A 41786-nucleotide genomic window follows, 5' to 3' on the forward strand; every position below is an offset into this window, starting at 1 on the left:
CATGTCTCAAAAGACAATCGCATAACTCAGGCTCATTTCTGCTGTACGAACTGTGGATATACAGCTAATGCAGATGAAAATGCAGCGGGAAATATCCTAAGGGCGGGGCTCGCCCGGCTAGCACAGAAAGTGAACTCCAAAAGGAGTCAGCACTGTGAACCCTCTGAAGCTGAACAGTAATGTCAGCAGTAGGAATCCTCTTGCTTCAACAAGAGGAGGATGTCAAACGAGCGTGATTGTGTGGTGGGTTTTCATGGACAAGTCTATAAAAAACGACCAAGAATAAATCCTGGTCGATGTTGTAACTTCTTAAGGATTCAGAATGGTTGGACCTGAATGTTCCTCAAGATTTGGATAATCAAGATTGTAGTGTAAGCCGCGAGACTCTTTTCTCATCATTGCTGATTTAACAATAATCTCTGCAACGTCAAGGAGATTTCTAAGCTCAAGAAGATTTCTTGTTACTCGGAAATTAGAGTAATATTCATGAACTTCCTTCTTTAGAAGTTCAATTCTATGCATTGCTCTCTCCAGTCTCTTGTTGGTTCTCACAATTCCAACATAATCCCACATGGTAAGCCTTAGTTCATGCCAGTTATGAGTAATAATGACTTCTTCATCAGAATTTGTTACTTGGCTTTCATCCCAGTCAGGAATATCCGCGATTTCTGCATCAGACAGATGTTTCAGAATATGTGTTGCAGCGGCCTTACCGTACACTACACATTCCAAAAGAGAATTAGATGCCAGTCTGTTTGCTCCATGAAGTCCTGTATAGGCACATTCACCAACTGCATACAGATTCTCTATGTCTGTTCTCGCATTGTTATCTACCATGATACCGCCACATGTAAAGTGAGCTGCAGGTACAATTGGAATTGGACGCTTGGTTATATCAATACCAACCTTCAGACAGCGTTCATAGATTGTTGGAAAGTGCTTTTTAACAAATTCTGGTTCCTTGAAGGAAATATCCAGATACATGCAGTCTGCACCTAGTTTCTTCATTTCATGATCGATTGCTCTTGCAACAATATCTCTTGGTGCAAGTTCAAGTCTTTCGTCGTAATCCTGCATAAATCTGGTGCCGTCAGGTCTCTTTAACTGAGCTCCTTCTCCACGTAAGGCCTCTGTTAATAGAAAGTTTCTGTCTGCATCGCAGTAAAGTGTTGTTGGGTGGAACTGATTGAATTCCATATTTGCTACACGGCAGCCTGCTCTGTAAGCCATTGCGATGCCGTCACCTGAAGATACTTCAGGGTTGCAGGTGTACTGGTAAACCTTTGATGCTCCACCGGTACATAGTGCTATAAATTTTGCTGAAATGGTTTCTACGTGACTTGTTTCGTTGTTTAGTACATATGCACCGATTACTCTGTTTCCAGGCAAACCTAGTTTTCTGGTTGTAACAAGATCAATCGCGTTATGGTTTTCAAGAAGAGTAATATTTGGATGCTTTCTTGCAAGAGCAGTTAGAGTTTCCTGAATTGATTTACCGGTATGATCCTCTGCGTGGAAAATTCTTCTGTGAGAGTGTCCGCCTTCTCTGTGCAGATGATATGGAGACTGTTCATCTGTTGCTTTTTCTTCCTTAAGATCGAATGGTACTCCTGAATCAATTAGCCACTGAATTGCATCGTGGGCATTTTTTGCAACAAATTCAACTGTTTTTTCATCGCAGAGATATCCTCCTGCTATGCAGGTATCCTTTATGTGTGCTGCGATGCTGTCATCATCGTCTTTAATGTTGTAAACACCAGCAATACCACCCTGAGCATAATTTGTGGATCCAGCGCAAGCTGTTTCTTTAGAAAGAACAATTACCTTGGTTTTTTCTGCAAGACCTAAAGCAAGAGTTAGACCTGCAGCACCGCTGCCGATAATAAGGCAGTCTGTTGTATAGTTCATATTATTATCCTAAGGCGCTTAAGCGTCGATATTGAATGAATGTTTGATCTAGCTTGAAGATTCTACAACGGATTATTGTTTTTTTGTATATTCAATATATTGTTACAGGTCTATGCCCCATATAAGTACAGATAAACTTAAGGTATAAATCCTACTTTTGTCCTCTGTTACTTGCTTTAGAATGTTGAGAATGTCAAAATTACTTAATTAGATGAAGGTTAAGCAAAAATTTTGTGATTAACATCATAGTTTAATGATCTGTTAAATTTTTTTTGAACTTTAAAAAAAACTCTTGGTCAAAAAAGGTAAAGGTAAAACGATGGCATCCGATGAAAATCTACAAAAAGCCTCAAGCGATGAGGCTCTTGTTAAGCGGGTGCAGCAGGGAGATGTAAACGCCTACAACATACTGGTAATTAAATACCAGCATAAAGTTGCTCAGATTATTTCTAAATTTGTTGGAAATTCTGCTGATGTTAACGATGTTGCACAGGAAGCTTTTATAAAAGCATACAAGGCGATTAACAATTTCCGTGGAGAAAGTTCGTTTTATACCTGGCTGTATCGAATTGTAGTGAACTCCGCTAAGACTTATCTTGAGTCTAACAGCAAGAGAAAAAATCACATTGATGTAGATTCGGAAGAATTTCAGTCAATTGATGCTCAAGGTGTTCTTACAAGTAAAGAGTCGCCAGATAAAATAATAGAATCGCAAGAATTACAGCAAGTGATATTAAGTGCGATGAAGGAACTTCCTGAGGAGCTAAGACAGGCAATCATGCTGAGGGAAGTTGAGGGAATGTCCTACGAGGACATGGCAGATTTACTGCAGATCCCGATTGGAACTGTAAGATCCAGAATCTTCAGAGCCAGACAGTTCATCGAGGAAAGAATGTCTAGATTTGCTGGAAAGTAACGATTTACTTTAGGAGTAACTATGATGAATTTTCAGAATGTTGACAAAGAAGAGCTAAAATCTGCTTTGTATGACGGAGAGAATTTACCAGAAGGAAGGCTGAAGCTTTCAGAGAATGATGTTGAGCATATTCAGAATTGGTCTTTGATTGGCGCAACTCTCAGAAATGAAATGTCTGGCAGTCAGCTAAAACCAGATTTTGCCGCATCTTTGATGAATAGAATTCAGGAAGAGAATATTACTCCTGAGCTTGTAGATCAGACTGAGATTCAGTCTGTTTCAGTACATTCTTTAAAGAATGTATTCAAGAAAGTTTCTTTCGGTATCGCTCAGATGGCAATTGCAGCTTCAGTTGCCGCAGTTACAATCATAGGATATCAGACCTACAATGCAGAGGGTACCGTATCTAACGAGGTTTCAGCTGCTTCAACAATCGGAGCTATTGGAACTGCAAATCTTGCAAGCTATCAGACTAACCGTAAGAGCTCAAATGAGATAAAGCTGAATGAGGATAAATCTGACAAAGACAGTGTCTCAGCTAATAATATTGAGCTTAAGAAACAACAAAAACTTGAAGTTGAGCGTATAAATAATTACATTAGAGGTTATGTATTAGATACGGCTTCAAACAATTAGTATTTTATGAAAAGACTTTTTGAAATAACCGCAGGAGTTGTATGTACTGCGGTTTTTTTATTTATAAATACAGCTTCTGCATCAGATGTTGAACAGTGCGAACTGGATTTTAACTCCTTAAAAGATACATACGTAAACTCAAACATAGAAGCAACTGTTATTCAGTCTGCTCAGTCTGAGATGGAGCCCCTTTCTCTGGTACATCTTAATAAGAATGGAATCCCATATACAACATGGAAGTCTCTGAACAATGAGGTTTCAGGATATTCAATAAGAAAAAACAAGGGATTTGACTATAATCAGAATCGAGGATTTGTTGGTCCTCTTATCTGGCATCAGACTTTAATCTGGGACAAGATTTTTTCAAATGAGTCAAATCTTAACGGTTATGACTGCAGTATTCTTGGAAGAACAAGACTTGCAGGAAGAAAGGTAACAGTCTTAAGGTTATCTCCTGTGGATGAAATCAGATATGGTTTTATCGTTTCCAAGGATGCTGATACTAATCTTCCGGTTGAGCTTGCGGTTATATCTCCTAATCAGAGTGTAGTTGCCAAGTTTACTGTAACTGCAGTTCACTCAACTGCTGCCTTAAATCTTTCTTTTCCGGATGAAACCTTTGACAGAATTGAAAAAATGTCAAAAGTCGAGGAATCTTCACCAACTGCGTGGAGTGAACTTGTAATTCCAACTAACTTTTCAATAAAGAGACAAGGTGAAGAGGAGTCTTCAGAAGGTAACAAAATCTCATATCAGATCTTCTCTGACGGTATTGTTGAGTTTAAGGTTTATAAAAATAATAAATCATCCCTAAACATTGTTTCTGCAACCGATGGAACGCTTTCTGTCATGAGAAAAAACAGTAAATTCAATGAATATGCTGTTGTTGGCGAAATACCTCTGGACCTGTGTTCCCTGATTCTTTCTAAAATCACTGAAAACCGATGAATTCAATAATTTTGTGAATCCGCCTAAAAATGATAAAATGAGCGATTTATAAAATTATGCAAAATATACTGGTGCAGGTTTCCTTTTTGAGAGATAACTCTCTGTGGAATCTTTGCTGCGCCGAATATTAAGAATTTGAATGGAATAAGTATGGCAGAAGTTTTTGATCGTAGCCTTGTTAGAAATTTTTCAGTTATCGCTCATATTGATCACGGTAAATCTACATTATCAGACAGATTTATTCAGATGTGTGGTGGTCTTACAGAGCGAGAAATGACCTCTCAGGTTCTTGATAATATGGATATCGAGCGTGAGCGTGGTATTACTATTAAAGCTCAGGCCGTAACTTTAAAGTATAAGGCTAAGGACGGAAAGACTTACGAACTTAACTTTATTGATACCCCAGGTCACGTTGACTTTTCTTATGAGGTTTCACGTTCACTGTTTGCCTGTGAAGGTGCTCTGCTGGTTGTTGATGCAAGTCAGGGTGTAGAGGCTCAGACTCTTGCAAACTGTTATCAGGCTGTAAATCTAGATCTTGAAGTTATTCCTGTATTAAATAAAATTGACCTGCCTTCAGCAGATCCTAAGAGAGCAATCGATGAAATTGAAGACCTGATCGGAATCGAAGCTCAGGATGCATGTACCTGTTCTGCAAAGACAGGCGTTGGCGTTCAGGATGTTTTAGAGAGAATTGTAACTCAGATTCCGGCTCCATCAGGAGATCCTGATGCACCACTTCAGGCTCTGATTATTGATTCTTATTTTGATGATTATCTGGGTGTTATTGCTCTTGTTCGTGTAAAGAACGGAACATTACGCAGAGGAGATAAGATTAAGGTTATGTCTCAGGGCGTAGCCTGGGAAGTTGAAGGTCTTGGTATCTCAACTCCAAAGAGAGTTAAGGTCGATGTTCTAAACTGTGGTGAAGTTGGCTGGGTTGTCTGTGATATCAAATCAGTTCATGCTGCTCCTGTCGGAGATACTATTACCCATGTAAAGAACAGCGCAGTTGAACCTCTGCCTGGTTTTATGAAAGTTAAGCCTCAGGTATACGCAGGTATGTTCCCTGTAGATACGGAAGATTACAATGCATTTAGAGATGCATTGGATAAATTATCTTTAAATGACGCTTCTCTATTCTTTGAACCTGAGAATTCAAAGGCTCTTGGCTTCGGTTTCAGATGTGGTTTCCTTGGTATGCTACATATGGAAATCATCCAGGAACGTCTGGAAAGAGAATACAATCTCAACCTGATTACAACCGCTCCTACCGTTGTGTATGAGATTCTTCAGACAGATGGTGAAATTCTGCACATTGATTCTCCTGCAGCGCTGCCTCCTATTTCAAACATTGCTGAAATCAGAGAGCCTATTGCAGAGTGTAGAATGCTGATGCCATCTGAGTATGTCGGTTCAATCATGAAAATCTGTCAGGAAAAAAGAGGTATTCAGACTGGTCTTGTTTATCATGGAGATCAGGTCGCTCTTACATATGATATTCCTATGTCAGAGGTTGTTCTGGATTTCTTTGACAGACTGAAATCAGCCTCAAGAGGATATGCTTCTTTAGATTATGGTTTTAAACGCTTCAACTGTGATGATCTGGTTAGAATGGATATTCTGATTGCTGGTGAAAGAGTTGATGCTTTGGCTATCATTCTTCACCGTTCTGTTGCTCAGTCCAGAGGTAGAGCAGTTGTAGAGAAAATGAAGGAAGTTATTCCTCGTCAGATGTTTGATATTGCTATTCAGGCTGCGATTGGTTCACAGATTATAGCCCGTTGTACAGTCAAGGCATTAAGAAAGGATGTTCTTGCAAAATGTTATGGTGGTGATATCACACGTAAACGTAAACTTCTTGAAAAGCAGAAAGCCGGTAAGAAGAGAATGAAACAGCTTGGAAGAGTTGAAGTCCCTCAGGATGCATTCCTTGCCATCCTGAAGGTTGGAAAAGAATAACTGCTACAGAATAATTTAATTTTTGATGTCGGAGGTCTCACTTAGTTTTTTTAGAGTGAGAATTATTTATGAACGTTGTATTTGAAAATCTGTTTTCATGGATTTTGTTCATATTAACTATACTAACTGGTATTGCTTATTTTTATGACTATAAATATACCAGACCAAAGCGTCTTGCCAATGTAGCCAAGGCCAAGGAAGAAACAGCAGGAAAGCTAACCTCAAAAGTTGAGAAGCAGATGCTTGAGCCAAAGGATATTATTGGTCAGACAGGATCTCTGTTCTTCGTTATCCTATTTGTTTTTGTATTCAGATCGTTCATTATTGAACCTTTTAGAATTCCTTCAGGATCTATGCTTCCAACTCTTCAGGATGGTGATTTTATCGCTGTAAGCAAGTGGAGTTACGGAATCAGAAATCCTCTTACAAATTCTGTTTTAATCAATACTTCTACTCCAGAACGCGGTGATGTTATTGTTTTCAAGTATCCAGAAGACAAGAATGTTGATTTCATTAAACGTGTTGTTGGTATGCCTGGAGACATTGTTATCTACCAGAACAAGAATATCTATCTTCTTAAGGCAGGATCTCCAGATGATGCTATTCCAGAACAGGTTTCAACTAAACTTGTAGAGACTATTGATGAAGAAATCTCTGGACTAGGTCTTGCAGACAAGTACGAAGTATATGAAGAGAAGCTTGGTAATACATCTCACAGAATGAGAGTAAATACCTCTGCTCCAATGATGTCTCAGTATTTCTATAAGCAGCATAATACTCCTGTTGGAATGTGGAGAGTCCCAGAAAACTGCTATTTTGTTATGGGCGACAATCGCGATAACAGTAAGGACAGCCGTTTCTGGGGATTTGTTCCTATGGAGAATATAAAAGGAAAAACTATAGGTATCTGGTTATCCTTTGATTTTAAACACGATAGCTCAAGTTCAATGCCTGAATGGATTCCTTCTGCTGTTCGTTTTGACAGAATCGGTGGTTTGAAGTAAAAAATGGGCGATAAATTAAATATTATTGAATTACAGAACCTAGAATTAAAACTAGGATATTCTTTTCAAAATATTAAACTTCTGGATCAGGCTTTAACTCATAGAAGTTATGGCGCGGTTCATAATGAAAGACTGGAGTATCTCGGAGATTCCATACTTGGAATGATTATAGCCAAGGCTCTTTACGATAAATTTCCAAAATGTCCTGAGGGTGATTTAACCAGAATGAGATCTACTCTAGTAAGAGAGACCACTCTGGCAGAACTTGCCCGTGAATTCGGCATAGGAAATTGTCTGAGATTAGGCCCTGGTGAGCTTAAAACAGGTGGATTCAGACGTGATTCTTTAATAGCTGATGCTGTTGAATCAATCATTGGTGCAATGTTCATTGATGACAATGAGAATTTCCCAAGGGTAAGACAGGTTGTTTTATCCTGGTTCAAGAGTCGTCTTGAGACCATTAAACCAGATGTTAATCAGAAGGATCATAAGTCAACATTGCAGGAATTACTCCAGTCTCAGCATAAATCATTACCTGTATACAAGGTTGATGAAATTTTAGGTACGGACAACGATCAGATTTTTGTTGTATCTGCAACAGTTGAGGGCGTACCTCCTCAGATTGGAAAGGGTTCTTCCAGAAGAAGAGCTGAACAGCAGGCTGCTGGTCTGGTTTTGGAAATACTTGAAAAAAACAAGAAATAACTTCTTGAAGGAAAATTAATGACAGCTCATTTTGGTTTTGTCGCCATTATCGGTAGACCAAACGTTGGTAAATCAACCCTGATGAACCATTTGATTGGTCAGAAAATATCAATTACATCACGTAAGCCTCAAACCACACGAAACAGAATCGTTGGTATTGAAACAGAAGGTGATTATCAGGTTGTATACGTGGATACTCCAGGTCTTCATCGTGAAGAAAAAAGGGCAATTAATCATCTGATGAACAGAGCAGCTGAGAGTGCTCTTGGTGATGTTGAACTGATTATACTGGTAGTTGATCCAAATCATTGGACCGATGATGACGAGATGGCGCTTCACAGAGTAAAGAATGCAGATGTCCCTGTAGTACTGGTTATCAACAAGGTTGATACAGTTTCAGACAAGGAAACTCTTCTTCCTCTGATTGATAAGTTGTCAAAGATTATTTCCTTCAAAGATATCATTCCTGTATCTGCATTAAGAGGAACAAATCTGCACATTCTAAAGCAGATTATTAAAGATGCTCTTCCAGAAGGAGATCACCTTTTCCCTGACGATTCTATTACTGATCGCTCCTCAAGGTTTCTTGCTGCGGAAATTGTTCGAGAGAAGCTTATGCGTCAGATGGGAGATGAGCTTCCATACAGCTCAACCGTTGAGGTTGAAGAATTCAAAGAAGATAATGGTCTTCTTAGAATTAGTGCCGCAATTCTCGTGGAACGTAACGGCCAGAAAAAAATGGTTGTTGGCGCGGGTGGCGATAGAATTAAAAAGATCGGCACAGAAGCTAGAAAGGATATGGAAAAGCTTTTTGACAGCAAGGTTTTCCTTAAGCTTTTTGTTAAGGTTAAAGCTGGCTGGTCAGACGATGCACGTGCTCTAAAGAGTTTAGGATACGACGATTTCGAGGCATAATTATGCCTTTGATTGCTGATTCTGAAGCTGGTTTTATAATTCATAGCAGACCATTTAAGGAAAAGAGTCTGCTACTTGATTTATATACCTTAAATTATGGAAGAATCAGTGCTGTTGCCAGAGTTTCTAAGGCTAGTGCATCTCGTTCAATGGGAGTATATCAGCCCTTTGTCCCTTTAAAACTATATTTGAGACAGGGGAAAAGCTCTCTTTGGCAGCTTTCTGAAGCTCTCATTCAACGACAAAGCTTTAATATTTCGACTCCAAAGATATTTTGTGCAATATATCTTAATGAACTTTTATATTATTTAACAATTCCTCAGGATCCTGATCCTCATTTATTTGCAACCTATCTTGATGCATTAGAGCGTCTTGAAAATGGTGAGGATGAATTTATGATTTTGAGAAATTTTGAAGAAATTCTTATTGAAGGTTTAGGCTACGCTCCTAACTATGAAACGATAGCCGGTGAAAATTTCAAACCAGATTCTTTCTATATATACCTGCCTAAAAATGGTTTTATTGAAAGTGAGGATATGGATAATCTGTTGTTTTCGGGAAAAGATCTTATCTGCATTAAGAACAGAGATTATTCTGAACGCAACACAAGAATTGCTTTAAAAAACTTATACAAAGTCATAGTGGATTCACTTCTTAATGGAAAATCTTTAAAAAGCAGAGCGTTATACTCTCAATTTCTAATGGTGAAATAATGGTTACTTTTTATAAACCAGTAAAAAAAGAAACAGTTAAGAAAGCTGTAAAGGTTGAATGTACTGATCTTGATTTACAAGGTCGCGGCGTAGCTCGTGATGGCGATAACGTGTATTTTGTTCCTGGTCTTATGCCTGGAGATACAGCAAATGTTCTTGCTGAAAACTCAAAAGGAAAGATTCATCAGGGAAAGATCACAAAGATCATAAAACCATCTGATAACAGACGCGAAAAGGACTGTTCTCTGATTGGTCAGTGTGGTGGCTGTCAGATGCAGCATGTTCCTGTACAGATGCTTATTGAAGCAAAGATTGCTGGTATTAGAAAACTTTTTAAAAAGGCTCTGGGCTTTGATATAGGTGAGGCTGGTTTTGTTCACAGCGGTGATGAGCTTAGATACAGAAGAGCCTGCCGATTTGCCATTCGTGGCGACCATGGAAAGCTTTATTTAGGATTCAGAGAAGAGAAGTCTCATGATCTGGTAAAGATAAAGCATTGTCTGACTTTATCCGAGAGAATGAATAATGCAATTGAACCTTTAAATAAGGCGATTAATTCATTAAATTTAAAGAATAAATTAGGTCATGTTGAATTATTAGATTCTGATGGCGCACTTGGAATTCTTGTTCGTTTCTCTGCAACAGCAGATGAGCATGATGTAGCTGTACTGGAAAATGTTGGTAAAGAGCTTAATGCGGTTATTTCTATTGTTGAACCATACAGAAATCCAATGGAGATAAAAAAGAAGGAATCCTTAAGAGAACGATTTGTATGTGGATCTATTGATGACTTGTACATTGTTTCTCATGGAGTGAAAATCAAGTGTAATCCTTCTTCATTTGTTCAGATTAACAAAAATATAAATGCCAAATTACTTGAGACTGTAGTAGGCATGATTGAGCCTAATAAGAATATCTCTGTTATGGATTTGTTCTGTGGCTTGGGTAATTTTGCAATGCCTCTTGCTAAAGAAGGCGCTAATGTCGTTGGTGTTGATATCGTTGCTAAGATGATTGAAGATGCAAGAGCAAATGCCAAGGAACAGAATATTGATAACGTTAAATTTGAAGTTGCTGATTTAGAAGAACTTTTTGAAAATCAGAAATGGGCAAAGGCAGATTATGATGCCGTAGTTCTTGACCCAGGTAGAGAAGGCGCAAAGAGAGCAACTCTGTTTTTAGCAAAGAAGAAGTTGAAAAAAATAGTTTACATTTCTTGTAACCCTCTGGCTGCATCACGTGATACTATTGAACTGATTAAGTCCGGTTATAAGATTAAACAGTGGGGCGTTTGCGATATGTTTCCTCGCACAACTCACGTAGAGATGGTTCTCGAATTCATACAATGATAAGGTAGAAAAATGGTTGCAATCAGACAGACTCATAATGCTAGCTTTGATTTTGCTAAGTGGGTGGAGGCTCTAGAACTCACATCCGATTACAAAGATGCTATTTCAAAGACTAATGAGTTTGTTCTTCGCTGTATCAGAAAGACGGAAGTTGAAGAGGATTTCGTAAATCCTGATGATCTGGTTGCAAGATTTAATCATATTTCATCAGAAATCGTAGGTATTCTGATGACCCTCAATATGGACCTTCCATCATTAGAGGTTTCAATTCTTTATCCTGCATACGAAAGTGGCTTCATAAAACTTGACGATATAAGAGAAGAATTCGGAAGTAAGATAACAACTCTGCTTCTTGCTGTTAAGGATATGGAGGCCATCCGTTCTCTTCAGACTTTAACAAGCTCAAACGCAACAGAGGAACAGGTTGACCGTGTTCGCCGCATGCTGCTTGCAATGGTAAAGGATGTTCGTGCAGTTGTAATCAAACTGGCTGAAAGAATTGCTGTTATTCGTGCTGCAAAAGAAGAAACTCCAGAGTCAAGATATCTGATTGCAAAAGAAGTTTCAAATGTATATGCCCCTCTTGCCAACAGACTCGGTATCGGTCAGTTAAAATGGGAGCTTGAAGATCTTGCCTTCAGATTCCTTCATCCTGACACCTACAAGGAAATTGCCTCTGATTTAGGTGAGAGACGCGTTGACAGAGAGAAGTATATAGACAACTTCGTTTCTAATCTGTCAGCTCTTTTGAAAAAGGAAGGTATTGAAGCCACTGTTTACGGCCGACCAAAACATATTTACAGTATCTGGAAGAAGATGCAGAAGAAGCATCTTAAGTTCTCAGAGTTATATGATGTCAGAGCTGTAAGAGTACTTGTTTCCTCAATAGAAGAATGCTATGCCACCCTTGGAGTTATTCATTCAAATTTTGAACATATCACCAAGGAATTTGACGATTATATTGCAAATCCTAAACCTAATGGCTACCAGTCAATTCACACTGTTGTTTATGGTGAAGGCCAAAAAGTTGTAGAGGTTCAGATTCGTACCCAGAGCATGCATAACTCTGCAGAGCTTGGGGTTGCTGCGCACTGGAAGTATAAGGAAGGCAACGGACAGAGTCAGGGTGTAGAAGAGCGTATTAACTGGTTAAGAAAGCTTCTGTCATGGAGAGATGATCTGATTAAATCAGGTTCTCTTGAAGAAGAATTTAAAAATCAGGTATTTGAAGATCGAGTTTATATCTTTACTCCTAACGGAGAGGTTATTGATCTGCCAACAGGTTCCACTCCTCTGGACTTTGCTTATCACGTTCACACAATGGTAGGTCATTGCTGCATCGGTGCAAAGGTAGATGGCCGAATTGTACCTTATACATATCAGCTAAAGACTGGCGAACAAGTTGAAATCATAACTTCTAAGAATCCAAATCCTTCAAGAGACTGGATCAATTCTGAGAATGGATTCCTAAAAACTGCGAAAGCAAGAAACAAGGTTCAATCCTATTTTAGAAAGATTGACTTTGATCGAAATAAGGAACAGGGCGCAGCTCTAGTTGAAAAAGAACTTGCAAAGCAGGGAATCGATATCAGCAAGGAACAGGTAAATTCCATTCTAAAACTCAAGCTTTCAAGATTTAACCTAAAGTCCGTTGATGATATTTTTGCAAATGTTGGCGCTGGCGATATTGGTGTAAATATTATTGTTGGAATAGTTTCCGCAAATCTTGAAAAGGATAAGGATGAGGTTTTCGATTCAAATGAACTGATCGAAGATCTGATCAACAAACGTCAGAACGATGAGATTCTAAAGAAGAATAAGGTAAAAAGCGGCATTATTGTTGAAGGTGTTGGCGATATTATGACCCATATGGCAAAGTGCTGCCAACCTATTCCTGGAGATGAAATCGTTGGATTTGTAACTCAGGGAAGGGGAATCTCAATTCACAGATGTGACTGCGAAAAATTCAGACGTATGCAGGAGCTTTTCCCTGAGCGCGTTGTTGATGCAACATGGGGAAATAATGTTCAGCTTGGTAATGGATATACTGTAACAGTTAGAATTGTGAGCGAGGATTATTCTGGATTCCTCAGAGATATAACCACAGTTATTGCAAATGAAAAGATGAACGTGCTTGGAATAAAATCTCACGTCGATTCCTCAAAGAATGTTTGTCTTGTTGACGTAGATCTCCTTGTTGTAAGCATTCCAGTGCTAAACAGAACTTTGGCAAAATTAAATGATCTTTCCAAGGTAATCTCGGCGCAAAGAGTCTAACTTACTGAAAAGACATAAGTTTATTAATCACACTTAAAATCAATAGGATAAAAAAAGTTATTTTTGTAAGAGCAATCCTGTTCGTAAATAGTGTGATTGCTGTGGTATAATCTTCTGTTTGAAGTTAAACTAAATCGGAGTTTTTATGTCTTCTTCTCCTAAGATTATTTTCGTTACTGGCGGTGTTGTTTCTTCATTAGGTAAAGGCATTGCTGGAGCATCTCTTGCTGCTGTTCTAGAAGCACGCGGATTAAAAGTTACCATCATGAAATTGGATCCATATATCAACGTTGATCCAGGTACCATGAGCCCAATTCAGCACGGAGAGGTGTTTGTTACTGAGGACGGTGCAGAAACCGATCTTGATCTTGGACATTACGAGCGTTTTATCAACGCAAGAATGTCAAAAAAGAATAATTTTACAACCGGTCGCATTTATTCTGATGTGATCAGAAAAGAGCGTCGTGGTGATTACTTAGGCGCAACAATTCAGGTTATCCCACACATTACCAATGCTATTAAGGAGAAAATTCTTGCTGGCTGTGAGGGTAATGATGTAACTCTAGTTGAAATCGGCGGAACCGTTGGTGATATCGAATCACTTCCTTTCCTAGAGGCAATTCGTCAGTTAGCAGTTGATATCGGTAGAGAAAATGCATTATTTATGCATTTAACTCTTGTTCCTTATCTGCCAACTTCTGGTGAGGTAAAGACCAAGCCTACACAGCACTCTGTTAAGGAATTACTATCAATCGGTATTCAGCCTGATGTACTTGTTTGTCGTTCAGAGAATGGTATTCCTGCAAACGAGCGTCACAAGATTGCAATGTTCTGTAATGTTAAAGAGAATGCTGTAATCAACATGAAGGACGTTGATTCAATCTACAAGATTCCTGCATTATTAAAGAGCCAGGGACTAGACCAGTTAGTAGTTGATCGTTTCCACCTGGATTGTAAGGAAGCAGATCTGTCTGACTGGGAACAGGTTTTATACCAGCAGGCAAATACTACTGGTGAAGTTACCATCGGTATGGTTGGTAAATATGTAGAATTACACGATGCATATAAGTCAGTAAATGAGGCTTTAAAGCACGGTGGTCTAAAGAATCGTCTTCATGTAAATATTCGTTATATTGATTCAGAAGACGTTGAGGTAAAGGGCGTTTCTGTTCTTGATGGTCTTGACGCAATTCTTGTTCCAGGCGGTTTCGGTAAGCGAGGCGTAGAAGGTAAGATTCTTGCTGCTAAGCATGCTCGTGAGAACAATATTCCTTATCTTGGCATCTGTCTTGGTATGCAGGTTGCTCTAATTGAGTACGCAAGAAATGTTGCAGGCCTTAAGAATGCAAACTCTACTGAATTCGATCCAGATACCAAGTATCCTGTAGTTGCACTTATTACAGAGTGGAAGGACGAATCAGGTAAGATTGAGAAACGTACTGATAAATCCGATTTAGGTGGAACCATGAGACTTGGTGGTCAGCTATGCCATCTACAGGCTGGTTCTAAGGTTCGTGAACTGTATGGTTCTGATGATATTGTTGAGCGTCATCGTCACAGATACGAAGTAAACAATACTCTAATCAAGAAAATCACTGATGCAGGCTTAAAGGTTGCCGGTCTTTCAACAGATAACAAGTTAGTTGAAATTATCGAGAATCCAGATCATCCTTGGTTTATTGGTGTTCAGTTCCATCCTGAATTCACTTCAAATCCAAGAAAAGGTCATCCATTATTCTCAGGCTTCATTAAAGCTGCTAAGGAATATCAGGATAAGCACTAGAGTTTAGTTTTGTATGAAGATATTTGCAGTTATTCTTGTGATTATTATTGCCTGTCTAGGCTGGCAGACATATAACGGTCGTAATGGAATTCTGCATTATCGCGAAACTGAACAGAAACTGAAGGCGGCCTCTGCAAACACAGAGCGCCTTCAGAGAAGAAATCAGGCTCTTGAAGACGAAATTTCCGATTTAAAGCAAGGAAATCGAGTTGTTGAAGAGCTGGCCCGCTCTGAATTAGGCATGGTAAAACAGGAAGAAACCTTTTACCGTGTTATCGAAAAAGAAGAAAAAACTTCTCCTTCCAAATAGGATGCTTTTTTATGGAAAGCACTAAAATCGATGTTGTGCTCCCAGCCGCAGGAGTTGGGAAAAGAATGCATTTGAATATCCCAAAACAGTACGCCATTTTAGGGGATAAAACTGTTTTGGAGCTAACTGTTGAAGCGGTATTTAAATGTCCTCTTGTAAACAATATTATTATTGGTATTAGCAGAGAAGACGAATATTTTAACGACCTGCCTTTGGCTGATAATCCAAGAATCATAAAAGCCAATGGAGGAAAAGAGCGTTCTGACACTGTGCGGTTGTGTCTTGAGCATGTAGTAACACCTTGGGTGATGGTGCATGATGCCGCAAGACCATTTGTGCACGTTGATGATTTGAATTCTCTTTGCAGTAAGGTAGGGTCATCAGAAGTTGGAGCTATATTAGCCTGCAGATCATCTGATACATTAAAGCAGGTTGTTAACGGAAAGATAATAAAAACAGTACCTCGTGAATCTATTTTTAGAGCATATACCCCTCAGCTTTTTAAAACAGATATTTTAAAAAAAGCATTGAATCATGCAGTTGAGTCTAATATTTCAATTACAGATGATGCCAGCGCAGTAGAGCTTTTAGGCTATTCAGTCGATATTGTCGAGGGTAGAGCTGACAATATTAAACTGACTACTCCTGAGGATCTCGCAATGGCCAGAAGATTACTAGAGGACTAAATAATGTTTAGAATCGGACATGGTTTTGATGTTCATAAGTTTGGCGGTCAGGGCCCATGTATTTTAGGTGGTGTTGCAGTACCTTATGAACAGGGATTACTTGCACATTCAGATGGAGATGTTGTTCTTCATGCCATCTCTGATGCCTTACTGGGTGCACTGAGTCTGGGTGATATCGGACATTTCTTTCCTGATAACGATGACAAGTATCTGAACATAGACAGCAGAATTCTATTAAGACAAGTTGTAGCTAAGGTTCATGAGTTAGGATATGTGGTTAACAATGTTGATACAACTATTCTTGCTCAGGCTCCAAAAATGGCTCAGTACGAACCTGCAATGAGAGAAAATGTTGCTGCTGATTTAAATATCGATATTTCTCGTGTAAGCATAAAGGCTACAACAACAGAGAAACTCGGATTTACCGGCAGAAAAGAAGGTATTGCAGTAGAATCTGTTGTTCTTCTTGTAAAAAAACAGAATCTTTAATTAAAAACGGAGACAACCTACTCCTATGAGTAAATTGTGGGAGTATTCGACTTATTATGAAAATTTTTACATCACTTTTTAATGCCTTTGAAAAGCTTTCCTATCATAGATTTGCAACACCTATTATGTGTGCGAATTCTTTTTTTGAGTCAATATTCTGGCCTGTTCCAGCAGATGTTATGCTGGTCCCTATGTGTGTTTATCAGCGTAGAAAGTCTCTATACTATGCATTCCTAACTGTACTGTTTTCTGTTCTTGGTGCGGTCGTCGGATATTATCTTGGATATTACTTATATGATCCTTATATCAGCGATTTCATCAGAATCATGCACTATCAGAAGAGTGCAGCCAAGGCAGCTGAATATCTAACAACATACGGAATAATGTTCGTATTTGTTGGTGCTTTTACTCCTATTCCTTACAAAGTAATCGCAATTACTGCCGGTCTTTGTGCTGCCCAGAGATATGCAGCTGAAGGTTCTGCCGGTGCCCTGGGTATTTTTTCATTTATCCTGGTTTCATTTGTTGGACGTGGTTTAAGATTTTTCCTTGAGGCAATAATTATTCTTATCGGTGGTGATAAGATGGAGCACGTAATCCGCAAATATATCGATAGAATCGGCTGGTTCTGCGTATTCTTAATTGTGATTTTTGTAGCGTATAAGATTCTATTTTAAAAATTTTTTTATATTTTTCTTTCAATTTGTGTAACAATGAATATAAATACACAGATTGCATGTAAAGATATGAAGAATAACAAATTAACTCTTTTTCTTTTAAGTGCAGTGCTTGCTACGGCCTGCACTAATCATCAAAGCAAGCCAAAAAAAATCGCCGAAGTTGAGTATGCTCAACCGGTTCATGTTAATTCAAAAGTAAGAAACCAGACGGTTTATCCTTCAAGTTCATCAAAGACTCAGGTCGGTGTTGTAAGACCATATTCTGAAGTTGTATCTTCCCAGGGTGGCGAAGTTAAGACATATTCAGGAAATGTTAAACAGGCAAAGCCTTATATTCCAGATTCAAATGCCAAGTCGGTTAATCTGAATGATGAAACATATCAGGTTAAACCTGGCGATACTCTTTACTCTATTGCTTTCCGATATGGTAAGGATTACAGAGAGGTTGCTCAGAAAAACAACATCGATGTCCCTTATAACATAAGTGTCGGACAGATTATCCATCTGAATTCAAAACCATTAACCGTAACCCCTACACCTACAGATTCAAAGATTTATGTTGTTAAAAACGGAGATACGGCAGTATCTGTAGCAAAAAAGCATGGTTTGACTCTGTCTCAGCTTGCAAAGGCAAATCAGCTTAAGAAACCTTATTCTCTTGAAGTTGGACAGAAACTGAATCTGGATACTTCAAAATCTATAGCGTCTGCTCAGACAAATCCTAAAATTGTTCCTGTTGCAGGAGGAGAACAGAAGAGCACTACTCTTTCTCAGACAAGTGTAGCTTCTGTACCCGCAGCTGTTAATGAGACTGCTCCTGTCAAATATGTGTCAGGTAAAACTGCTTCGGTTTCGGGAGTGTCATGGATGTGGCCTGCAAAAGGCTCTGTTATTAGAAACTTTTCTTCCTCTAATAAGGGTATTGATATTGCAGGCACCAGGGGGCAGAACATTAATGCTGCCGCAGCTGGTCAGGTTGTTTATTCTGGAAATGCATTAAGAGGATATGGAAATCTCGTTATTATCAACCATAACAATGAGTTCCTTTCAGCATATGCTCATAACGATATGCTTCTAGTCAAGGAAGGCCAGAACGTGAAGCGAGGCCAGGTTATTGCCAAGATGGGATCAACAGATGCCTCACGTGTGATGCTTCACTTTGAGATACGATATAAAGGTAATTCCGTAAATCCACGTAATTATTTACCTAAGTAGTAAATTTACAGAAAAAACTCGATATTATCCGCATTTTTAGAACGCGGATTTTGAAGAACTGCGAAATTATACTTTTTTTTAGTTGCAAAATTTGCATGAATTTTGCTTAATGAAATTATTACAACAAGCAACAAATGTTAAGGGTATCTCATGAACAATTTAAATGAATCTGAAGAGCTCGGCTCTGAATTCCACGATATTCCTGATACTTTGGAAAAAGAGGTATCTCCATATAAGGGAGGCAAGACTTCGTCTTCGCGTGAAAGTGTAGATCTACTATCAAACTACTTTAGCTCCATTCGCCGCTATCCTCTGCTGTCTTCAGAGGAAGAGTCAGAGATCGGCCGCAAGGCTCGTGATGGTGACAGAAGATCAATTGATCTTATGATTACGTCAAATCTTCGACTGGTGGTGAAGATTGCAAAAAATTACAGAGCAAGAGGAGTTCCTTTACTTGATTTGATTGAAGAAGGTAATCTGGGACTTATTCATGCTGTTCAAAAATTTGACCCTGACAGAGGATTCAGATTTTCAACCTATGCAACCTGGTGGATACGACAGAGTATTGAACAGGCAATTATGTGTCAGTCCAGACTTGTTCGTCTTCCTGTTCATGTAATCAAAGAAATCAATATTATTCTCAAGGTTAAGCGTCAGCTTCAGGAAGAGGATATCCAGAAACCAGTTTCAATTCAGCAGATTGCAGATGAGACTGGAAAGGATCCTGAGACAGTTAGAAACCTGTTATCTCTGCTAGAAGGCACCAGTCCTTTAGATGTGAGTGTAAGAGGTTCTGACGATGATAAGGAAGTTTCTCTTTTAGATGTTGTTCCTGATACTAAGCTGGTTTCACCTTTTGAGCATGTCGATCAGAGAGAAGTTGTAGAGATTGTAAGAGCCTGGTTTAACGAACTTCCTGAAAAACAGCAGATGGTCGTTCTATACAGATTTGGCTTGAATGATGAGGATGTTCTTACCCTAGAAGAGGTTGGTAAGAAGATTGGTTTAACCAGAGAACGCGTCCGTCAGATCCAGAGTGAGGTTTTAAAATCTCTGCGAAAGACTTTCGAAAACTACGGAATTGATAAAAATTCCCTAGGAATGCAGAATATAAACTAACAAGCAAATTCCGCCGTTTTAGTTTGGCGGAATTTTTACATCTGGACTATAAAATTTTTCCCTTAAGTTCATTTAGAATATTCAGGGCTTCAAGTGGCGTAATAGTATTCAGGTCGAGTTCCTTAATTCTATTTTCAACTTCACTGTCTTTTTCTTTGTAAATAATCTTCTCGGTTACTTTTTCCTCTGAATGTGTAATTGGAGATAATTCAGAGGCATCTTCTTTTATTGAAGAGTGTTTTTTCATCGAATTGATATATGTTTTGGCCTTTGAAATTACACCGGATGGCAAGCCCGCCAGATTACCAACCTCAATTGCGTAGGAATAGTTCTGAGATCCTTTATTTGCCTGATACATAAAGACAATCTTTCCTTCAAATTCCTTTGCTTTAAAGCATATATTCTCGATATTGTCGTACGTATCAGCCAAAGATGCGATTTCAGGATAGTGTGTTGAGAACAGAGTAAAACTCTTTACATTTGCACACATATATTCAGCAATAGACAGTGCAAGCGCACTTCCCTCATAGGTTGAGGTTCCTCTTCCAATTTCATCCATTAGAACAAGACTGCTTGAGGTTGCATTATTGATTATTGATGAAGCTTCTTCCATTTCAACCATGAAGGTGGAACGTCCGGAAGAAAGATCGTCTGAGGCACCGATTCTTGTAAAGATTCGGTCTATATTTCCGATCACTGCACTGGTTGCCGGAACATATGAACCTAATCTAGCCATAATCGAAATAAGAGCTGTCTGTCTCATGAATGTTGACTTACCACCCATGTTTGGTCCGGTAATAACCATCATCTGTTTCTTATCAAGACAGATTGAATTAGAAACAAAAGGAGAATCTGTTAGAGTCTCAATAACTGGGTGTCTTCCGTTATCGATCTTGATGATATGTTTGTCGCTAAGTTCAGGTCTTACATAGTTTCTTCTTTCTGCAAGCGCTGCAAATCCAATAAGAACATCAAACATTGATAGCTTTGATGAAAGATTTATCAGTCTAGGAAGTTCCTGCTGAAGTTTTCTGATGATTTCATTGAAAATCTCATTTTCCAGTACTAAGGATCTTTCTTTTGCGCTTAGGGCTTTTTCCTCTAATTCCTTTAATTCAGGAGTAATATATCTTTCATTGTTTTTCAGAGTCTGTCTTCTGATATACGTTGAAGGTACCTTATCTGCCTGAGCTTTTGACACTTCAATGTAGAATCCGTGAACAGAATTAAAGTTAACTTTTAAAGTTGAGATTCCTGTTCTTATCTTTTCGTTTTCTTCGATCTTTGCAAGAAGTGCTTCTGAACCGCTCATCAGTTCACGAAGTTCATCTAGCTCCTGGTTGTATCCGTTTGCGATTACATTTCCATCTCTAATAAAAGTAGAAGGATTATCAAGGATTGATTGTGTCAGTAAGTCAGCAATATCTCTTAATGGATCAATCTGTTCATTGAAATCCATAAGAATTTCCTGATTAGACTGTACCAGTCCCTGTTTTAAGGAAGGGAGCATCTTTAATGAATCCCTTAGTACAGCCATGTCCTTAGGTCTTGATGATGATAAGCCGATACGGGCGATAATTCTTTCTATATCACCGATATTGTCTAAAACAGCTTTTAAACTATCCTTATCTGACTGTATAAGAGCTGAGACCATATCAAGTCTGTAGTTAATTTCAGTGTTATTTCTCAATGGCTCAACGATCATTTTTCTGATCAGTCTCTGTCCCATTGGAGTTGAAGTATTATCAAGAATAGATAGTAGAGATCCGTAGTGTTCTCCCTTCAGATTAGAAAGAAGCTCAAGATTTCTCTGGGCACATTTATCCAGAATAACGAATGCACTGTTATCATCTCGGCTGATCTGTTTTATATGTTCGATGGAAACATTCTGAGTTTGTTTTACATAGTTAAGCAGAGCACCTGCCGCACAGATTCCTTCTTCAAGATTTTCAATATCAAAACCAAACAGACTGTTGGTTTCAAATTGTTTGCATAGTAGTTTATAACAGTTCTGAAGATCAAAATTCCAAGGAGCAAGTGCTTTTTTTGAGCTAATCTCTGCAAAAAGATTTAATTCTCTGAAATTTTCAGGGTAAACAATTTCAATAGGGGATACCTTATCAAGGTAAAGCATCAGTTCTTTTTCATTTGCACATACTGCAGTTTTAAATGTGCCTGAGCTTAGTGAAAGATAAGAGAATCCAAAGTATCTTTTGCCCTTGAATACGCATGCAATCAGATTGTCTGAGCCATCTGGGGCAATTCCTTCATCTGTTACAGTTCCAGGGGTAATTATTTTTGAAACCTTGCGAACCATTGTCTTCTGATTGCCAGGTGTTCCAACCTGCTCACAGATTACACATGATTCTCCAAGTTTTATCAGTCTGGCAATATAGTTATCTACGGCATGAAAAGGTACTCCTGCCATAGGTATAGGCTCTCCGTTATTAGTTCCTCTTCTGGTTAGAGTCAGATCTAATAGTTTTGCGATTTTCTTTGCATCATCATAGAAGAGTTCATAAAAATCTCCCAATCTGTATAAAACCAGTGTATCTGGGTAATTTGATTTAATTTCCAGGTACTGACGCATCATTGGTGTAACATTTTTATTATTGTCTTCCATTTGAGTTCCAATTTAATTGAATCGCCTTCTTAAGAAAGAAATATATCCTTAAATAAGGATATATTTGTCATTTGGGGACGATTTTTTTTATTTTTACGAAATATTCTTACTTTTTAAGTGTTTTTGTAGCTTTTTTTTGAAAAAATAACTAATCTTAAAACAAAAAATTAATATGAATTTTTTAAATGCAATGTATTCTATCACCTTTGAGATAACATGGCATTTTTGATGGAGTTTATCGATAATAAACAGGCATTTTGTTATGGAAATAGATGAAATCTTTTTAATGTGTGAAGAAGTTGCTTGCTGCGCAATAGACGGCTGTACTTCAAAAACATACAACAAACTTTCTATCCTGATGGATAAGGTAGTATCCGTAATCCCTCTTTTAGATGATTCTTTTCCTTTTGTCTTTAAGCCGGTTTTATCGTCTCTGGTCTCTTTTCAGGCTAATAACGATTTAAATGGAATTGCAGACTGCGTTAATTTTGAATTACCTTCTCTAATTGAAGAGCATAAGCGAAAGTAAATCTGATTTAATCTTAATCAATTAGTTTTCTACAAGATTTGCTCCAAGAATAACAGCTCCTGTTTTTGAATAATTGTCAAAACGTATGCTCGGATTATTTTGTATTGTCTGCTCTAGCAGATATCTGTAATAAGTGAACGGTTTGACTGTATTTCTGATTGCTCCGTCGTTACAAAGTACTTTTATTATTTGAATGTCTCTGAAAAAGATTTTGCTGTCAGTTTTTCCTGCATGAGTCTGGTTATCTGAGAAAGCAAAATCTGTTCCAAACAGAAGAATGTTATCTGGTTTAGCTACAGAGGCTATTTCAATTGCCAAGTTTAAAACTGAACCTGTAATCTGTACAAAATCTGAAAATTCCTCTGGAAGATAATCAATGAAGTCTATCTGTTTTTTCTTAAAGATAAATCTCTTTTCACAATTGAAGAGATTGATAACCGATGAAGGTGAATTTGCACAGAAAATAAATAAGGAATTGTTTAATCTATCCCTATAGGGAGTTATATCCCCGATTTTTTCTGGAGACATTTTCGAATCACAGGTGACAATCACATCTGGAATAATTCCATTTTCAAGAAGAAATTTTAGCGCAACATCAACCGTTACAATTGTCACCTGGTCTTTGTTTAGTGCTTTAATTCTTTCAATATTGTCTTGTATTGATGGTCCAGGTGCAGCAATTGCAATTCTTTTTCCAAGATTTAATAAATCATTATGATCCAGTAATTTCTCATTTTTTAGTATTTCATAGTTCTCTTTTAGATTATCTATTGACTCTTGCAAAAGGACGTTATCCACTTCGTTTTTTAAATTCAGATCATCAATTATGTTAATAAGTTTTGTTTTCAGATTATTTAATACATGCTGCTCAATATAAAGTTCAACGGGAGATACACAGCAATTTGGCGAGAATGGGAAACTGCCATTTGGTATAACAAAATGAATATTCTGTTTTATGTAGAGACTAAAGTTTTCGATTCTGCCTAGTAACTCGTATAAAAGACCAGGATTCAGAATAATAACGTAAATATTGGACTGGCTATTATTTGATAATAGAGCTAACTCATCGCCAATTCCTAATCCATAAATGAAAATATCCTCGTCTAAATCGATATTTCTGCATCGATAAATTGCAAATGCCTGTCTGTCATATCTTGAAGACAGCTGTAGTCCGTTGACTATTAATGTATTTTCCAGTCCTTTATCTAAACTAATGGAGTAATTTCCCAATCCCTTTTTAGAATCAAGCTGTTCTGCGAATTTAGAGTCATACTTGGATATGCTATTCAGGTTCTGTTGAAAAAGTTCTTCAGAAAATGCTTCGTTTATTTCTGGCAAAGAAAAATTATGTTCCATAAATATAATCCATATCCTATACATCATCAGCCAATGGTTTATTATATATATTCTGAAACTTTTTTCTGCCTAACAAATCAATAGTTCTTAAAGTGTGACAGAGATGTTGTTTACAGCTTTCTATAAAGAACTAATAAAAAAATTATATTATTATATTTATTGACAACAATAACTAACTTAATTATTATAGTTATAAAAGTTAATTAAGAGGAACAAAATTATGGCAGCTGCAAAATCAACCAGCGCTGGCTCATCATCAAAGTTAGTAGCCAATATTACAAAAGACCCAAAGAAACAGAAAGCTTTGGAAGCCGCAATGGAACAGATCGAACGTCAGTTCGGTAAAGGTGCAATTATGCGTCTTGGCCAGAATGAACTGGTAGATATCGAAGCTATTTCAACCGGTTCTCTGTCTTTGGATATTGCATTGGGTATCGGTGGACTGCCAATGGGACGTATTATTGAAATCTACGGTCCTGAATCCTCAGGTAAAACCACTTTAACCCTGGAATTGATAGCTCAGGCTCAGAAGAAAGGCAAGGTCTGTGCATTTATCGATGCTGAACATGCTTTAGATCCAATTTATGCAAAGAGACTTGGTGTAAAGGTTGAAGATGTGTTTATTTCCCAGCCTGATACTGGCGAACAGGCTCTGGAGATCTGTGAGACTCTAGTTCGTTCCGGCGGTGTTGATGTTGTTGTTATCGATTCTGTTGCAGCGCTAGTTCCAAAGGCTGAAATTGAAGGTGAAATGGGCGATAACCATGTAGGCCTTCAGGCTCGTCTGATGTCTCAGGCTTTAAGAAAGCTGACTGGTATTGTAAAGCAGGCTAACTGCATGGTTGTATTTATCAACCAGCTGAGAATGAAGATCGGTGTAATGTTTGGAAATCCAGAAACAACAACCGGCGGTAATGCTCTTAAATATTATGCTTCAGTAAGACTTGATATCAGAAAATCAAATGTACTCAAGGATAAGGAAGAAGCAATTGGTAATGAAACAAAGGTTAAGGTTGTAAAAAACAAGGTTGCCCCTCCATTCAAGACCGCTGTTTTCCAGATCCTGTTCAATTACGGAATTGCCAAGAACGGAGAACTTATTGATTTAGGTGTTAATGCCAAGATTATCAATAAGACAGGAGCCTGGTTCTCATACAATGGCGCAAAGATTGGTCAGGGTAAGGTCAACTGTATGAAATACCTTGATGAGAATCCTCAGGTTGCAGATGAAATTGAAGCAAAGATCAGAGAGTTCTACAAGAATAATAATGACTACGGTGATACAGCTTCAATCGGTGCTGAAGAGCAGCCTTCTGCAATGGATGCTCTGGATGATGAGGTTTCAGAAGAAGATCTGATTACTCCAATTCCTGAAGATCTGTAGGATAACTACTACCGTGAATAACTCTTCTTTTTTAAAAAAGAAAGCAAAGGAATCTGACGCTGCATTGGCAACCAATGCGGCGTTGCGTTTTCTATCGCGCAGAGAGTATTCAAAACTGGAGCTTTATCAGAAGCTTTGTCTAAAATATACGGCAGATGCAGCAAAATCAGCAGTAAAGAAATGTATTGAAAATGACTGGCTTTCAGAAACAAGATATATTGAAATGCTTCACCGTCATATTATCAGCCAGAATTATGGTCCCTTAAAATTCGTTATTGAAGCCAAAAAGAAGGGAATAACATCTTCTTTATACGATAGTCTGGTCAGGGAAACAGACTGGAAAGCGGTCGCAATTACTTTTCTTTCAAAGAAAATATCTAATTCTGATACAGTTTCGTACGAGGATAAGCAGAAACTTCTTGCAAGTCTATCAAGAAGAGGCTTTTCTAATTCAGTATGTATTGAAGCTCTTGAAGAGTATCTTGGTTCATCTTTTGAATTTTAAAGAAAAAATAAAATATCCATCCTTAATCTGACTAATTTTTACTTCCTAATCTATAAAGTGATGCGATCTGTGCCTCAAAACCATGTATAATTCATCTCTGTTTGAAATTATATTTTTAGGATCCAAAATAAATGTACATGACAACTGATCAAATACGTGATGCGTATTTGAAATTCTTTGAAGAGCACGGACATACAATTGTTCGTTCTAGTTCACTTGTTCCATACAATGATCCTACCTTGCTATTCACCAACGCAGGTATGAATCAGTTCAAGGATATATACCTAGGTAAAGAGAAGCGCGATTACGTTCGTGCTACTACCGCACAGAAATGCGTACGTGCAGGCGGCAAACAGAACGACTTAGACAATGTCGGATATACCGCACGTCACCACACCTTTTTTGAAATGCTGGGTAATTTCAGCTTTGGCGATTACTTTAAGAAAGAAGCAATTACCTTTGCATGGACTTTGTTAACTGAAGTTTATAAGCTACCAAAAGAATCTCTGATGGTAACTGTATACGATAAGGATGACGAAGCATATAACATTTGGAAAGATATAGTCGGCATTCCAGAGAATAAGATTGTTCGCATTGGCGACAATAAGGGCGGACTATATGAGTCAGACAACTTCTGGCAGATGGGCGATACCGGTCCATGCGGTCCATGTTCAGAAATTTTCTATGATCATGGTGAGGATGTTCAGGGTGGCCCTCCAGGATCACCTGATGAAGACGGTGACAGATTCATTGAAATCTGGAATATTGTGTTCATGCAGTATAACCGTAAGATTGATGGTACTTTTGAAAAGCTTGCTAAGCCAATGATCGATAATGGTTTGGGTCTTGAGCGTATTGCCGCAGTTCTGCAGGGCGTTCACTCAAATTATGAAATTGATTTATTTGTTGAACTTGAAAAGACTGTAGCTTCTATCTTAGGTGTAAGTGATTTAAATGATAAATCTCTAAGAGTTATTGCAGATCACATTCGTTCATGTTCATTCCTAATCGCTGATGGTGTTCTTCCTTCAAATGAAGGTCGTGGCTATGTTCTACGTCGTATTATTCGTAGAGCAGTTCGTCATGGTCGTCTGTTAGGCGCTAAGGAAGTATTCTTCTATAAGATTGTTTCAAAACTAGTTGAGTTAATGGGTAAGGCCTACCCTGAACTTGTAGCTCAGCAGGCTCTGATTGAGAGAACTTTAAAGAAGGAAGAAGAGCAGTTCCTAAACACTCTAGACCGTGGTCTTGCTCTTTTAGAAAACGAGTTAACCAAGCTTGGTGACAGCAAGACTGTTCCAGGTGATGTTGCATTTAAACTATATGATACATATGGTTTCCCTGCAGATTTGACCAACGATGTTGTAAGAGATCGTGGTTACGTTGTTGATATGGAAGGCTTTGACAAGTGTATGGCTGAGCAGAAGGCCAGAGCAAAGTCTGCTTCAACCTTCGGTATCGATTACAACAAGGAACTAAAGATTACAGAGAACACTGTATTCACAGGCTATGATGGTCTTGAATCTGAGTCTAAGATTACTCATATCTTTAAGGATGGTCAGGAAGTTGATTCCATTTCAACCGATGAGAATGCTGTAATTGTTCTTGATAAGACTCCTTTCTACGGTGAAATGGGTGGTCAGGTAGGCGATAAGGGTATTATCACAATTGGTGACAATGCTCGTTTTATTGTTGAAGACACTAAGCATGTTGCTAAAGCTACTATTCATATTGGCCGTGTTGATATTGGTCAGTTCGACAAGAATGCAACTGTTCAGGCAAAGGTTGATGCAGTTAACCGTGCTGATATCGCACGTCATCACTCAGCAACTCATCTTTTAGATTCTGCTTTAAGAATTGTTGTAGGTGAGAGCGTAGCTCAGAAGGGTTCATACGTAGCAAATGATCGTCTTCGTTTTGACTACTCACACTCAAAACCTCTGACACTTGCTGAGCGAAAGGCAGTGGCAGATCTTGTTAATGAACAGATTCAGGCAAATCTTCCTGTGAAGACTGAGTGTATGGATCTTGATTCTGCCAAGAAGTCAGGTGCTATTGCTCTATTTGATGAAAAATACGAAGAGAATGTTCGTGTAGTATCAATGGGCGATTTCTCTAAAGAACTTTGTGGTGGTACCCATACTGCAATGACAGGTGATCTTGGTGCCTTTGTTCTTCTATCTGATGAGTCTATTGCTTCTGGCATTCGTCGTATTGAGGCTCTGGTTGGTAAGTCTGCTGTTGAATACCTTGATGAGGTGTTTGCTGAGGTAGGCGCTGCAAGATCACTTCTAAAGGTTGGTGGTAGCTCAAATATTGCTGACAAGGTAGAACAGATGCTTGAGCATGCAAAATCTTTAGAAAAGGAAAACGAGATTCTAAAAGAGAAAATTGTTGCTCTGGAGAGTGCTTCTCTTGTTGAGAAAGCTCGTGATGTTAAGGGCGTTCCTGTAATCTGCTCAAAGATTGATAACTACGGCGCCAAGGAACTAAGAATTGCCATTGATAATCTAAAATGCAGAATGCAGACTTATATTATCGTTTTAGGTTCTGTATCTGAGGACGGTAAGGTAAGTTTAATTGCAGCTGTTTCTAAGGATCTAATCTCCAAGATTAAGGCTGGAGATCTGATTAAAGAAGTTGCTACTTATGTAGGTGGTAAGGGCGGTGGACGTCCTGATATGGCTCAGGCTGGTGGTACAAATCCAGAAGGCCTGGATAAGGCTTTATCCTCAGTTGAACACATTGTTTCAGAGAGAGTTTAGTCTAACATGTTAGTAGTATCACAAAAAGCAGGAGAAAAGCTCGTACTGAGTAGTGGTATTACTATTAATATTCTGGAAGTAAAATCTGGGAAAGTACGTCTTGGAATTGAGGCTCCTAAGGAGGTCGAAATCAAGCGAGTTTCTCAAAAAGAAAATACTCCAGATAAAAGCCATAAATAAGCCACTTAAGTACTATCAATGCCTTGAGGCGTAAAAAAACTCTTGACATTGATAGTCAAAAATCAGATACTATGTCTCGCTTAATTTCAGCGGATAGATGACCGAGAGGCTGAAGGTACTCCCCTGCTAAGGGAGCATACGACTATAAAGGTTGTATCGAGGGTTCGAATCCCTCTCTATCCGCCACTCAGATTAGGTTTTAAAAAAGAAATAAATTTCTTCTTGCAAAATCAAAATCTGGTGATATAATTTTGCGACGTAAGTAACACTTTTGGTTGCACTTGTAGCTCAGCTGGATAGAGTAATCGGCTACGAACCGATCGGTCAGGGGTTCGAATCCCTTCAAGTGCGCCACTCAAAAAGTTAACTTATTTCAAGTACGCACTTGTAGCTCAGCTGGATAGAGTAATCGGCTACGAACCGATCGGTCAGGGGTTCGAATCCCTTCAAGTGCGCCACTTCCTCTTTCTCATTTTCCAAATAAAGTTTCCAACTGATTTTAATTTTGCCTTAAAATATTCGATCAGTAGAAAAACATATCTTATATCTAATATATTCAATTTAAAATTGGAATTGTAATGGCAAAGAATAACTCTCAGGACGAGCTTTCCGTATACAAGGAACCTCCTAAAAATATTGAGGCAGAGCACAATTTTCTAGGCTCAATCATTCTGGATGGCTCTTTACTGGAAAAGGTTCGTGAAACTGTTGGTATGCTTGATGTTTCTGAATTCTCAAGTTCAAAAAATCAGGTTGTATATGAGGAAATTCTTTCAAGAGCTGCTACTTCGGATGATTTTAATGTCACTGTTCTCTGTGCTGAATTAGAGCGAAAGGGCAAACTTTCAGATGCTGGTGGAATGGTTTATATTGCTGGTCTTACCGAGTTAACCGGTCCAAGTGCTGCGGTAACTGAATATGCGAAGATCATCAGAGATACTTCAAGACGTCGTCGTCTGATTAAAGTTTCAGAACACATTGAAAAAATCTGTTATAGCCCTAATGGTCTTACTGTAGATGAGATCTACGATGAGGCTCAGGGTCTGATTTTTAAACTTGCTGAGTCAAATACATCTGTTGATGAAGGTCCTGTACCTATGACAACAGTTGCCCTTAACCTTATCAAGAAGATTCATGATGACGTTGATCTTGGCAAGAAAATGAACGGTGTTGCTTCAGGCTTCACTGAACTTGATGAGATTACTCAGGGATTTAGGCCTGGTACTTTCAATATTATTGCTGCACGTCCTGGTGTCGGTAAAACTTCTTTTGCAATGAATATCGTTTCAAATATTGCAATGAATGTTGATGAGCATAGACCTGCTCTTGTTTTCTCTCTGGAAATGCCTGCAAATGAAATTGCAATGCGTCTGATTTCATCTTTTGGAAGAGTGTCAGGAAAAGATCTTGCTGCAGGAAGAGTTAGTGCTGAACAGTGGCGTGATATTATCCGTAAGGTAAAATTACTTACCGAATCAGATGGAAATGGTAATGACCGTGTAAAATTATATATCGATGACGGTTCTGATCTCACTCCATTGGAATTGCGTTCAAGAGCAAGAAAAATTGCCGCAGAAAACGGCGGTTTATCATGTATTATGATTGACTATATTCAGCTGATGAGAGGTCAGTCTAAACACGATAACCGTTCTCAGGAAGTTGGTGAAATCTCAAGATCATTAAAACAGTTATCAAAGGAGCTTGAAGTTCCAATTTTTGCTCTGGCTCAGTTAAATCGTGATGTTGAAGCTCGTAAGGATCATCGTCCAATGAACTCTGACTTGCGTGAATCAGGCTCTCTGGAGCAGGATGCTGATATGATTATGTTCATTGACAGAGATGTTAATCGCGGTGAAAACAGTGATGATTCAAAGGCAACACTGATCATAGGTAAGAACAGAAGTGGTGCTACTGCAGATATTGAACTGCAGTTCCAGGGTGCGTATACAACCTTCTATGATAAAGCTAACTATATTGCAACTGATAGCGATGTTCCTCTGCTTGAGGACGACTATTATCAGCGACAGTAACTGTCAATAAGGAATAACAAACATGGAAAGCGTAACTGCTTTAATTGATAAGCAGGCATTGATACACAACATTAAAGTAATCAAGAATAAGGCAAAAGATTCAAAAGTAATAGCTGTTATTAAAGCTAATGCATATGGACACGGAGCTATCGCTGTAGCAAATGCCTTAAAGGATAAAGTTGAAGGCTTTGCTGTTGCAAGAATTGGCGAAGCAATGGATTTACGTCGCGACGGCATAAAAAATCCTATTTTTCTTCTTGAAGGTTTTTATAATGATGATGATCTTCCATTCATATCTAAATATGATTTGTACACTGCTGTAAATACAATGGAGCAGGTCGAGGCCATCGAGAGAGTTCCTTTTTCAAAGCCTATACATGTTTGGGTTCAGGTTGATATTGGTATGCATCGTTTGGGCTCAAACGATAAATCTACAATTGCCAAGATAAAGTCCCGTCTTGAAAAGTGCGACAAGGTTATTAAACCTTTAGGGCTTCTGTCTCACCTGTCAGTAGCTGATACTCCAGCTGAGGTTGAATACAACAAGACTCAGATTTCTAATTTCTTTGACTTTGCCAAGGATATGCAGGGAGATCTCTGTCTTACTAATTCTGCTGGAATATTTGACTGGAACGAGTCTCATACACAGTGGATTCGTCCCGGCATTGTAATGTATGGAATTTCTCCGTTCGATGATAGAACCGGAGAGGATCTTGGTCTTAAGCCTGTTATGACCTTAAAGAGCAATCTTATTGCCATAAATAAAGTTAAGAAAGGCGACAAGATTGGTTATGGTGCTTATTACGTCGCTCCAAAGGATACAACAATAGGTATTGTTTCCTGTGGCTATGGAGATGGTTATCCTAGAACAGCTCCTAATGGAACACCTGTTCTAATCAATGGACGTTATGTACAGACTGCGGGGCATGTATGCATGGATATGCTGTTTGTTGATTTAGGTGAACACTGTACCGATAAGGTTGGTGATGAGGTCATCTTATGGGGTAAGGGGCTACCGGTAGAGAAAATCGCTTCACTATGCAATACCATTCCATATGAACTGATATGTCATGTGATGCCAAGAGTAGAATTTATTTTTGGATAGAGAATATTTGCCATGCCTGAATGGCATGGCTATAAGAACATACTAGTTCTTTTTTACAAATCTCATTGAAAGATCTAATGCTCTTACGTTCTTTGTCAGAGCTCCAACAGAAATGTAATCAACGCCAGTTGATGCAAATCTGCCGATTGTATCAATATTGACGTTTCCTGAAATCTCTAGAAGAGCCTGATGATTTGTCTGCTTAACAGCCTGAATCATTGAATCATATTCAAAATTATCCAGCATGATAATGTCTGCTTTAGCATCAAGAGCCTGCTGCAGCTCGTCAAGATTCTCAACTTCTACTTCAACCTTTAGTTCAGGGTGAGCCTTACGAGCTCTTTCGATTGCTTTTGCAATACCACCTGAAGCCATAATATGATTCTCTTTAATAAGATACATATCAAAAAGTCCGATTCTGTGGTTTTTTCCACCACCACAGGTTACAGCATATTTCAGAGCTGTTCTTAGACAAGGAAGAGTTTTTCTTGTATCAAGAAGACTGCAGTTTGTTCCTTCCATCTGTTTTACGAACTTTGATACCTGTGTTGCTACACCGGAAAGAGTCTGCACAAAATTTAGCGCAGTACGTTCTGCAGTAAGCATTGCTCTTGAGTTGCCCTTTAAATGGAAAAGCTGTTCACCTGGTTCAATTGGATCGCCGTCTTTAACAAACCACTGAATTTCAACTTTATTGCCAAGCTGTCTGTAAACCTCTTCAACCCAGTCCTTTCCACAGAAGATTCCAGCTTCACGTGTAATAACGGTAGCTTCATCTGTTTCATTTTCATCAATCAGCTGGGAAGTTACATCTAAAGAAGGATCAAGAACTCCTCCAAGGTCCTCTGTAAGAGCCATTTTTACTGTGGCAACAATATCATCTTGAAGCATATTAAATTCCTAGTTATAAATTTTTTTAACTATCATAGCACATTCTTTGTTTTGGGTTGTTTTTGCGTTTTTCTTGAACAATAAAATTACCTTAAAAAAAACATCCAAAATGTGACAAAGACTGCACATGAACTTTGTTTTTGATATAATCGGAACTTAATAAATTTTTTTTTGTGAGATCAAATCGTGTTAGAAACAATCTCTATTGAAGATCAGGTTGAAGCTCTAAAACAAAGAGCAGATGCATTAAGGGGGTACCTTTGACCTTCAGACTAAGAGAGAACGTCTTGAAGAAGTTAATGGATTGCTAGAAGATCCTAAGTTATGGGATGACCCTCAAAAGGCTCAGGAACTTGGAAAAGAAAGACAGACATTAGAAACTGTCGTTAAAAATTTTGACAATCTGTATCAGGGATTCGATGATCTTTTGACCTTAGATGAAATGGCAAAAGAAGAGAATTCTCCTGAACTGGCTGAAGAAGCTAATGCCGAAGCAAAAAGACTCGAGACTGCTTTGGAAAGACTGGAAATTGAAAAAATGTTTTCAGGTCCAAATGACAATGACCCTTGTTATATGGATATTCAGTCAGGATCTGGTGGTACTGAAGCTCAGGACTGGGCTGAAATGGTCATGCGCATGTACGTTAAATTCGGTGAAAAGCATGGCTTGACAGTTACCGTTACAGAGTTGTCCGAAGGTGAAGTTGCCGGAATTAAATCTGCAACTTTACGTTTTGAGGGAGATCATGCCTATGGTTGGTTTAGAACCGAAACAGGTGTGCACAGATTAGTAAGAAAGTCTCCTTTTGATTCAAATAATCGCAGACATACTTCATTCTGTTCTGCTTATGTTTATCCTGAGGTTGATGACAATATTGAAATTGAAATCAATCCTGCTGATTTAAGAACAGATGTATATAGAGCATCAGGTGCTGGTGGACAGCACATTAACAAGACCGAATCTGCAGTTCGTATAACACACATTCCAACTGGAATTGTTGTTTCCTGTCAGAATGAGCGTTCTCAGTTCCAGAACCGAGATCAGGCTATGAAACAGTTAAGAGCAAGGTTATACACTCTTGAGCTTGAAAAGAGAATGAGCGTTCAGAAGGAGATTGAAGACAGCAAATCGGATATTGGCTGGGGGTCTCAGATTCGCTCCTATGTTCTTGATGATGCTCGTATCAAGGATTTACGTACAGGAGTAGAGTGTCGCGATACAACGAAAGTGTTGAATGGCGATTTGGATCAGTTTATTGAAGCAAGTTTAAAGTCAGGTCTTTAGACTTAAAATTTTAGGAAAGTGAAAATGGCACAAGAAAACATTGGCTCTGCAGAGTCTTTAAACAACGTTATGCAGGATCGTAGAGATAAGCTGAATGCTCTTCGTGAAAAAGGTCAGGCATACCCAAATGATTTCCGTAGAGATGCATTCTCATCAGATATCATTAAAGCATGTGCAGATAAAGACAATGAAGTTTTAGAGAAAGAACAGAATACATATACCATTGCTGGTAGAGTTATGACTCGCCGTATTATGGGTAAAGCTGGTTTCGCAACTATCCAGGATATGGGCGGAAGAATTCAGATCTATGTTGCAAGAGATAACCTTCCTGAAGGCGTATACCAGGATGTATTCAAGAAACTTGATTTAGGCGATATCATCGGTGTTACCGGTTTTGCCTTCAAGACAAAGACTGGTGAGCTGTCTCTTCACGTAAGCTCTCTTCGTCTTCTTGTTAAGGCTCTTCGTCCACTTCCAGAGAAATTCCATGGATTAACAGATCAGGAAGCTCGCTGCCGTCAGCGTTATGTTGATCTGATTGCTAACCCAGAGTCACGTCGTACCTTTGAGATTCGTACAAAGGTTGTTTCATTCATTCGTAAGTACATGAACGAGCATATGTTCATGGAAGTTGAAACTCCAATGATGCACGTAATCCCTGGTGGTGCAAATGCAAAACCATTCATTACTCATCACAATGCTCTAGATATGGACATGTATCTTCGTATTGCTCCAGAACTATATCTAAAGAGATTAGTTGTTGGTGGTTTTGAGAGAGTATACGAGATTAACCGTAACTTCAGAAACGAAGGTATCGATGTTCGTCATAATCCAGAATTCACTATGATGGAATTCTATATGGCATACCATGATTACAGAGATCTGATTGATTTTACTGAAGATCTGTACAAGAAGATGTCATTAGAAGTTTTAGGTACTACCAAGATTCATTATGGCAAGGAAGGTGAACCTGGTCTTGATATTGATTTTTCAAAGCCTTTTGACCGTCTGACCATGAAAGAGTCAATTGTTAAGTATGGCAATGGTATTACCATGGCTGATCTTGAGGATGAAGACAAGGCTCGCGAGCTTTGCAAGAAACATCATATTGAGATCATGAAGGGCTGGACTTTAGGTCACTACATTACAGCATTATTCGATGAGCTTGTAGAGGCAAATCTTCAGCAGCCAACATTTATTACCAGCTATCCTGATGTTGTATCTCCTCTGGCACGTAGAACAGACGGTGATGAAGAGTTTACTGATCGTTTCGAGTTCTTTATCGGTGGTCGTGAAATCGGTAACGGATTCTCAGAGTTAAACGATCCAGATGATCAGGCAGGTCGTTTCCGTCAGCAGGCTGAAGCAAAGAACGCTGGCGATGATGAAGCAATGTATTATGATGACGATTACATTACTGCAATGCAGTATGGCTTAGCTCCAACTGCAGGTGAGGGTATTGGTATTGATAGAACAGTAATGCTGTTCACAAACTGCCACACCATTCGTGATGTAATCCTATTCCCAACACTAAGACGCAATTAGGATTTTTCTTCGGAAGGTGAAGACCATGCAAAAGTATCAAGGCTCAATGGTAGCTTTAATTACTCCATTTAAGAATGGAAAGGTTGATTTTCAGGCATTAGAACGCTTAGTAGAGTTTCATGTAAAAAATGGAACAACTTGCATCGTAGTAACTGGAACAACTGGCGAATGCCCAACATTATCATTTGAAGAGCATGTTGAAGCAATAAAAGCTGTAGTTAACTACGCTAAAGGTCGTATTCTGGTAATGGCTGGTGCAGGTTCTAACAATCCTGTAGAGGCAATTGCCTTATCTAATGCTGCTAAGGATGCCGGAGCTGATTGTCTTTTGCATAATGCTGGATACTACAACCGTCCTAATCAGGAAGGTCTGTATGCCCACTTTAAGATGGTTCATGACAATACTGATTTACCTATTTTCCTATACAACGTACCAGGCCGTACTGTTGTAAATATCTCTTCAGAGCTTGTTGCCAAGTTAGCTAAGCTTGAGCGTATTATCGGTATCAAGGATGCAACAGGTAATCTTGAGAGACCATGGATTGAGAGAAATCTTATTGATAAACCATTTATCTGGCTTTCAGGTGAAGATTCAACTGCTGTTAACTTTAATGTTGCAGGCGGTGTTGGTGTTATTTCTGTTACCGCAAACGTTGCTCCTGCACTAGTTGCTAAGGTGCAGAATCTGACCCTTGAGAAGAAGTGGGAAGAGGCTGCAAATGAACACCTGAAGCTTATGACCTTACATAAGCTGATGTTCAAAGAGCCAAGCCCTGCTCCTGCTAAGTATGGTGCTTCACTGTTAGGTCTGTGTTCTGAAGAATCTCGTCTGCCAATTCTTCCAATTAGTCAGAGTCTAAGAGATGAAATCAAGACTCAGATGCAGAAGTTAGAGCTTATTTAATGACAGATAATAATGAAATTCAGGAGACTCTGAATACAGAGTCTTCTGAAAAGAAAAAAGATTTTAGAATCAAGTCGTTTGTCGTTCGCGCAGGTAGAATGACAGAAGGACAGATTCGTGCAATTGAAGAGCTCGGTCCAAAGTATATGGTTGATGTTGAGGACTTACAGCCTCTTGATATCGATGCTATATTTGGTCGCAGTGCACCTTTGGTTGTAGAAATTGGTTTTGGTATGGGCGTTTCTTTTGTTCAGATGGCAAAGGAGGCACCTCAGTACAATTTTCTAGGAATAGAAGTTCATCCTCCTGGGGTTGGTTCAGCTCTTAAACTGATTGAACAGGAAAAACTGACCAATGTTAAGGTGATTAAGTTTGATGCTTTTGAGGTCCTTAAAAAGTGCTTGAAACCTCAGAGTGTTGATATTCTGCAGATATTTTTCCCAGATCCTTGGCCTAAGAAGCGTCATGTGAAGCGCAGACTGATCAATGACGATTTCGTAAAACTGGTTGCTCCTCTGTTTAAGTCAGGCGGTCAGTTCAGAATGGCTACTGACTGGGAGGATTATGCTGTTCAGATGCTTGATGTTCTAACCAGAGCAGAAGGCTTCACCAATACTTCAGCGGATGGTACATATATTCCTCGTCCTTCATGGCGTCCTTTAACCAAGTTTGAACAACGTGGTCAGAGATTAGGTCATGGAGTATGGGATTTGGTATTTGTTCGTGACTGATTCAAGACAAGATCAATTAACTGCATTCGTTAAAAGCATTATTTTAGAAGATGAAATAATGCTTTTGCCTTTAAATGGCGATGCAAGTTTTAGAAGATATTTCAGAGTATCCGGTAAGAATCTGATTGCTGTTGATGCTCCTCCTCAGACTCAAAAGAATAAAGAATTCATTTCTATAGATAAAGCGCTGGCTTGTGAAAAAGTTAAAGTTCCAGATATCCTTGCATACGATCTGGAAAATGGTTTTATGCTTTTGGAAGACCTTGGAAATACTACTTTTGCTCAGGTTGCCATAGGTGCTGATGCTGAGTCATATTATCTTAAGGCGATAGATCTTTTAGGTCCTGTTGCAAAGGTGATTTCTAAAGTAGAGCTTCCTTTATTTGATGATGACTTTGTTAAGTTCGAGCTCTCTTTATTTGAGACCTGGATGCTTGAAAAAAGACTTGGAGTAAAGCTTTCAGCTGAGGAAAAACAGGATATTAACGATGCATACGAGTATATCTGTAACAGCCTGAAACAGCTTCCATATGCTGCTATGCATAGAGATTTTCATAGTCGAAATCTGATGGTATTTGGAGATGAACTCGCAGTAATAGATTTTCAGGATATGGTTAAAGGTCCTATAACCTATGATCTTGCTTCTCTTGTTTATGACTGTTATGTTGTCCTTGATAAGGCGCTTGTAAATAAGTGTATAGACAGGGCTTACGCTAGGTACAATGAGCTAAATCTTCTAAACGGCATGGAAAAGAGCGAGTTTGTTCGTCTTTTGAATATCACTTCTCTGCAAAGACACATCAAGGTATTAGGTATTTTCTGCAGATTATCTATAAGAGATGGAAAAAACGGTTATCTAAAAGATTTACCTCGTGTCATAAATTACGTTTTAGATGAGTGCAAAAATGACGCTCATTTTAGTAAACTATCTAATATTATAAAAAAATATGTGGTAGGTAATTTTTGATGAGAGCTATGATTCTGGCTGCCGGTCGAGGTGAAAGACTAAGACCAATTACTGATTCTATTCCTAAGCCAATGGTTAAGGTTGGCGACAGAGAGCTTTTACTTTGGCATATTCTTAAGCTAAAAAAAGCAGGAATAAAGGATATTATCGTAAACTCAGCCTATCTCTCTGAAAAAATCGTAGACTTCCTTGGAGATGGTTCAAAGTTTGGAGTGAATATTACTCACTCCGTTGAAGGTCCAACCGGTCTGGAAACAGCAGGCGGCATTATAAAAGCTCTACCTTTCTTCAAAGGGGAGAATTTCGTTGTTATAAACGGCGATACTTTTATTGATGCAGATTATTCTCAGTTTATCCATCAGTTGGCTCAGGGCGAGAGCGCAAGAATTTATCTTGTTGAAAATCCAAAGCATAATCTTCATGGAGACTTTTCATTAGATCCTGTTTCTAAAAAATGTTCCAGAGGACCTCAATATACCTTTTCAGGTGTTGCTGTATATTCATCTTCTGTATTTGAGGGGTATCCTGTAGAAAAGAGACCTCTGCTACCAATTTTTGAAAGCCTTGCTGATAAGCAGGAATTAAAAGGTGAAATTCTCAAAGGCAACTGGTTTGATGTTGGAACTATAGAACGCCTTGAAAATGTAAATTCATATATTCATTCTCATAACATACTCTAATCATAATCAAATAAATCATGTCACTAAGCGAAAAAGGTAAGGAAGCTGGAATAAAATTTAGCTATATGGGCAGTATTATCGGTATTGTCCTAGGTATTGTTTTAGCTGTCATCTGTTCGCATATTCTTCCAGCGCTAATTACTCCTCTTGTAGCTTTTTTTCTTTATGACCGTCCAAAATATAAGGAAGCTGTTGAGAAAGTATTAGCACAAAGGAATCTTGAAAAAGAACAGGAAGAGAAGGCAAGGGAAGAAGATCGTCTTAAAGAAGAAAAAAAGGCCGAGAAAAAAATCAAGGCGGTTCAGAAAAAGAACAGAGAAAACAAGGCCTCTCTTTATGAGAATATCTACACTGTTGCAGGTTATATTCTAGCTAATCAGGAAGAGCTCAGCGAATATATTCAGAATGCTGAAGATGTTATCTCTTACTTTAAGGCTTCAAAAGAAGAAAGACGACTGGCGGTAGAAGCATTTAACTATGCCTTAGATCCAGAGTTTGATGTTGAGGAGTTTGTTTCAAACTATCTTCTGTACATAGGTAAGAATCGAGATTATATAAATTATGTTTTGACCTATGCTTTAATCATTGCAACTGTCGATGATAATATTCATTACGATGCAAAAGAGCGTCTGGTTGCCATTGGTAAGGCAATGGGCTCTTCTATGGCAGCACTGAAGAGATTGTTTAAATCCAACGGTGCTGAAGCTCGTTTCGCCAGAGAATTTGAAAAACAGTCAGAAGAGAATCTTTCGGAAAGTACTTCTTTATCCTCCTTCCAGTCTGAAAGCTCTTCTTCAGATAATAAGAAATCCAAGAAGAGTTCAAGTTCCTCATACAATCATACAGGTGCGGAGAAAACATCAGAAGCTCTGGATATTCTTCAGCTTAATGATTCTGCTACCTTTGATGATATTAAAAAAGCTCATAAAAAGCTTATGCTTAAATATCATCCAGATAGACTTGCCTCTCAGGGGCTTTCAGAGGATATGATTGCAATTTATACTGATAAGGCAAAGGCAATTCAGGCTGCGTTTGATTATCTGAAGAAGTTATATAATGAAGTTGTCTGATGTTATAGATTTAAGATTCAAGTATTAGTTAATTATGAATACAAGTTATAAAGGTCGAGTATTAGGCTTCATTCTAGGTTTTATCTTTACAAACTTACTTGGCGCTATTCTGTTTATGATTCTTGGCTATCTGTTTTTTGATAGGCCAGCAAATCTTAAAAAACAGCAGAATGATGAAGCTGTTAGAGCATTTACCTCAAATGCCAATTACAACGAATCCCTTGTAAAAGTAACTTTTGCTTTAATGGGCTATGTTGCTCGTGGAGCCGGCAGAGTTAATGAAAGCCATATCGAAAAGTCATCACAGATTATGAATGTGATGGGCCTAAATGCTCAGATGAGAAAGACTGCGATTGATGCGTTTAACTCTGGAAAAAGCGAGAATTTTAACCTTAATGACACTATATCTGAAATTAAATCTCTTATAGGCAATAATTTCAGTTTCGTAAACTTTATTCTTGAAATTCAGGTACAGCTGGCTTTATCTGACGGTGTTTTAGAGGATGAAGAGTATCGTCGTCTTATGGATATCGCAGTTAAGTTAGGAGCATCCCGTGACTCCATGGAGCAGTACATCCGCTCAAGATATAATGAGATGCATTTTGAACAGCAGTTCAGGGATTTCTACAGGTCCCGTTATGAGAGAGAAAATACAGGCTCTGGCTATGATTATTCCCGCTCTGATAGCTCATATGATAATAGCAGCAGTTCATATTCAGGTTCAGGCTTTGGTTCATCCAAACTAGATTCTGCTTACAAAATTCTCGGAGTAGAAAGCTCTGCATCAGACGATGAGATAAAAAAAGCTCATAAGAGATTGATGCTTAAGTATCACCCTGACAGACTTGCATCTCAAGGTCTGACTCCTGAGATGATCAAGCTTTATACAGAAAAAGCGAAGGATATTCAGGCTGCTTTTGATCTTATTAAAAAGGAACGAGGCTTTTAGATTTTAATGTGCTGGTTTGTAGATTGTTTTGCCTAGATCTACATAATATTGAAGAATTTTCTTGCCGTATTCTTCATCTATACCGCCGCAGGCTTTTATATTTCTCTTTTTCATTTCTTCAAACCAGTTTGGTTTGAACCCTTCGTCAAAGCCAGTAATCCTTTCTACTTCTGACGAAGGTACACTGAATACTATCTTGTTGACTCCTGACCACATTATTGCGCCAAGACACATAATGCAAGGCTCTGCATTTACAAATAGTGTTAGTTTGTAGTGAGAGAGATTGTAATTTTTGTATTTATCAAATGCCAGTTTCAGAGTATTCATTTCGTAACTTTCCCAAGCCCGAACTGACAACCATTATATAACGTCGCAAAATATCCATGTCGATTTTGTTTACTAAAAGGTCTGACATGGATACTCCTAACATAAAAATCACAGCTCAGTACCAATCCTTCACAGCTACAATTGATTGGATTGAAATTTACAAGCGCTTTGAAGAATCAAAACTCTCCTGTTATTCGTTCTACAAAAGTGTTTTCCCTTCTCTTATTAAGGAGCTTTTTCCTTCTGGATATATGCCGTCTTTATCAACCCTAAGGCTTCATTTTCGAAAAATAAAAAAGGATGGAGTTGATGGGTATATTCAATCGAGTCGAGGCTTAGCAAGTT

General features: G+C 38.5%; 39 protein-coding genes and 3 tRNA genes. 37 read left to right on the forward strand and 5 right to left on the reverse strand.

Annotated elements, in window-relative coordinates:
* On the forward strand, window positions 1–180 hold a 180-nt coding region (locus tag B5D46_RS07200), incomplete at its 5' end, for a zinc ribbon domain-containing protein (RefSeq protein WP_143675622.1).
* A 129-nt stretch (window positions 181–309) separates the two neighbouring features.
* On the opposite strand, the gene nadB is transcribed toward B5D46_RS07200, so the two are convergent.
* Window positions 310–1908 carry an L-aspartate oxidase gene (gene nadB, locus B5D46_RS07205; protein WP_031491002.1) on the reverse strand — a complete coding sequence of 533 codons (1599 nt, stop codon included), beginning with the start codon at window positions 1906–1908 and terminating at the stop codon, window positions 310–312.
* 319 nt (window positions 1909–2227) lie between these two features.
* Here nadB and rpoE point away from each other — a divergent pair, with 319 nt between their 5' ends.
* From rpoE to B5D46_RS07290, 17 genes are all read left to right on the forward strand, one after another.
* On the forward strand, window positions 2228–2824 hold the full coding sequence (gene rpoE / locus B5D46_RS07210; protein WP_031491003.1) for an RNA polymerase sigma factor RpoE: 597 nt from the start codon (window positions 2228–2230) through the stop codon (window positions 2822–2824).
* A 21-nt stretch (window positions 2825–2845) separates the two neighbouring features.
* On the forward strand, window positions 2846–3460 hold the full coding sequence (locus B5D46_RS07215; protein ID WP_078928889.1) for a sigma-E factor negative regulatory protein: 615 nt from the start codon (window positions 2846–2848) through the stop codon (window positions 3458–3460).
* Window positions 3461–3466: 6 nt separating this feature from the next.
* Window positions 3467–4408 carry a MucB/RseB C-terminal domain-containing protein gene (locus tag B5D46_RS07220; RefSeq protein ID WP_031491005.1) on the forward strand — a complete coding sequence of 314 codons (942 nt, stop codon included), beginning with the start codon at window positions 3467–3469 and terminating at the stop codon, window positions 4406–4408.
* A gap of 150 nt (window positions 4409–4558) precedes the next feature.
* Window positions 4559–6370, forward strand: coding sequence for a translation elongation factor 4 (gene lepA / locus B5D46_RS07225; protein WP_078928890.1), 1812 nt, complete (start codon window positions 4559–4561; stop codon window positions 6368–6370).
* A 68-nt stretch (window positions 6371–6438) separates the two neighbouring features.
* A complete protein-coding gene (gene lepB / locus B5D46_RS07230) occupies window positions 6439–7374 on the forward strand; it encodes a signal peptidase I (RefSeq protein WP_031491007.1) in 936 nt (311 codons plus the stop codon).
* A gap of 3 nt (window positions 7375–7377) precedes the next feature.
* Window positions 7378–8079: a ribonuclease III gene (gene rnc / locus B5D46_RS07235; RefSeq protein ID WP_031491008.1), complete on the forward strand. Its 702-nt coding sequence runs from the start codon at window positions 7378–7380 to the stop codon at window positions 8077–8079.
* Window positions 8080–8097: 18 nt separating this feature from the next.
* Window positions 8098–8994, forward strand: coding sequence for a GTPase Era (era, locus tag B5D46_RS07240; RefSeq protein ID WP_078928891.1), 897 nt, complete (start codon window positions 8098–8100; stop codon window positions 8992–8994).
* Between the two features lie 2 nt (window positions 8995–8996).
* Window positions 8997–9707: a DNA repair protein RecO gene (gene recO, locus B5D46_RS07245; RefSeq protein ID WP_078928892.1), complete on the forward strand. Its 711-nt coding sequence runs from the start codon at window positions 8997–8999 to the stop codon at window positions 9705–9707.
* Window positions 9707–11056 carry a 23S rRNA (uracil(1939)-C(5))-methyltransferase RlmD gene (rlmD, locus tag B5D46_RS07250; protein WP_078928893.1) on the forward strand — a complete coding sequence of 450 codons (1350 nt, stop codon included), beginning with the start codon at window positions 9707–9709 and terminating at the stop codon, window positions 11054–11056. Before recO ends, rlmD begins: the two co-directional genes overlap by 1 nt.
* 12 nt (window positions 11057–11068) lie before the next feature.
* The gene (gene relA, locus B5D46_RS07255) at window positions 11069–13333 is read left to right on the forward strand and encodes a GTP diphosphokinase (protein WP_078928894.1); all 2265 of its coding nucleotides are present in this window, start codon (window positions 11069–11071) and stop codon (window positions 13331–13333) included.
* A 145-nt stretch (window positions 13334–13478) separates the two neighbouring features.
* On the forward strand, window positions 13479–15116 hold the full coding sequence (locus B5D46_RS07260; RefSeq protein ID WP_031491013.1) for a CTP synthase: 1638 nt from the start codon (window positions 13479–13481) through the stop codon (window positions 15114–15116).
* A gap of 13 nt (window positions 15117–15129) precedes the next feature.
* Window positions 15130–15426: a septum formation initiator family protein gene (locus B5D46_RS07265; RefSeq protein WP_078928895.1), complete on the forward strand. Its 297-nt coding sequence runs from the start codon at window positions 15130–15132 to the stop codon at window positions 15424–15426.
* Window positions 15427–15437: 11 nt separating this feature from the next.
* Complete coding sequence (ispD, locus tag B5D46_RS07270; protein ID WP_078928896.1) at window positions 15438–16112, forward strand: 2-C-methyl-D-erythritol 4-phosphate cytidylyltransferase; 675 nt, start codon at window positions 15438–15440, stop codon at window positions 16110–16112.
* Between the two features lie 3 nt (window positions 16113–16115).
* On the forward strand, window positions 16116–16601 hold the full coding sequence (gene ispF / locus B5D46_RS07275) for a 2-C-methyl-D-erythritol 2,4-cyclodiphosphate synthase (RefSeq protein ID WP_078928897.1): 486 nt from the start codon (window positions 16116–16118) through the stop codon (window positions 16599–16601).
* 56 nt (window positions 16602–16657) lie between these two features.
* Window positions 16658–17278 (forward strand): YqaA family protein, encoded by a 621-nt coding sequence (locus B5D46_RS07280; RefSeq protein WP_234973831.1) that lies wholly within the window; start codon window positions 16658–16660, stop codon window positions 17276–17278.
* 36 nt (window positions 17279–17314) lie between these two features.
* Window positions 17315–18496 (forward strand): peptidoglycan DD-metalloendopeptidase family protein, encoded by a 1182-nt coding sequence (locus B5D46_RS07285; protein ID WP_078928898.1) that lies wholly within the window; start codon window positions 17315–17317, stop codon window positions 18494–18496.
* A gap of 150 nt (window positions 18497–18646) precedes the next feature.
* Complete coding sequence (locus tag B5D46_RS07290; protein ID WP_078928899.1) at window positions 18647–19615, forward strand: sigma-70 family RNA polymerase sigma factor; 969 nt, start codon at window positions 18647–18649, stop codon at window positions 19613–19615.
* Window positions 19616–19661: 46 nt separating this feature from the next.
* On the opposite strand, the gene mutS is transcribed toward B5D46_RS07290, so the two are convergent.
* The gene (gene mutS / locus B5D46_RS07295; protein WP_078928900.1) at window positions 19662–22238 is read right to left on the reverse strand and encodes a DNA mismatch repair protein MutS; all 2577 of its coding nucleotides are present in this window, start codon (window positions 22236–22238) and stop codon (window positions 19662–19664) included.
* Window positions 22239–22500: 262 nt separating this feature from the next.
* On the opposite strand from mutS, the gene B5D46_RS07300 reads away from it, so the two are divergent.
* A complete protein-coding gene (locus B5D46_RS07300; RefSeq protein WP_078928901.1) occupies window positions 22501–22767 on the forward strand; it encodes a hypothetical protein in 267 nt (88 codons plus the stop codon).
* Between the two features lie 21 nt (window positions 22768–22788).
* Here B5D46_RS07300 and B5D46_RS07305 read toward each other — a convergent pair whose 3' ends face one another.
* The gene (locus B5D46_RS07305) at window positions 22789–24123 is read right to left on the reverse strand and encodes a 6-hydroxymethylpterin diphosphokinase MptE-like protein (RefSeq protein ID WP_159443049.1); all 1335 of its coding nucleotides are present in this window, start codon (window positions 24121–24123) and stop codon (window positions 22789–22791) included.
* Window positions 24124–24439: 316 nt separating this feature from the next.
* On the opposite strand from B5D46_RS07305, the gene recA reads away from it, so the two are divergent.
* The 9 genes from recA to alr all read left to right on the forward strand — a co-directional run bounded on the left by recA (window position 24440) and on the right by alr (window position 32092).
* Window positions 24440–25507: a recombinase RecA gene (gene recA, locus B5D46_RS07310; protein ID WP_051639177.1), complete on the forward strand. Its 1068-nt coding sequence runs from the start codon at window positions 24440–24442 to the stop codon at window positions 25505–25507.
* 13 nt (window positions 25508–25520) lie between these two features.
* Window positions 25521–26012 (forward strand): regulatory protein RecX, encoded by a 492-nt coding sequence (locus B5D46_RS07315; RefSeq protein WP_159443050.1) that lies wholly within the window; start codon window positions 25521–25523, stop codon window positions 26010–26012.
* A gap of 131 nt (window positions 26013–26143) precedes the next feature.
* Window positions 26144–28777, forward strand: coding sequence for an alanine--tRNA ligase (gene alaS / locus B5D46_RS07320; RefSeq protein ID WP_078928905.1), 2634 nt, complete (start codon window positions 26144–26146; stop codon window positions 28775–28777).
* A 6-nt stretch (window positions 28778–28783) separates the two neighbouring features.
* On the forward strand, window positions 28784–28957 hold the full coding sequence (locus B5D46_RS07325) for a carbon storage regulator (RefSeq protein WP_078928906.1): 174 nt from the start codon (window positions 28784–28786) through the stop codon (window positions 28955–28957).
* 91 nt (window positions 28958–29048) lie between these two features.
* Window positions 29049–29143 (forward strand) — tRNA-Ser (locus B5D46_RS07330).
* Between the two features lie 91 nt (window positions 29144–29234).
* A tRNA-Arg gene (locus B5D46_RS07335) sits at window positions 29235–29311 on the forward strand.
* Between the two features lie 27 nt (window positions 29312–29338).
* Window positions 29339–29415, forward strand: a tRNA-Arg gene (locus B5D46_RS07340).
* 120 nt (window positions 29416–29535) lie between these two features.
* The gene (gene dnaB / locus B5D46_RS07345; RefSeq protein ID WP_078928907.1) at window positions 29536–30987 is read left to right on the forward strand and encodes a replicative DNA helicase; all 1452 of its coding nucleotides are present in this window, start codon (window positions 29536–29538) and stop codon (window positions 30985–30987) included.
* Window positions 30988–31009: 22 nt separating this feature from the next.
* Window positions 31010–32092, forward strand: coding sequence for an alanine racemase (gene alr, locus B5D46_RS07350; RefSeq protein ID WP_078928908.1), 1083 nt, complete (start codon window positions 31010–31012; stop codon window positions 32090–32092).
* 42 nt (window positions 32093–32134) lie between these two features.
* On the opposite strand, the gene nadC is transcribed toward alr, so the two are convergent.
* Window positions 32135–32983, reverse strand: coding sequence for a carboxylating nicotinate-nucleotide diphosphorylase (nadC, locus tag B5D46_RS07355; protein ID WP_078928909.1), 849 nt, complete (start codon window positions 32981–32983; stop codon window positions 32135–32137).
* Window positions 32984–33169: 186 nt separating this feature from the next.
* Between nadC and prfB the strand changes: the two genes are divergently transcribed.
* The 8 genes from prfB to djlA all read left to right on the forward strand — a co-directional run bounded on the left by prfB (window position 33170) and on the right by djlA (window position 41114).
* Window positions 33170–34268 (forward strand): peptide chain release factor 2 gene (prfB, locus tag B5D46_RS07360; protein ID WP_143675623.1). Its coding sequence is split into 2 segments (ribosomal slippage): window positions 33170–33244 and window positions 33246–34268, totalling 1098 coding nucleotides; the frame shifts between segments, so codons are not numbered across the junction.
* 24 nt (window positions 34269–34292) lie between these two features.
* Window positions 34293–35813 (forward strand): lysine--tRNA ligase, encoded by a 1521-nt coding sequence (gene lysS, locus B5D46_RS07365; protein ID WP_078928910.1) that lies wholly within the window; start codon window positions 34293–34295, stop codon window positions 35811–35813.
* A 25-nt stretch (window positions 35814–35838) separates the two neighbouring features.
* Window positions 35839–36717, forward strand: coding sequence for a 4-hydroxy-tetrahydrodipicolinate synthase (dapA, locus tag B5D46_RS07370; RefSeq protein ID WP_078928911.1), 879 nt, complete (start codon window positions 35839–35841; stop codon window positions 36715–36717).
* Window positions 36717–37448 (forward strand): tRNA (guanosine(46)-N7)-methyltransferase TrmB, encoded by a 732-nt coding sequence (gene trmB, locus B5D46_RS07375; protein ID WP_078928912.1) that lies wholly within the window; start codon window positions 36717–36719, stop codon window positions 37446–37448. The genes dapA and trmB overlap by 1 nt, the downstream gene beginning before the upstream one ends.
* Entirely contained in the window at window positions 37441–38415 is a 975-nt protein-coding gene (locus B5D46_RS07380; RefSeq protein ID WP_159443051.1) for an aminoglycoside phosphotransferase family protein, read from the forward strand. Before trmB ends, B5D46_RS07380 begins: the two co-directional genes overlap by 8 nt.
* On the forward strand, window positions 38415–39095 hold the full coding sequence (gene murU, locus B5D46_RS07385) for an N-acetylmuramate alpha-1-phosphate uridylyltransferase MurU (protein WP_078928914.1): 681 nt from the start codon (window positions 38415–38417) through the stop codon (window positions 39093–39095). The genes B5D46_RS07380 and murU overlap by 1 nt, the downstream gene beginning before the upstream one ends.
* Window positions 39096–39112: 17 nt before the next feature.
* Window positions 39113–40165: a DnaJ domain-containing protein gene (locus tag B5D46_RS07390; protein ID WP_078928915.1), complete on the forward strand. Its 1053-nt coding sequence runs from the start codon at window positions 39113–39115 to the stop codon at window positions 40163–40165.
* Window positions 40166–40199: 34 nt separating this feature from the next.
* A complete protein-coding gene (djlA, locus tag B5D46_RS07395) occupies window positions 40200–41114 on the forward strand; it encodes a co-chaperone DjlA (RefSeq protein ID WP_078928916.1) in 915 nt (304 codons plus the stop codon).
* Between the two features lie 3 nt (window positions 41115–41117).
* On the opposite strand, the gene B5D46_RS07400 is transcribed toward djlA, so the two are convergent.
* Window positions 41118–41441, reverse strand: a complete 324-nt coding sequence (locus tag B5D46_RS07400) for a deaminase (protein WP_078928917.1) — start codon at window positions 41439–41441, stop codon at window positions 41118–41120.
* A gap of 86 nt (window positions 41442–41527) precedes the next feature.
* Here B5D46_RS07400 and B5D46_RS12370 point away from each other — a divergent pair.
* A partial coding sequence (locus B5D46_RS12370) for a hypothetical protein (RefSeq protein ID WP_234973832.1) occupies window positions 41528–41786 on the forward strand: 259 nt, incomplete at its 3' end.

Source organism: Succinivibrio dextrinosolvens DSM 3072 (genome assembly GCF_900167015.1).
GTDB classification, from domain to species: Bacteria; Pseudomonadota; Gammaproteobacteria; order Enterobacterales; family Succinivibrionaceae; genus Succinivibrio; species Succinivibrio dextrinosolvens.

Bases quoted from the DNA above. Each gene is read 5' to 3' on its own strand.
- nadB (WP_031491002.1), bottom strand. From the start codon at position 1,908: ATGAACTATACAACAGACTGCCTTATTATCGGCAGCGGTGCTGCAGGT.
- rpoE (WP_031491003.1), top strand. From the start codon at position 2,228: ATGGCATCCGATGAAAATCTACAAAAAGCCTCAAGCGATGAGGCTCTT.
- B5D46_RS07215 (WP_078928889.1), top strand. From the start codon at position 2,846: ATGATGAATTTTCAGAATGTTGACAAAGAAGAGCTAAAATCTGCTTTG.
- B5D46_RS07220 (WP_031491005.1), top strand. From the start codon at position 3,467: ATGAAAAGACTTTTTGAAATAACCGCAGGAGTTGTATGTACTGCGGTT.
- lepA (WP_078928890.1), top strand. From the start codon at position 4,559: ATGGCAGAAGTTTTTGATCGTAGCCTTGTTAGAAATTTTTCAGTTATC.
- lepB (WP_031491007.1), top strand. From the start codon at position 6,439: ATGAACGTTGTATTTGAAAATCTGTTTTCATGGATTTTGTTCATATTA.
- rnc (WP_031491008.1), top strand. From the start codon at position 7,378: ATGGGCGATAAATTAAATATTATTGAATTACAGAACCTAGAATTAAAA.
- era (WP_078928891.1), top strand. From the start codon at position 8,098: ATGACAGCTCATTTTGGTTTTGTCGCCATTATCGGTAGACCAAACGTT.
- recO (WP_078928892.1), top strand. From the start codon at position 8,997: ATGCCTTTGATTGCTGATTCTGAAGCTGGTTTTATAATTCATAGCAGA.
- rlmD (WP_078928893.1), top strand. From the start codon at position 9,707: ATGGTTACTTTTTATAAACCAGTAAAAAAAGAAACAGTTAAGAAAGCT.
- relA (WP_078928894.1), top strand. From the start codon at position 11,069: ATGGTTGCAATCAGACAGACTCATAATGCTAGCTTTGATTTTGCTAAG.
- B5D46_RS07260 (WP_031491013.1), top strand. From the start codon at position 13,479: ATGTCTTCTTCTCCTAAGATTATTTTCGTTACTGGCGGTGTTGTTTCT.
- B5D46_RS07265 (WP_078928895.1), top strand. From the start codon at position 15,130: ATGAAGATATTTGCAGTTATTCTTGTGATTATTATTGCCTGTCTAGGC.
- ispD (WP_078928896.1), top strand. From the start codon at position 15,438: ATGGAAAGCACTAAAATCGATGTTGTGCTCCCAGCCGCAGGAGTTGGG.
- ispF (WP_078928897.1), top strand. From the start codon at position 16,116: ATGTTTAGAATCGGACATGGTTTTGATGTTCATAAGTTTGGCGGTCAG.
- B5D46_RS07280 (WP_234973831.1), top strand. From the start codon at position 16,658: ATGAAAATTTTTACATCACTTTTTAATGCCTTTGAAAAGCTTTCCTAT.
- B5D46_RS07285 (WP_078928898.1), top strand. From the start codon at position 17,315: ATGAATATAAATACACAGATTGCATGTAAAGATATGAAGAATAACAAA.
- B5D46_RS07290 (WP_078928899.1), top strand. From the start codon at position 18,647: ATGAACAATTTAAATGAATCTGAAGAGCTCGGCTCTGAATTCCACGAT.
- mutS (WP_078928900.1), bottom strand. From the start codon at position 22,238: ATGGAAGACAATAATAAAAATGTTACACCAATGATGCGTCAGTACCTG.
- B5D46_RS07300 (WP_078928901.1), top strand. From the start codon at position 22,501: ATGGAAATAGATGAAATCTTTTTAATGTGTGAAGAAGTTGCTTGCTGC.
- B5D46_RS07305 (WP_159443049.1), bottom strand. From the start codon at position 24,123: ATGGAACATAATTTTTCTTTGCCAGAAATAAACGAAGCATTTTCTGAA.
- recA (WP_051639177.1), top strand. From the start codon at position 24,440: ATGGAACAGATCGAACGTCAGTTCGGTAAAGGTGCAATTATGCGTCTT.
- alaS (WP_078928905.1), top strand. From the start codon at position 26,144: ATGTACATGACAACTGATCAAATACGTGATGCGTATTTGAAATTCTTT.
- B5D46_RS07325 (WP_078928906.1), top strand. From the start codon at position 28,784: ATGTTAGTAGTATCACAAAAAGCAGGAGAAAAGCTCGTACTGAGTAGT.
- dnaB (WP_078928907.1), top strand. From the start codon at position 29,536: ATGGCAAAGAATAACTCTCAGGACGAGCTTTCCGTATACAAGGAACCT.
- alr (WP_078928908.1), top strand. From the start codon at position 31,010: ATGGAAAGCGTAACTGCTTTAATTGATAAGCAGGCATTGATACACAAC.
- nadC (WP_078928909.1), bottom strand. From the start codon at position 32,983: ATGCTTCAAGATGATATTGTTGCCACAGTAAAAATGGCTCTTACAGAG.
- lysS (WP_078928910.1), top strand. From the start codon at position 34,293: ATGGCACAAGAAAACATTGGCTCTGCAGAGTCTTTAAACAACGTTATG.
- dapA (WP_078928911.1), top strand. From the start codon at position 35,839: ATGCAAAAGTATCAAGGCTCAATGGTAGCTTTAATTACTCCATTTAAG.
- trmB (WP_078928912.1), top strand. From the start codon at position 36,717: ATGACAGATAATAATGAAATTCAGGAGACTCTGAATACAGAGTCTTCT.
- murU (WP_078928914.1), top strand. From the start codon at position 38,415: ATGAGAGCTATGATTCTGGCTGCCGGTCGAGGTGAAAGACTAAGACCA.
- B5D46_RS07390 (WP_078928915.1), top strand. From the start codon at position 39,113: ATGTCACTAAGCGAAAAAGGTAAGGAAGCTGGAATAAAATTTAGCTAT.
- djlA (WP_078928916.1), top strand. From the start codon at position 40,200: ATGAATACAAGTTATAAAGGTCGAGTATTAGGCTTCATTCTAGGTTTT.
- B5D46_RS07400 (WP_078928917.1), bottom strand. From the start codon at position 41,441: ATGAATACTCTGAAACTGGCATTTGATAAATACAAAAATTACAATCTC.